This is a genomic window from Chrysosporum bergii ANA360D, assembly GCF_029891735.1.
Classification (GTDB): domain Bacteria; phylum Cyanobacteriota; class Cyanobacteriia; order Cyanobacteriales; family Nostocaceae; genus Umezakia; species Umezakia bergii.
In genome coordinates this window covers 1-51,543 of the sequence record NZ_JANQDH010000020.1, presented here as the reverse complement: position 1 = coordinate 51,543, position 51,543 = coordinate 1, and the positions used below count along the sequence as shown (strand labels likewise).

The 51,543-nt window shown below is 41.7% G+C and carries 43 protein-coding genes, 1 tRNA gene, 2 pseudogenes, 1 CRISPR repeat array and 1 riboswitch; of the genes and pseudogenes, 29 read left to right on the top strand and 17 right to left on the bottom strand.

Features of this window, described 5'->3' with window-relative positions; genetic code table 11:
- The first annotated feature begins 101 nt into the window (after nucleotides 1-101).
- Both tnpA and NWP17_RS03185 read left to right on the top strand, forming a co-directional pair.
- Nucleotides 102-503 carry an IS200/IS605 family transposase gene (tnpA, locus tag NWP17_RS03190; RefSeq protein WP_280653460.1) on the top strand — a complete coding sequence of 134 codons (402 nt, stop codon included), beginning with the start codon at nucleotides 102-104 and terminating at the stop codon, nucleotides 501-503.
- Between the two features lie 202 nt (nucleotides 504-705).
- Nucleotides 706-1,803 (top strand): TRAP transporter substrate-binding protein, encoded by a 1,098-nt coding sequence (locus tag NWP17_RS03185; RefSeq protein WP_280653459.1) that lies wholly within the window; start codon nucleotides 706-708, stop codon nucleotides 1,801-1,803.
- A 13-nt stretch (nucleotides 1,804-1,816) separates the two neighbouring features.
- On the opposite strand, the gene NWP17_RS03180 is transcribed toward NWP17_RS03185, so the two are convergent.
- The 3 genes from NWP17_RS03180 to NWP17_RS03170 form a co-directional block, all read right to left on the bottom strand.
- A complete protein-coding gene (locus NWP17_RS03180) occupies nucleotides 1,817-3,154 on the bottom strand; it encodes a TRAP transporter large permease (RefSeq protein ID WP_280653458.1) in 1,338 nt (445 codons plus the stop codon).
- A complete protein-coding gene (locus NWP17_RS03175) occupies nucleotides 3,138-3,692 on the bottom strand; it encodes a TRAP transporter small permease subunit (RefSeq protein ID WP_280653463.1) in 555 nt (184 codons plus the stop codon). The genes NWP17_RS03180 and NWP17_RS03175 overlap by 17 nt, the downstream gene beginning before the upstream one ends.
- A gap of 112 nt (nucleotides 3,693-3,804) precedes the next feature.
- Nucleotides 3,805-5,337 carry a SagB/ThcOx family dehydrogenase gene (locus NWP17_RS03170; protein WP_280653457.1) on the bottom strand — a complete coding sequence of 511 codons (1,533 nt, stop codon included), beginning with the start codon at nucleotides 5,335-5,337 and terminating at the stop codon, nucleotides 3,805-3,807.
- A gap of 192 nt (nucleotides 5,338-5,529) precedes the next feature.
- On the opposite strand from NWP17_RS03170, the gene ilvC reads away from it, so the two are divergent.
- A complete protein-coding gene (gene ilvC, locus NWP17_RS03165; protein ID WP_280653456.1) occupies nucleotides 5,530-6,525 on the top strand; it encodes a ketol-acid reductoisomerase in 996 nt (331 codons plus the stop codon).
- A gap of 235 nt (nucleotides 6,526-6,760) precedes the next feature.
- Nucleotides 6,761-8,377: an ArnT family glycosyltransferase gene (locus NWP17_RS03160; protein ID WP_280653455.1), complete on the top strand. Its 1,617-nt coding sequence runs from the start codon at nucleotides 6,761-6,763 to the stop codon at nucleotides 8,375-8,377.
- 311 nt (nucleotides 8,378-8,688) lie between these two features.
- On the opposite strand, the gene NWP17_RS03155 is transcribed toward NWP17_RS03160, so the two are convergent.
- Nucleotides 8,689-9,825: a cob(I)yrinic acid a,c-diamide adenosyltransferase gene (locus NWP17_RS03155; RefSeq protein WP_280653454.1), complete on the bottom strand. Its 1,137-nt coding sequence runs from the start codon at nucleotides 9,823-9,825 to the stop codon at nucleotides 8,689-8,691.
- Between the two features lie 258 nt (nucleotides 9,826-10,083).
- Between NWP17_RS03155 and fraC the strand changes: the two genes are divergently transcribed.
- The 3 genes from fraC (at nucleotide 10,084) to NWP17_RS03140 (ending at nucleotide 12,609) form a co-directional block, all read left to right on the top strand.
- On the top strand, nucleotides 10,084-10,629 hold the full coding sequence (gene fraC / locus NWP17_RS03150) for a filament integrity protein FraC (protein ID WP_280653453.1): 546 nt from the start codon (nucleotides 10,084-10,086) through the stop codon (nucleotides 10,627-10,629).
- A gap of 64 nt (nucleotides 10,630-10,693) precedes the next feature.
- Entirely contained in the window at nucleotides 10,694-11,755 is a 1,062-nt protein-coding gene (gene fraD / locus NWP17_RS03145; RefSeq protein WP_280653452.1) for a septal junction protein FraD, read from the top strand.
- A gap of 74 nt (nucleotides 11,756-11,829) precedes the next feature.
- Nucleotides 11,830-12,609 carry an ABC transporter permease gene (locus tag NWP17_RS03140; protein WP_280653451.1) on the top strand — a complete coding sequence of 260 codons (780 nt, stop codon included), beginning with the start codon at nucleotides 11,830-11,832 and terminating at the stop codon, nucleotides 12,607-12,609.
- 94 nt (nucleotides 12,610-12,703) lie between these two features.
- Here the strand turns inward: NWP17_RS03140 and NWP17_RS03135 are convergent, their stop codons facing one another.
- Nucleotides 12,704-13,585: a carbohydrate ABC transporter permease gene (locus tag NWP17_RS03135; RefSeq protein ID WP_280653450.1), complete on the bottom strand. Its 882-nt coding sequence runs from the start codon at nucleotides 13,583-13,585 to the stop codon at nucleotides 12,704-12,706.
- A gap of 18 nt (nucleotides 13,586-13,603) precedes the next feature.
- Between NWP17_RS03135 and purN the strand changes: the two genes are divergently transcribed.
- Nucleotides 13,604-14,251: a phosphoribosylglycinamide formyltransferase gene (gene purN, locus NWP17_RS03130; protein WP_280653449.1), complete on the top strand. Its 648-nt coding sequence runs from the start codon at nucleotides 13,604-13,606 to the stop codon at nucleotides 14,249-14,251.
- Between the two features lie 457 nt (nucleotides 14,252-14,708).
- Nucleotides 14,709-15,709: a CRISPR direct-repeat array (repeat unit 37 nt; unit sequence GTCCATGACTACCTCTCCCCCGCAAGGGGATGGAAAC).
- A gap of 397 nt (nucleotides 15,710-16,106) precedes the next feature.
- Nucleotides 16,107-16,307 (top strand): annotated as a pseudogene (locus NWP17_RS03125) (zinc ribbon domain-containing protein); the annotation flags it as partial.
- On the opposite strand, the gene NWP17_RS03120 reads toward NWP17_RS03125, so the two are convergent.
- The 6 genes from NWP17_RS03120 to NWP17_RS03095 all read right to left on the bottom strand — a co-directional run bounded on the left by NWP17_RS03120 (nucleotide 16,253) and on the right by NWP17_RS03095 (nucleotide 20,621).
- Nucleotides 16,253-16,834, bottom strand: coding sequence for a CPBP family intramembrane glutamic endopeptidase (locus tag NWP17_RS03120; protein WP_280653448.1), 582 nt, complete (start codon nucleotides 16,832-16,834; stop codon nucleotides 16,253-16,255). The pseudogene NWP17_RS03125 and the gene NWP17_RS03120 sit on opposite strands and share 55 nt — an antisense overlap.
- Before the next feature lie 28 nt (nucleotides 16,835-16,862).
- The gene (locus tag NWP17_RS03115) at nucleotides 16,863-17,927 is read right to left on the bottom strand and encodes a DUF3326 domain-containing protein (protein ID WP_280653447.1); all 1,065 of its coding nucleotides are present in this window, start codon (nucleotides 17,925-17,927) and stop codon (nucleotides 16,863-16,865) included.
- Nucleotides 17,928-18,420: 493 nt separating this feature from the next.
- Nucleotides 18,421-18,603: a hypothetical protein gene (locus NWP17_RS03110; protein ID WP_280653446.1), complete on the bottom strand. Its 183-nt coding sequence runs from the start codon at nucleotides 18,601-18,603 to the stop codon at nucleotides 18,421-18,423.
- 32 nt (nucleotides 18,604-18,635) lie between these two features.
- Nucleotides 18,636-18,953: a 2Fe-2S iron-sulfur cluster-binding protein gene (locus NWP17_RS03105; protein ID WP_280653445.1), complete on the bottom strand. Its 318-nt coding sequence runs from the start codon at nucleotides 18,951-18,953 to the stop codon at nucleotides 18,636-18,638.
- A gap of 403 nt (nucleotides 18,954-19,356) precedes the next feature.
- Nucleotides 19,357-19,584, bottom strand: a complete 228-nt coding sequence (locus tag NWP17_RS03100; protein WP_280653444.1) for a hypothetical protein — start codon at nucleotides 19,582-19,584, stop codon at nucleotides 19,357-19,359.
- A gap of 5 nt (nucleotides 19,585-19,589) precedes the next feature.
- Nucleotides 19,590-20,621 (bottom strand): DGQHR domain-containing protein, encoded by a 1,032-nt coding sequence (locus NWP17_RS03095; RefSeq protein ID WP_280653443.1) that lies wholly within the window; start codon nucleotides 20,619-20,621, stop codon nucleotides 19,590-19,592.
- 340 nt (nucleotides 20,622-20,961) lie between these two features.
- Between NWP17_RS03095 and acnB the strand changes: the two genes are divergently transcribed.
- From acnB to NWP17_RS03060, 7 genes and pseudogenes are all read left to right on the top strand, one after another.
- A complete protein-coding gene (acnB, locus tag NWP17_RS03090) occupies nucleotides 20,962-23,619 on the top strand; it encodes a bifunctional aconitate hydratase 2/2-methylisocitrate dehydratase (protein WP_280653462.1) in 2,658 nt (885 codons plus the stop codon).
- A 193-nt stretch (nucleotides 23,620-23,812) separates the two neighbouring features.
- Nucleotides 23,813-25,447, top strand: a complete 1,635-nt coding sequence (locus NWP17_RS03085; RefSeq protein ID WP_280653461.1) for a purple acid phosphatase family protein — start codon at nucleotides 23,813-23,815, stop codon at nucleotides 25,445-25,447.
- Nucleotides 25,448-25,558: 111 nt separating this feature from the next.
- Nucleotides 25,559-25,753, top strand: a pseudogene (locus NWP17_RS03080) (hypothetical protein); the annotation flags it as partial.
- Nucleotides 25,754-25,895: 142 nt separating this feature from the next.
- Nucleotides 25,896-26,933 (top strand): AI-2E family transporter, encoded by a 1,038-nt coding sequence (locus tag NWP17_RS03075; protein ID WP_280653442.1) that lies wholly within the window; start codon nucleotides 25,896-25,898, stop codon nucleotides 26,931-26,933.
- 86 nt (nucleotides 26,934-27,019) lie between these two features.
- A complete protein-coding gene (gene fni, locus NWP17_RS03070; protein ID WP_280653441.1) occupies nucleotides 27,020-28,075 on the top strand; it encodes a type 2 isopentenyl-diphosphate Delta-isomerase in 1,056 nt (351 codons plus the stop codon).
- A 5-nt stretch (nucleotides 28,076-28,080) separates the two neighbouring features.
- On the top strand, nucleotides 28,081-29,916 hold the full coding sequence (gene sppA, locus NWP17_RS03065; protein ID WP_280653440.1) for a signal peptide peptidase SppA: 1,836 nt from the start codon (nucleotides 28,081-28,083) through the stop codon (nucleotides 29,914-29,916).
- A 527-nt stretch (nucleotides 29,917-30,443) separates the two neighbouring features.
- On the top strand, nucleotides 30,444-30,662 hold the full coding sequence (locus NWP17_RS03060; protein ID WP_280653439.1) for a DUF4327 family protein: 219 nt from the start codon (nucleotides 30,444-30,446) through the stop codon (nucleotides 30,660-30,662).
- A 30-nt stretch (nucleotides 30,663-30,692) separates the two neighbouring features.
- On the opposite strand, the gene NWP17_RS03055 is transcribed toward NWP17_RS03060, so the two are convergent.
- The 3 genes from NWP17_RS03055 to NWP17_RS03045 all read right to left on the bottom strand — a co-directional run bounded on the left by NWP17_RS03055 (nucleotide 30,693) and on the right by NWP17_RS03045 (nucleotide 34,651).
- A complete protein-coding gene (locus NWP17_RS03055; protein WP_280653438.1) occupies nucleotides 30,693-31,919 on the bottom strand; it encodes a protein kinase domain-containing protein in 1,227 nt (408 codons plus the stop codon).
- 104 nt (nucleotides 31,920-32,023) lie between these two features.
- Entirely contained in the window at nucleotides 32,024-33,985 is a 1,962-nt protein-coding gene (locus tag NWP17_RS03050) for a serine/threonine phosphatase (protein ID WP_280653437.1), read from the bottom strand.
- Between the two features lie 45 nt (nucleotides 33,986-34,030).
- Nucleotides 34,031-34,651, bottom strand: coding sequence for a pseudouridine synthase (locus NWP17_RS03045; protein ID WP_280653436.1), 621 nt, complete (start codon nucleotides 34,649-34,651; stop codon nucleotides 34,031-34,033).
- A gap of 138 nt (nucleotides 34,652-34,789) precedes the next feature.
- A riboswitch (TPP riboswitch) is annotated at nucleotides 34,790-34,887 on the top strand.
- A 6-nt stretch (nucleotides 34,888-34,893) separates the two neighbouring features.
- On the opposite strand from NWP17_RS03045, the gene thiC reads away from it, so the two are divergent.
- Entirely contained in the window at nucleotides 34,894-36,267 is a 1,374-nt protein-coding gene (gene thiC, locus NWP17_RS03040) for a phosphomethylpyrimidine synthase (protein ID WP_280653435.1), read from the top strand.
- Nucleotides 36,268-36,318: 51 nt separating this feature from the next.
- On the opposite strand, the gene pyrE is transcribed toward thiC, so the two are convergent.
- Nucleotides 36,319-36,939 carry an orotate phosphoribosyltransferase gene (pyrE, locus tag NWP17_RS03035; protein WP_280653434.1) on the bottom strand — a complete coding sequence of 207 codons (621 nt, stop codon included), beginning with the start codon at nucleotides 36,937-36,939 and terminating at the stop codon, nucleotides 36,319-36,321.
- A gap of 101 nt (nucleotides 36,940-37,040) precedes the next feature.
- On the opposite strand from pyrE, the gene NWP17_RS03030 reads away from it, so the two are divergent.
- Nucleotides 37,041-37,481 carry a hypothetical protein gene (locus tag NWP17_RS03030; RefSeq protein WP_280653433.1) on the top strand — a complete coding sequence of 147 codons (441 nt, stop codon included), beginning with the start codon at nucleotides 37,041-37,043 and terminating at the stop codon, nucleotides 37,479-37,481.
- Between the two features lie 62 nt (nucleotides 37,482-37,543).
- Here NWP17_RS03030 and NWP17_RS03025 read toward each other — a convergent pair.
- A tRNA-Ile gene (locus tag NWP17_RS03025) sits at nucleotides 37,544-37,616 on the bottom strand.
- Between the two features lie 213 nt (nucleotides 37,617-37,829).
- Here NWP17_RS03025 and NWP17_RS03020 point away from each other — a divergent pair.
- A complete protein-coding gene (locus tag NWP17_RS03020) occupies nucleotides 37,830-38,531 on the top strand; it encodes a hypothetical protein (protein ID WP_280653432.1) in 702 nt (233 codons plus the stop codon).
- 186 nt (nucleotides 38,532-38,717) lie between these two features.
- Complete coding sequence (locus tag NWP17_RS03015; RefSeq protein ID WP_280653431.1) at nucleotides 38,718-40,067, top strand: hemolysin family protein; 1,350 nt, start codon at nucleotides 38,718-38,720, stop codon at nucleotides 40,065-40,067.
- Between the two features lie 13 nt (nucleotides 40,068-40,080).
- Here NWP17_RS03015 and queC read toward each other — a convergent pair whose 3' ends face one another.
- Nucleotides 40,081-40,755, bottom strand: coding sequence for a 7-cyano-7-deazaguanine synthase QueC (queC, locus tag NWP17_RS03010; protein ID WP_280653430.1), 675 nt, complete (start codon nucleotides 40,753-40,755; stop codon nucleotides 40,081-40,083).
- A gap of 590 nt (nucleotides 40,756-41,345) precedes the next feature.
- Here queC and NWP17_RS03005 point away from each other — a divergent pair.
- The 9 genes from NWP17_RS03005 to NWP17_RS02965 form a co-directional block, all read left to right on the top strand.
- Complete coding sequence (locus NWP17_RS03005) at nucleotides 41,346-42,428, top strand: Gfo/Idh/MocA family oxidoreductase (RefSeq protein ID WP_280653429.1); 1,083 nt, start codon at nucleotides 41,346-41,348, stop codon at nucleotides 42,426-42,428.
- Between the two features lie 132 nt (nucleotides 42,429-42,560).
- Nucleotides 42,561-43,175, top strand: coding sequence for a DedA family protein (locus NWP17_RS03000; protein WP_280653428.1), 615 nt, complete (start codon nucleotides 42,561-42,563; stop codon nucleotides 43,173-43,175).
- 185 nt (nucleotides 43,176-43,360) lie between these two features.
- Entirely contained in the window at nucleotides 43,361-44,512 is a 1,152-nt protein-coding gene (gene fcmB, locus NWP17_RS02995; RefSeq protein WP_280653427.1) for a filament morphology actin-like protein FcmB, read from the top strand.
- A gap of 5 nt (nucleotides 44,513-44,517) precedes the next feature.
- On the top strand, nucleotides 44,518-44,985 hold the full coding sequence (fcmC, locus tag NWP17_RS02990) for a filament morphology membrane protein FcmC (RefSeq protein ID WP_280653426.1): 468 nt from the start codon (nucleotides 44,518-44,520) through the stop codon (nucleotides 44,983-44,985).
- A gap of 560 nt (nucleotides 44,986-45,545) precedes the next feature.
- Nucleotides 45,546-46,592 carry a permease gene (locus NWP17_RS02985; RefSeq protein WP_280653425.1) on the top strand — a complete coding sequence of 349 codons (1,047 nt, stop codon included), beginning with the start codon at nucleotides 45,546-45,548 and terminating at the stop codon, nucleotides 46,590-46,592.
- A 71-nt stretch (nucleotides 46,593-46,663) separates the two neighbouring features.
- Nucleotides 46,664-47,431, top strand: a complete 768-nt coding sequence (locus tag NWP17_RS02980; RefSeq protein ID WP_280653424.1) for a TIGR03943 family putative permease subunit — start codon at nucleotides 46,664-46,666, stop codon at nucleotides 47,429-47,431.
- A gap of 64 nt (nucleotides 47,432-47,495) precedes the next feature.
- A complete protein-coding gene (locus NWP17_RS02975) occupies nucleotides 47,496-49,010 on the top strand; it encodes an Ig-like domain-containing protein (protein WP_280653423.1) in 1,515 nt (504 codons plus the stop codon).
- A 454-nt stretch (nucleotides 49,011-49,464) separates the two neighbouring features.
- A complete protein-coding gene (locus NWP17_RS02970) occupies nucleotides 49,465-50,877 on the top strand; it encodes a hypothetical protein (RefSeq protein ID WP_280653422.1) in 1,413 nt (470 codons plus the stop codon).
- Nucleotides 50,878-51,424: 547 nt separating this feature from the next.
- The coding region (locus tag NWP17_RS02965; RefSeq protein ID WP_425332634.1) for an HNH endonuclease at nucleotides 51,425-51,543 on the top strand (119 nt) is incomplete at its 3' end.

Below are 51,543 nucleotides of genomic sequence, written 5' to 3'. Positions count from 1 at the left end.
CTGTTGCTGTTGGTCTGTGGGGTAAAATCTGTACTGATATCTAGCTTTCATGCTTTGTGCTAACATTATGCTAAAATAGATTCTACATTGTTTAGGCAAAAATGACAAGTGGTTTAAGACATGAAAGACATAGTATCTCAGACCTAAAAATACACTTGGTTTGTGTTACTAAGTATAGAACAAAAATTTTTACGCATGAAAGTCTTGAACTAATTTACAAATCGTTTGTAGAGGTAGCAAGAAAGATGGATTTTCACATACTAGAGTTTAACGGAGAATCAGACCACATCCACGCACTCATTGAGTTTCCACCTAAACTTTCAATATCTCAAATTGTTAATGCTTTAAAAGGTGTGTCTAGCCGTAGATACGGTCAAGCTGGATTTCCTAAACCCTATGGTAAGCAAGCTCTATGGAGTCCTAGTTACTTTGTGTCTTCTGTTGGTGGTGCGCCACTTGAGGTGCTGAAGAAATATCTCCAGAATCAAGAAAAGCCGTCGTAGAAGGATGGGGTTTTCAACCCATTTTTTAGATATTACATTAGGGATGGTGTACACCGTCCCCAGGTGCATTAACTTTAATACTACCAAATTTTTGTCGCCAAATTTTTGTCGTTAGTAAACTTTTAAAAAAGGCTGTCTCTTTTGCCGATACTAACTAAAGTGGTAAATTACCGTATGATGAATAAATTTACTACTTGCCAATATGAAACGTCGCAAAATTATCAATACAGCAGTTGTTGCCACTACAACTGCGGTGACATTAGGTTCCTGTGCGCGTAAAACCGCCAGTAATGTACAAACAGGACTGCCCAATGTCCGGTGGCGAATGGCAACCAGCTGGCCTAAATCTCTAGGAATTTTCACTGGGGCAGATATACTGGCTAAACGAGTCAAAGAAATGACTAACGGGCGTTTTATTATTACACCCTTTGCGGCTGGAGAATTGGTTCCGGGGTTACAGGTCATGGACGCTGTACAAACGGGAACGGTGCAATGCGGACACACTGCTGGTTATTACTACATCGGTAAAAACTTAGCTTTGGCTTTTGCTACCACCGTACCTTTTGGCTTAAACGCCCAACAGCAAAACGCTTGGTTATACCACGGTGGTGGACTAGATACCATGCGGAAAATCTATAGCGACTTCAATATTATTAATTTTCCGGCTGGTAATACCGGTGTGCAAATGGGGGGATGGTTCAAGAGAGAAATTAACACCGTTGCTGACCTCCAGGGTTTAAAAATGCGTATCCCCGGTATAGGGGGACAGGTTATATCTCGCCTGGGGGTAAATGTGCAAGTGTTACCAGGTGGAGAAATTTTTCTAGCACTAGACCGGGGGGCTATTGATGCAGCTGAGTGGGTTGGTCCTTATGATGATGAAAAACTAGGATTACACAAAGCTGCCCAATTCTACTATTATCCCGGTTGGTGGGAACCAGGAGCGACATTAGAAGTATTAGTTAACCGTAGTGCTTGGGAGAAATTACCCCAAGAATACCAAGCCATTTTTCAAACTGCCGCCTATGAAGCCAACATGAATATGCTAACTGAATACGATACCTTAAATGGTCAAGCCCTGTCTAGACTAGTGGCAGGGGGTACTAAACTACTTTCTTTCAGTCCAGAAATTATGCAAGCAGGCGAAAAAGCCTCCTTTGAGTTCCTGGAAGAAAACGCCACTAAAGACTCAACTTTTAAACAAGTTTACCAAGAGTGGCAAGTCTTCCGTAAACAAGTTTTCGACTGGAATCGGGTTAATGAATTGAGTTATGCCAATTTTGCCATGTCCAAGGTCTAGAAAACTGCTGGTTTTATTTTCCCAAGTTAGGTAAAAAACTGACAATACCGGGAAAAACAATAATTAAGACTAAAACCAGCAATTGCAGCAAAATAAACGGTATCGCACCGCGATAGATATCAGATGTACTGACTTCTGGCGGTGCGACACCACGCAGGTAAAACAAGGCAAAACCAAAGGGAGGGGTAAGAAAGGAAGTTTGTAGATTTGCTCCCAAAATTACACCGTACCAAACCAAGTCAATGCCTAATTGTTGGGCTACTGGTACAAACAAAGGTACAACAATAAAGGCAATCTCGAAAAAATCAATAAAAAAGCCGAGAATAAATACTGTGACCATACTGACCACCAAAAAGCCGATGACCCCACCAGGAAGATTAGCCAGGACATCAAACATAAATTGATCGCCATTCAAGCCCCGGAAGACTAAACTAAAGGCTGTGGAACCCAGCAAAATAAACAGCACCATGCTGGTAATTTTTAAAGTAGCATCACAAACCCGACTCAGAGCATCTAAGGTAAATTGACGGTTAGCCGCAGCCAAAACCATGGAACCTACACAACCCACTGCTCCCGCTTCTGTGGGGGTAGCAAAGCCAAAAAATATACTTCCTAGTACCAATAATATCAAAATCAACGGCGGTAGCATTACCTGAATTACCCTTTTCGCCAAAGCTTTACCACCAATTTCCCTCACCTCCGCTGGTAAGGCTGGGGCTAAATCTGGCTTGAAAAATGCCACAATCAGCACATGGAGGGCAAAGGCCCCAGACATCATTAAACCAGGAATCACCGAACCGATAAATAAATCACCAACGGAAACCCCTAGCTGATCCCCTAGTACCACTAAAACAACGCTAGGTGGGATAATTTGCCCCAAAGTTCCCGAAGCCGCAATGACACCGGTGGCTAATTGTTTGTTGTATCCATAGCGCAACATAATAGGGAGGGAAATTAAACCCATGGCCACCACCGTTGCAGCCACCACACCAGTGGTTGCAGCCAATAGCGCACCCACCAACACCACAGCTAAAGCTAGTCCGCCCCGTAAGCGTCCTAACAAAATCCCCATGGTTTCTAATAAGTTCTCAGCTATGCCAGATTTCTCCAGCATCGACCCCATGAAGATAAAATAAGGGATAGCTAAAAGAGTGTAATTGGCCATAATGCCAAAAATTCGCTGTGGCATGGCAGTTAAAAATACTGGGTCAAATACACCGAGTACAATTCCCCCTATGCCAAATAAAATTGCCACTCCACCCAGAGAAAATGCTACCGGATATCCTAGGGATAGTAACACTAACGCCCCAGCGAACATCACCGGACCCAGCCATTCATAATCCAGTATCATGATTTTTCTCCTGGGGTTCGAGTTTGCCTTGAAGAATTGCTAAGTTTTTGATGATCTGAGAAATCCCCTGAAAAATTAACAATACAAAAGAAACAATAATTATGGTTTTAATGGGGTAGCGGGGTAAACCATCAGGATCTGGTGATGTTTCCCAGATTTGCCAGGAAGCCACAACGGTATCCCAAGAAAAAAAGATGACCATAATACAGAAGGGAATGAGAAATAATCCTGTACCCAGCAAGTCTGCTAGTGCTTTGCGCTTCCGTGGCCAATTGCTGTAAAACACATCTACACGTACGTGTTCATTGCGCTTTAAAGTATACCCTGCACTCAATAAGAAAATTAAATCAAAAATGTACCATTGGGCTTCTATGTAAGCGTTGGAAGTTAGATTAATGCCAATCAATCGCCCTAAATATCGCCCGGCAACATTCCATACGCCAAGTACTACCATCACCACCACCAGCCAACTGGTAAATTTGCCGACGCGTTCAGTACAAGCATCAATAATTCTGGCTATCTTGAGTAATTTTTCCAATGATGATGTCACCTCTTGAATTGGTAAATGTATTGGTGTTTTGGTGGCTGTTGTCAAAGTGGTCAACTTTACCAAACTAGATAATAATACCATGTCTGGTGTGCTGATGCTTTTACCTTGGTCTGCCTAGGGTCGTCACGTATATAACCGCTTCATCGGCGGGAATGCCTAAAATCTCGTTTACTTGATCGTCAAAGAAGCCACCAATACCACTGACACCCACACCCAAATGAGCCGCGGCTAAATTTAACCTCTGCCCTAAGTGTCCAGCATCCATGTGTAAATAACGGTAAACGCGATCGCCATACTGACCAATGGCAGATTTCAGATCAGCTGTATGGAACAGTACTGCTGCTGCATCTCTGCCTAAATCTTGCCCTAGGCAAAGAAAGTGTAATTCTCTGCGGAAATTTTTAAAGCGAATTTGCCGTAATTCCTGGGACTTGGGGGCGTAATAGTAACAACCTGACTCCAAACCCTGTACCCCACTCACGGCAATAAATGTTTCAATTAAACTTAAATCAAAATAGTCTGGAAAACTATCTAAACCTTGGTAGAGGTAATTCTGTGGTTGGTAGGTAAAGTCCAGTAAGCTTTTGATCTGATCAAAGGTTAAATCTTCACCACTGTAGGCGCGGGTAGAACGTCGCTTGTACATAGTGTTTTCTAAACCTGACAGTTGTGTCCCCCAATCAATGGGGGTTGTGGCTGTGGGAATTTTCACACAAAAGGGAAAATTGTATTTATCATCTGGGATTTTCTCTTGTCTGACCTTTGGTAAGTTTAACTTACCAGTGGCATCTGGTTTAATTTGGGTGTGAAGATGAAAATATTTCAGCAGTTGACCATCGGGGATGGGGGGATAATTTGTTTCAAAATCAGAAGGTAAGGCTGTACACCCCAGGGGTAAATTTTGTTGGATATCGAGTAGGTCTGCTAGAGGTAGAACCGCCAGGACTCCTTCTTGTTGGGAATCAAGATAAAGTAGGTCATTGACTGCTTGATCAACAAAACCACCGATTAAGTGGGGGCGATAGTCATTCATTGCTGCGGCTAACTCTATATTACCCAGCAGATGTCCTGTATCTAAAAATATGCGGCGGTAGGCTCTATCTTCATATCGCCATGCTGAACGATAAAAAACCCCAGTAATAATTATTGCTAGTTGGGTGTTTTCAATGGCTGGATGCCAAAAACAAGCTGATTGTAAGGCTGACCAAACATTACTGTCCCAGTAGTGGATTAAGGAATGAGTGCGGCATTGGTAATTATACAGTCCATGCGGTAGTAATGGAGTGCCACGGGAGACTATATACACTTCAGCGGGATATAACCCCCCCGCACTAGGAGCAGCCCTTAAATATACTGTACTCCCCATAGAAGGCATCCTGGCGGTGAGTCCATAACTGCGAAACAGTAACCGCGATAGTCTCCGCCACCATTTAACATCGGGGTTATCCAGAAATGTTGCTGATGTTTCTTGAATATAGGGCTTGAGGTCAAAATTTGAGCCAATTTTGTATTCTTTAAAGGGTACTGGCTGTTTAGACCAATCTAAACTGTGAGATTTAGATGCGAGGGTCTCAGGATCGTATTTAGTGCGTTCGTGGTAGTGTTGAGCGATGGATTCGTGTATTTCCGGCATATTAATCTAGATCCTCTGGGCTGGCTATTTTTGATCTTGGCATTCATTAGTGTAATTATTTCGTATTAATTGTTACAAACTTTTAACTCAAAATGTGATTTAGCGAAATTATATCGCTTCCCTATTCTCTACATTTTCAGGTAAGATAAAAAATCTGGTAATTAAAGACAATGCTGCTGACAGGAGATGCATATGGCCCGGATGTATTATGATGAAGATGCTAATTTAGACCTCTTAGAGGGAAAAACTATTGCCATTATTGGCTATGGTTCCCAAGGTCATGCCCACGCCCTTAATTTAAAAGATAGTGGTTTAAATGTCATAGTGGGACTATATCCGGGTAGTAAGTCAGCAGCAAAAGCCGAAGCAGCTGGTTTAACGGTGAAACCTGTGGCGGATGCTGCTCAAGCTGCTGATTTCATCATGATTTTATTACCTGATGAAGTCCAAAAGACAGTTTATAAAAACGAAATTGAACCAAATTTACAAGCGGGTAATGTCCTGGCCTTTGCCCACGGCTTTAATATTCATTTTGGGCAAGTTGTACCCCCTGGTAATGTAGATGTGGTGATGATAGCACCTAAAGGACCTGGACATTTAGTGCGTCGCACCTACGAACAAGGACAAGGAGTACCAGCACTGTTTGCAGTTTATCAGGATGCAAGCGGCCAAGCACGCGATCGCGCTATGGCTTACGCTAGAGGTATCGGTGGTACTCGCGCTGGTGTTTTAGAAACAAGTTTCCGGGAAGAAACAGAAACAGATTTGTTTGGCGAACAAGCAGTATTGTGTGGTGGCTTAAGTGCTTTAATCAAAGCCGGATTTGAAACTTTAGTAGAAGCTGGTTATCAACCAGAATTAGCTTATTTTGAATGTCTCCACGAAGTTAAATTAATTGTGGACTTAGTTGTGGAAGGTGGACTAGCCCAAATGCGGGACAGCATTTCTAACACCGCTGAATATGGCGACTACACCCGCGGTCCAAGGGTGGTCAATGACACAACTAAAGCTGAAATGAAGAAAATTCTCCAGGAAATTCAATCTGGGCAATTTGCACGGGAATTTGTCTTAGAAAATCAAGCTGGTAAACCAGGGTTTACTGCTATGCGCCGTCAAGAAGCTGAACATCCCATTGAAGAAGTGGGTAAGGACCTACGCGCTATGTTTAGCTGGTTAAAAAAAGTGTAAGACATTTTTTTAGTATTTAGAACATGGGCTGTGTGTGGGTTTTGAGTTGTGGTGTTGAAGGACAACAACTCTACCACAGCAGCCCTATTTTTTATCTGACCTTTTATCCTACTTTTTATCTGACTTTTTATCCTATTGGTTGATGATTTGTAGTGGGAGCAGGATCCTCGCTAATTATGTACTTCAATTGGGCAAAATTCGCTATATTTTAATTAATCTCAATGTTATAAATTCAATGTTCTATAGATTTCGTTTATTACTACCTCTTTGGCAACAAATCCGGTATTCTACTGTATTTCCTTATATCACTTTGCTACTGTGGATACTGCCGCTATTGCTATTTAATTCTGGGGAGAATAGCTTGATGGCCCATGATGAAGGGCTTTATGCCAGGCGATCGCGTGTTATGTTAGAATCTGGTGATTGGATAGCTCCTTGGGGTACTGTTCATCATAAAACCCCTGGTTTTTATTGGTTAATTGCTATTAGCTATCAGTTATTTGGCATTAGTGAAGCCAGTGGGCGGCTACCCAGTATTATTACTGGTGTTTTGAGTATATTACTAATATATGAAATCGGTAAAATTATCCTTAATCAAAAATTAGCTTGGTTAGCAGGGTTAATATTACCTGTGCAATTTCTCTGGTTACAATATTCCCGTTTAGGTACACCTGATGTACCAATGATCTTTTTAGTTTTGTTGGCTATTTTTTGTTTACTTCAAGCTGAACTAAGTTCCAAATATAACTACTTTTGGGGTTTCATAGCTGGTTTTAGTTTGGGTTTGGGCTTTTTGGTGAGAAGTTTTATGATTTTTTTGCCAATTATAGCTTTATTGCCCTATTTAATAGGGGAATATCGCCGTCATGGTCATCTTAGTAACCCCAGTTTATATTTGGGCTTTCTAGTGGGTTTAGTTCCTACTTGCGGTTGGCTATGGTTTAGCTGGGTGCGCTATGGTAATAATAGTTATCAAGAATTATTTAGGTTTGTGGTGGAGTTGGGGTCTAACGAGCGTGATGGCAATGGCATAATTTTCTATTTATGGAATCTACCGATTAAAGCCTTTCCCTGGTTCTTTTTTGCGGTTTTCGGCTTAGTTTTGCTCTTAGTGCGTCCTGTTCCTCGCTACCAATTAATATTAGTTGGCTTTCCACTGCTGCTGTTGGCTGAATTGAGTTTTTTTTCCACTCGTCTGTCTCACTATAGTCTTTGTCTTTACCCTTTTATAGCTTTGCTGGCGGCTGTGGGTTTGGGTTGGTTGGCGGGATGGGGACATGGGCAATTAACCAGAAAAGTTGCTGGTATTCTCAGTTATATCTGGGGAGGACTAGGTGTTTTATTAGTGGTGGCTGGGGTAATTATGTTAATTTGGGTGGATAATATTGAAGTTAGCAAGTATGCCACCGTGGGTTTAGTTATGGGGCTGGCTGGTTTAATTTTACCTTTGGTGTGGGTTAGTCGTTACCACCTTCAGCAAAAGTTGCTCACAACTGGTTACTGGCTGGGGGGTTGGTTAATTCCCTGTTGGCTGGCTTTGGCTGTGGCTGGTAGTTTAGGTTTATTCAGCGATTATAACCCCGATGTGAGGGTTTTTTTACAACAACCGGCGATCGCTTCTATTCTCCTTCATCATCCCATTTATTTTTTGCAAGTAGAAGGTAAAACAGGCGTACTACTCAATTTTTACACTCCCCTTCATGGTCAACCAGTCAACTCCATTACAGAATTACCAGTTTTTAGCTATGCTTGGATCTCCACCAACCAAGGAGCAACATTAACCACACCTCACCAAGTGATTGGCACTGTGAAAAAACACCAACTAATTCAAGTTTTGCCCTTAGATAATTAATATCATATTCGCTCTACACAACCCATAAAACCAAACCTTTACAACTATTCAGCTTTTTTTACTAGTAAGATAATTTTATTTGCCATTTTTTTTGGTGGTGAATATTGTAGTAAACATCATCAACATACCGATCAGGAGAATAGTAATGGCAACTCCTCCTGTGATTAAGTCCAGTAAATTGCTGTTTTCCATGATTATAGGTTTCCTCAAGACAACAAGATAATCAACAATAATAAATGTATATGGTTGTAGTGCGGGCATCTTGCCCGCTACTGAGTGGAAATTACAGGTAAAATTCTAGTTCTCAAAAATTAAAAATCTACTCCCCGTTTCAGTTCTACTCCTTGATTAGCATAATGTTTGTGACAGTATACTTCTGAGTGAACACTGGCTAAATCAAAGTAAGCTGGTTGTTGTTGACAGCGACCGGTGATAATCACTTCAGTATCTTTGGGTTTACGAAGTAAGGCTTCGACTATGGGTTCTACGGGAAGTAGTTCTAGGTCAACTGTGGGGTTGAGTTCATCCAAGATGATGGTTTTATACAGTCCAGAGGCGATGGCGGTTTTAGCGATTTCCCAGCCTCTTTCAGCTTCTACATAGTCTAATTCTTGCCGAGAATTGCGCCAAACAATGGCATCTCGTCCACAACGTTGATGATCTACCACTTCTGGATATGATTGCTGTAAAGCTGCGATCGCTGCATCTTCTGTGTAGCCAGTACCACCTTTTAGCCACTGCATAATTAACACCCTGGTAGACCCTGGATGGTTGATTCCCCTACCTATGGCTTGTAGGGCTTTTCCTAATGCACTAGTAGATTTACCTTTACCCGCACCAGTATAAATCTCAATACCTTGCAAAAACAATTCCTTGGCTTTGGAATGTTCTTGGGGTTTCATTTCTGAATGTAAATCTGCAATATCTAGCAGGTCTTGGGGTGCTGCGCGTCCGGTGGCGATGATTTCTAATTCTTGGGGTTTAGATTTCAATGTCCGCACCACTTCATCTACTGGTAATAAACCCAAATCTAAAACCGGGTTAATTTCATCTAAAACCACCACTGAATATAAACCAGAGGCGATAGCCCCCTTAGCCACATCCCAACCCCGGGCTGCTTCTTGTCGGTCAAAGGGGGTGATTTCTTCAGGTCCAAAAAATTCTGCTCTACCTGTACGCACCTGATCAATGAGATGAGGGAAACCACGTTGCAAAGCTGCGATCGCTCCGTCTTCATCATAATTACGTTCTGGTCCTTTTAAAAAGCGCAATAGTAAGACGCGGCTGGAATCCCCTGGTGTATTTATTCCCAAGCCTATTGAGCGTAAAACCACTCCCAAAGCCGCTTGGGATTTACCTTTACCCAGTCCATCATAAACGTGAATTTGACCAGTGTTCCGTTCAGGACGCACTTGCGCGGTGCGAATACCGATACCGTTCCTTGTCATCTCTTTAAAAGCTGTAACTTGGCTATACTTAATTTTACCTTGAATTGGATGTTAGATTAATAATTTGGGATAAAGTAACCATACTTACCATTTACTAAGTAGTAGTAATTAACACAACTCTACGGGAACCAAGCCCACCGGGAAGAGTACAAGACTTGTATGTCACCTATTTAAGAATAGTTATCAAATCCCTAAAAATTTATTTAACCCACCATCTCAGTTATACTTACTAACGTGAACTCTTACTGTTGATACTTTATGCTTGGACTTGAAAATATCACTATTCCCATCATCCTACCCTTGGGGGTTATGTTGTTGCAAGTTTTGTTTTTACTGGCTGCTATTCCCATAGAAGCATTAGTGCTGCACAAGATGCTCAAGTTTGACAAAAAAACCAGTACTTTTTATGCTATATCTATTAATCTGATCTCTAGCAGTATTGGTTGGATTTTATTCTTTTCCGTTGAGCCAATATTACCCATAAATTTAAAGGCAGAATTAATCAGTTACATATTTTTTCATAATTTCAAATCACAGCAAACACAAGCGCTGTTGATTTTAACCGCCTTTATTATTTTCTTTCTCACTTTTTTGATGAAGTTCTTTCTGTTACGTTTTTCTGTGATTTCGTTAAAAGAAAATTTAGCGGAGATTTATCAGCAAAAGTTGGAGAAAAACCGATTAAAATGGGAGCGTACTAGTATTTATAGATTGCAAAATACCAATTTAGTCACCAGTGTATTGATAGCTAACTCATTGAGTTATAGTGCTATTAGCCTGATTATTTTGTTAAGTAGAAAGTAGAAATAATTGTAAGAATAACTACCGTTTAAGCAAAAAAATTTGGAGTAAATCAGAGGTGTGAAGGATGCAGACTTTATTTAAGGAAATTTTTGTTTTCTTTGGTTTCTTCCTGGGTATTTTTGAGGGAGTTAGAAAATTATTACTTCCCCCTAAAGCCTATTCTTGGCAGACATTAATTTATTTGAGCGTTTTTTCTTGGGTTCTTTCTTTTTTAGCTGTGGGTTATGTCAAAAATTTAATTGCATTTTCTGGCTGGTTGTTTCTAATTGCTGGTACAGCTTGGTATACCACTGATGATCCTTTAAGGGTTCCTGGGACTTTTATGCCAGTGGGAGCATTAATAACTGGATTTTTAGTCAGTGTTTTTGCATTTGGTCATCCAGAAGATGTAATTACACCCAGAACAATTATCCTCTGGCCCACAATATCTGCAATAATTACGGCAATTCCCGAATTTATTGGCGGTGATGATACCACTACTACAGCCCAAATTCCTGAACCAGAGGTTAGGGAAAAAATTATAATTTTGGTATCTAGCTGTATACTAATCAGTTGTTGGATTCAGTTTTATTTTGTCATGAATAATTGGTTAACACAATATCCCAGCTTGATGATAGATAATTTTCAGCGTAGTACTTTTGTGGTGAGAGTAGCAGAACCAGAAACAAAAACACAAGCACCAGAGCAAAACATACCTAAAAACGGTGTGACTATCCTGGATGCAGTACAAAAAAAAGTAGAACAAGAATTAAACAAAACATCTTGGTCAGAAGTGGAAAGATGGTTGCTAGAAGCAACAACAGAAGTAAAAAAAATAGGGAACGAAGTAATCAATCAAAAACTAGGAGAATATGAAGAAAGAAAATTATGGCGTGTTGAACCGCGTATAGCTAATATCAAATCTGGATATGGATACAAATTAGATTTACTCAGTATCTGGACTGGTCCAAGTTCTCACCATCAAGGTTATTATCTTCAAAAATCTTGTCGCGTTGAACCAATAGCAGTATCTAGGAGAAGTTCCAGAGTTGCTGTCAGTGAGTCAGACCCAAAAAATACAGTAGCAGAAATTGAATGCGATCGCCTGAGCAAGTTTATCACAGATGCGCCCCCACCGCAACAGTGAGTAAAGATGTGGAAAATGGGGGAAATAATTGGGGGGAAATAATTTAACTGTTCATTGATTTTTACCTAAAAAACATGAGTTTCACCAGAGTTTTTACCATTGCTAAAAATGTGTTTCAAGAAATGGTGCGCGATCGCATTTTGTATATAATCGGGTTTTATACCTTCACACTTGCCATTGCTTTCCGCCTATTACCTGAATTTGCAGCTACCACTGAAGATAAAATGTTTTTAGACTTTGGTCTAGGAACAATGAGCATTGTTAATTTAATTGTTGCTGTTTTTGTTGGTACAGGAGTAATTAACAAAGAAATTGACAAACGCACTATTTTAGTATTGATTGCCAAACCTGTTAGCCGCAGTGAAATTATCACTGGTAAATTTTTAGGTTTATCTGCTGTCCTAGCTGTAGTTGTAGCAGCTATGACAGTAATTTATTTGGTGTTTTTACAAATTGCCAACATTCCCTACTCTCTAGTTAGTATTTTCATAGCGGCAATTTTTCTAATTTTGCAGTTATCTTTAATCACAGCCGTAGCCATTACTTTTGGTGTATTTACCAGTTCTTTGTTAGGGGTGACGTTGACATTGGCGGTGTATTTAATGGGTAATATTACTCCTGATTTAGTTAATTTAGGTCGTCTCACCAATAGCGCCTTCATCCAAAGCATGACCCAAGGTTTATATCTGATATTACCAGATTTAACTCGACTAAATCTGAAAAATGATGCGGTTTATGGGTTACTAGCTTTACCTGATGCCACTACATTGATTACCAATGTACTGTATGGCTTATTTTACATTGTCATGCTGTTAGCGATCGCTAATTTTATCTTTGCCCAACGTGAGTTTTAATAGTGTGATCACACAAATAACATAAATCTTGTAGTACGGGCATCGGTAATGTGACCAATTCGGGTAAAATTGGCCATATCCTCACAATTAGCAATTATTCATCACCCCAGGTTTGCAACTGCAAATACACTAATACCAAGGTAACGGCTAAAAGTACTGTAGCAAGTGCCGCGGCGTAACCAAAGTCAAATTGTGCAAAAGCTTCTTGGTAAATGTAATAAACCAGCAAGTTAGTAGAATTTAGGGGACCCCCGCCAGTAATTACATAAACCTGCTCAAAACTACGCAGTGTAAAAATAGCTGTGGTGACTGTTGCAAATATTACCGTGGGTTGTAATCCAGGGAGGGTGATGTGCCAGAATTGCTGCCAAGCATTCGCCCCATCTAGTTCTGCTGCTTCATAGCGACTGGTGGGGATGGCTTGCAGTCCCGCCAGGAATACCACCATATTAAAACCCAATTGTTTCCAAATACTTAATACAATTAGTACAGGCATTGCCCAAACTTTACTGCCCAGCCAGGAAATGGGGGCAATACCGAATAAATCTAACAATGCGTTGACAGGTCCGGTGGTTTGAAATAGCCAGCGAAAGCCCAAACCAGCCGCAACGAGGGAGATAATTGACGGCAGAAAATAAGCGCTTCTGAGCAGTCCCCGCCAGGCTAAGGATTTATCTAATAGCACTGCTAACCCCAGGGGAATTACTAAGCTAGGAATGACCGTGGCAACGGTAAAATAAATAGTGTTGCCCAAAACTTGCCAAAAATCTGGGGTGAGTAGCAAGCGCCAATAATTCTTGAAGCCCACCCAAGTAGTACCCGATGAGGTAAAACTGCCGGTGGTAAAACTCAGGTAAAACAAATAAGCAATTGGCCAAATGATGAAGATACCTAATAAAATCAGTGCCGGGGCTAGGAAAGTCCAAGCGGCAAATGTATCATTATCTAGCCAGGACTTGGTGTATGTTTTTGACATGGTTTTTAGTGAGTTATTATGACTGTTTGCCCTGATTTTACCCCTAGCCTGGTTGTTCCTGGCATTGGTGATTGCTTTTATTCCTCCAGTAGCCCTTTAAAACTGGGAATTATGGCTTCTGGGAGTGGTAGTAATTTTGAAGCAATTGCCCAAGCCATCGCCCATCAGCAACTAAACGCCCAAATTCAAGTTTTAATTTATAATCATCCCACAGCCAAAGCTGCTGTGCGGGCGGCGCATAGAGGTATAGAATGTGTATTGTTGAATCACCGCGATTATACCAGCCGGGAAGCATTTGATGGTCAAATTGTCCAAACTTTGAAGAAGTATGATGTTGATTGGGTAATTATGGCTGGTTGGATGCGTGTAGTCACACCAGTATTAATTAATGCCTTCACAGACAGAATCATTAATATTCATCCTAGTTTATTACCGAGTTTTAAAGGTATTAATGCTGTGGAACAAGCCCTAGGATCTGGAGTGAAAATCACCGGCTGCACAGTGCATTTAGTTTGTTTGGAAGTAGACAGCGGACCTATACTAATGCAGGCAGCAGTCCCAGTGTTACCAGACGATACACCAGAAACACTCCACACCAGGATTCAAATTCAGGAACACCGCATCTTACCACAAGCGATCGCACTTGCCGCCGCCAGGCTTGATTAATATTTTTTGGTCATCAAGACAGCAGGCTCAAAACCCTTGAGGAACAGTTGAGTAGCCCCGTATTCGGATAAATCAACACTAGCCATTTGGGAGACCCAACTAGTCACCCACACCCCAACAACATTACAAAATGTAAACTGCACCAAATACCCCAAAACCCCCAAACTCCAACCCCAGTCACAGTCCCAACTATGTTAAGAAATGTAAAGCCAGCCTCAAAACCGTCGCATGGAGCCACAGCTAGCCACAGCCAGCCAAAGAATGTAAATAAAAGTAAAGATATTAAAAAACCCTTGACTTGTTGGTTAAACCCTGTTATCTTAATTTCATAAGCTGAAAACAAACACTTCAGCACCCCAGCCACAGCTACGCAAACAAGATAATACATATCAAATTCCGTAGCCTCGTGCAACCGAACCTTGAAAACTAAATACAGCAATGGTTTCCTATGGGTAGGGTCCATGACTACCTCTCCCCCGCAAGGGGATGGAAACGATGGTATTGCATTTGGATGCAGTCTATAACCATCTGGACCTTGGTCCATGACTACCTCTCCCCCGCAAGGGGATGGAAACCCAGTTTTAGGAGCATACTTTAATACAGTCTTTTGACCTAAACCTCTAACGTCCATGACTACCTCTCCCCCGCAAGGGGATGGAAACCGCATCCACATTAAGTAGGCTGCCACTCTTTCTTCTGATTTAACGTCCATGACTACCTCTCCCCCGCAAGGGGATGGAAACCAGATTTGTTCGGTCCACCACGACTCTTCTTCCATCCAGTCTTGGTAATATTGTCCATGACTACCTCTCCCCCGCAAGGGGATGGAAACCTTTTGAGCATTTCTTTTCTTGTACTCATTGGTTCTTGTCCATGACTACCTCTCCCCCGCAAGGGGATGGAAACCTTTTACTAAATCATCATGAGGGTTGACTAAGAATATTGGAAGTCCATGACTACCTCTCCCCCGCAAGGGGATGGAAACCTTCTTACCATTGATTAGGTAAGTGCCTGCTGCATTACTGGCTTTAGGTCCATGACTACCTCTCCCCCGCAAGGGGATGGAAACCTTAACCCCCTTGAATGCGGGGTTAGTTTTGTCTTTCGCGGTCCATGACTACCTCTCCCCCGCAAGGGGATGGAAACCTTTGGAGCATCTACGTTTTTAAATCCTTTGAATTGATTCAATTCAAAGTCCATGACTACCTCTCCCCCGCAAGGGGATGGAAACTGGGTGATCAGATGGCAGCCTGACAGTGGTTCCCCACTTGGTCCATGACTACCTCTCCCCCGCAAGGGGATGGAAACGTTGCCATCATCGTCAAGATTTGTCGGTCGGTTCTAGAGTCCATGACTACCTCTCCCCCGCAAGGGGATGGAAACTCTCTTAGCTCTTCTGTTTGTTTCATGATTTTTCTCCGGTCCATGACTACCTCTCCCCCGCAAGGGGATGGAAACTCTGGACTTTTACCAGCCAATTTCCCCGCAAGGGGATGGAAACACAATCTATGTAACCCTGGGTCTACTGTTGTTAAGTTCAACAAACCAATTTCCCCGCAAGGGGATGGAAACGCAGCCATGTCTTTATCCTTTTCAGGTTTGACATCAAAGCCCAGAAGTTCAACAACCCAATTCCCCCCAAGGCCATCGCAACACTGGTTACAAGCAGGATGCTTGTGTTACCTTTGGGTTTAACAACCCAATTTCCCCCCAAGGCCATCGCAACGCTGGTTACAAGCAGGATGCTTGTGTTACCTTTGGGTTTAACAACCCAATTCCCCCGCAAGGCGATCGCAACGCTGGTTACAAGCAGGATGCTTGTGTTACCTTTGGGTTTAACAAACCAATTTCCCCCCAACAATGCAGTAATTGTGGGCGCATTGTGAAAAAATCTCTATCAACTCCCACTTATATATGTATGTGTGGATGGGAGTTACATAGAAACACAAATGCAGCAATTAATATTTTAAATCTTGCTAAACAAGCTCAGGACGGGGAGTGTCAACCCCGACGTAATTTCCAGAACAAGCTAGAAACCCAATTTGTCACCATGTGAGCAACTATTGGCACTAATAAATTATCACTAAATAAAGCACTAAACCCCAGTATTAAGCCAATAATAGTTGCCCAAATTACATAAGGCCATTGTTGGGGACTGCTGAGATGTAAAACACCAAAAGCCAGACTAGATACAATTACACCTAAATTATTTAAGCCTATAGCGGGCAGCATCACACCGCGAAATAACAATTCTTCACTTAAAGCCGGGAGTAAACCTAACCAAATTAAGTCAGGTAAAGTCAAAGGCTTGATCACCATATCTAGATAATAGTCGGCGCTGTCACGGTAGGGAGGACAAAGGCGATAAGCTAAACCACTTAACATGGTGATGATTAACCCCGTCCCCACGCCTAAGAGTAAATCTGTTGCTGACCAGTACCATCTAAATAAGTAAAAGTTTCCATAAGTTAACCATACCTTAGCCACTATCCATAATAGGACAGCAGTCACTCCCATAGCTACTAATATCTGGGTGCGTGTTAAGTAGGGAATTTCTGGTTCTTGATTTTGTTGTTCAACCACGATTTTTCAGGAGTAGGGACTGAAGAAACTAGATAATAAGCTGCTGTAATGAGGATATTTTAGGACGAAGGGAACAGGGATTGATACCTGCTTTGTGGGCTACTAATACACCCACCGCCTCTAAATATGAGTTTACCTCCATGGCAGTGATTCCTAAAGCTTGGGGGGGGACTTGGATGACGGTTTGATTTTCCGCCACAGTGATAATTTGGCATTGTCTTTGGTTTAAACTAATTAAAGCGCTGCTACCACAACAATTTGCCGGACTAATAACTGCATCTACTTGATCTGCCCAAATATCATCTGGTAAAGATGTCATTGAGTCTCTCTCTATAATAAATTGTGGTGCGCGACTTAAACCCACAAGCACACATGGTAAAAAAGTATAACCTATTTCTTCCGCTGCGGAACAAGGAAATAAATTCGGTTCTGGTGGTGAACTGGCTAAGGCCGGAGAATGGGCGCAGGGAATTTGGAAAGTCCGCACTAACAAATGGCTTATGACCGCTTCTGCACCCGCTAAAGAATCTACCCCCTTCCCATGACGGTAGTTTTCTACTGCTGCTTCATCCATATCATCAGGAAAACGGGCTACAACTGCTATTGCTTCCGCCCCGGCTTTTTTAATTAACACTTCCGCCCCCCTGAGTAAACTGTCGGGGTTACCAATGGTTCCCCAACTAGCCCCTGATGGTGCAGTGCGTAATTCTACCTTTAAAGGTGCATCAGTAATTACATAATCCGTGATGGTTAAACCCAGGGTAGCCCTCACCGCGTCCGCTGCTTGTAGGTGTCTTAGCCGTAATTCTGCTTCAATACCTTGGTCTAAAAGTAAACCTATTTTATTATTACGCACAGGACGTAACCCCCAGCATCCAGAGGCAAATTTATCCAGTGCGTAACCTTCAACATAAAAAGTATTAGGGAGGTTCCAGTACAAACTAGCAGCATTGACAACATTGGGGTGAGTGATCAAGCGATCGCACACCTGTGATATAATCTTAGCCACTGGTAAAGCATCACCCGCATAACCCCCAATGGCTGCCCCCACCCCAGTTGGTATAATTAGAATTGCTGTATAAGGACGCTGCATAAGAATATTATTGTCATTAATGCTGAATGTTACACTGTCTTTTTATAGAAAAAAGCATTTATTAAACACGTGAGATACAAAAAAGCCTTGTAACACAAGCATCCTGCTTGTTAATGACTTACCTCACTAAGCAGCGAAAACCGCCATAAGTTACACTGTCTTTTTATAGAAAAAAGCATTTATTAAACACGTGACATACAAAAAAGCCTTGTAACACAAGCATCCTGCTTGTTAATGACTTACCTCACTAAGCAGCGAAAACCGCCATAAGTTACACCGTCTTTTTATAGAAAAAAGCATTTATTAAACACGTGAGATACAAAAAAGCCTTGTAACACAAGCATCCTGCTTGTTAATGACTAGAAATTTAAACTTTTTTATCCATATCCGATTCCATTAAACTAACTTCATCCAGAAGAAGATAATGATCTTTTGAACTTGGAATTGATGAGTAATGAGTGAAAACTTTTTCTACTCATCACTCATAAATCAACTAATCAGAATGTGCTGTAGTTACAACAGCCTCCACACCAGCTTTTTGCTGTGTTTCATCCACAGAAGTAATAGCCCAGCGCAGGGGTTCACCCTGCTTTTGCAATTCTGCTTCAATGGCTTTTTGTAACTCGGTGGGATTTTCTTGTAAGTCAACTTCCGCAGTAATAAAATGAGTGGTCATGGCGGTTACTCCTGAATATTTGTAAGTTTTAGTTAGTTTTTCCCAAATTGTAACCGATAAACGATTTCTTCCTTTTCTGTTTCTACTTTTAAATCAGAACGGGGATAAGCAACACACAGCAAAGCATAACCTTGTTTTTGCAGGTCTGGACTAACCCCCATACCATCGGTTTGGTCTACAGTTCCCTCAGTAATTAGACCCGCGCAAGTAGTACAAACCCCAGCATGACAAGAACTGGGTAAATCTAAACCAGCAGCATCCGCCACTGATAAGATGGTTTGATCTTCAGGAACTTGTAAAGTGTGAGTTTTGCCTTGGTGGTAAATTTCAACTGTGTAAGTTGGTGACATAGCCAAAATAAATTGATGCAGAGAACAAATTTCTTATTTTATCTGATTGATAGACGCACTATGCAGCTTTAAACTAATAGTTTCCTAGTTTACCCCGGCGCATCCACAATCACAACCTATATAGTAACAGATAAATTCTACATCAAAACCCTGTGCGATCGCTAGATGTTATAATTATAATATTACCTGCTCATAAATTCTCAATTCTTCACTACGAAGTTTAATTCTTCACAATTTTTACTTGTAGCGGTTTTCGCTGCTTATTGAGGTACATCATTAGCAAGCAAGACTTGTGTTGAGGGATTAGTACTGAGCGTAGTCGAAGTATAGTCGAGGGATGCTCGCGCCACAAGACGATCATTTACATTTGTATCTCACGTTTTTAACAAGTGCTATATAAGTTTTATCCTTGTTTAATCAAATAGTCAGTAGCACAAATATTTAAAACTGCCTTAGATAGAAGTTTTTCAATATCAGTCAAGACATAATTGTTGGCATTTGAAATTATAAATCCTTTCTCATAATCCTCTTTTGACTTGTATAAATCAATCAAATATTCCTTAAAAGAGCGTTTAGCATCACCATTACAGTTAATAAAAGCAATAGCAGTTTCTTCAAAATTTAATGACACCCTTTCTAGTCTCCAATCATCACCACAAAATCTTCTCTAACTGCATTTTTTAGGCGGCTAACAATCATTTCTCCAACCTTTTCTTGTGCCTTAAATCCTCCCCCACTGGGTAAGTTATCTCTATCAAACTTAAAATCTTGAATTAGTTGAAGAATTTTAATTGTATTTTCAGTATTAAACATTTGATATTTTTGCATTACGAGATTAAATATTTCATAAAATGCTTTCATCAGACCACCAAATCCAACTGTTTTGAGAATGTATGATGTGGGATCATCCCACTCTTCTAAAAATACTGCTTTAACAGAACGGAAGTAGATTTCAAAAACTTTATATTGTTGTTCAAAACCCAAATTTGCCAGTTTTCCCGTTTTAGGTTCTACATAATCTTTAGCTTGATTAACAAATTCACTTAAAGATATCCCCATTCCAGCATCTCCTGTTCTTCTAATTAGTTCATATAAAGGACTTTCGTCTGTTTCATTTAATCTCGTGGCAATTTCTGTCGCTCGTCTTTCTGCTGTCACTCCTTCTGCATCAAAATTTTCAATATCTGCTTCTAATAAATTAAGTAAGTCTAAATAAAGAGATGCTGGAACACCCTTTTGAGTCTGATTTATTTTGATAAACAGTCGAGCCTGCTCCTTAACAGATAATCCCAAAGTTGCAACTACTATTAATGGAAAATTAGGGTTTGCTTCATAACAACCTTTAATCCGATGCTGACCATCTATAATCAGCCCCAGAGTTTCTCCGTCGTCTAAAGTTAGTAAGTTCTCATTTTCTGTATAATCAAATTTACCCTCATCAATATTGACTAAAACTGAATTAGGTATAATACCTTGTTCTTGATTAACGTAATTTTTAATTTCTTTAATTCGGGATTTGGAAAATGATCTTTGGTATCCTTGGACTTTATCAGAAATTCTACGAGACACATCAAAACGCTCATAAATCATTTGAGCAGTAGTAATAAATAACAGCATTTTTATTTCATTTTGAATTATTTGAAATGCTCTAATTTTTATGTTGCTCATAATGGCGCTTGTTTAATTAAATATATTTATTATCTACATTATACAACTAATTTTTTCTGATGGCTTGGCTAATTTGACTTATTTAGTCCTTGTCAGTCTATTATATTTGTATCTTACTAAGGGTGAAAACCGTTATTTTTAAGTAAAAAGTATCAAGTGTTACTAAAATTAATTCACTTTGGTTAAGCATCAATACTTGGAAAACAATCAGCTAAAACCATACCTTCAACCATTACTTGTAAAACTTGCAGCCATCAAAATCAAGTAAACTTTTATAGCCAAAATTGGCCTAAAAATATTTCATAATTAAAGTGAGAACATCCCAATGGAGAACACGAAAATGCTAGAACAATACCGTCATCATGTCGCAGAACGCGCCCAACTCGGTATTCCTCCCTTGCCATTGGATGCCAAGCAAACCTCAGAATTGTGCGAATTGCTGAAAAATCCAACTCAGAGTGAACAAGATACATTATTACATTTATTGCGCGATCGCGTACCCCCCGGAGTAGATGAAGCTGCTTATGTCAAAGCAGGGTTTCTCACCGCCATTGCCAAAGGGGAAATTACCAGTCCTTTAGTTTCCCCCATCGCCGCAGTAGAATTATTGGGGACTATGGTAGGAGGATACAACGTTCAATCCTTAATAGATTTACTGCAAACTGCCACCATAGCATCAGAAGATGCACAAACACCATTAGTCATGGCTAGTGAAGGTAGAGAAGCCATCGCCGCCATCGCCGCCGCAGCCCTGAGTAAAATTTTACTGGTGTATGACGCATTTCATGATGTTTTAGAACTATCCCAAACCAACCCCTTCGCTAAACGAGTCATTGACTCCTGGGCCAGTGCAGAATGGTTTACCAGTCGTCCCCCACTACCAGAAGCCATCACAGTTACAGTTTTTAAAGTTCCTGGGGAAACCAACACCGATGACCTATCCCCAGCTACCCACGCCACCACAAGGCCAGATATTCCCTTACACGCCCTAGCCATGTTAGAATCACGGCAACCGGGAAGTTTAGAAACCATTGCCGAATTAAAGAAAAAAGGACATCCTGTGGCTTATGTCGGCGATGTTGTAGGTACTGGCTCCTCCCGCAAATCTGCCATTAATTCGGTATTGTGGCACTTGGGAAATGATGTCCCCTATGTACCAAACAAACGGGCTGGGGGTTATATTTTAGGCAGTGCGATCGCGCCAATTTTCTTTAACACTGCCGAAGATGCCGGTGCTTTGCCCATTCAATGCGATGTCACCAACCTAGAAACAGGTATGGTTATTACCATCCATCCCTACAAAGGCCAAATTACCAACCCATCCGGCGAAATTATTTCCACCTTCACCCTCAAACCCGAAACCATCTGTGATGAAGTCCGGGCTGGTGGACGCATCCCCCTATTAATTGGACGTACCCTCACCCACAAAACCCGCGCCGCCCTGAACTTACCACCAAGCACAGTTTTTATTCGTCCCCAGCCACCCCATGACACCGGCAAAGGTTACACCCTAGCACAGAAAATGGTGGGTAAAGCTTGCGGTTTACCCGGTGTTCGTCCGGGTACATCTTGCGAACCCCTCATGACCACCGTTGGTTCTCAGGATACCACAGGACCCATGACCAGGGACGAATTAAAAGAACTAGCCTGTCTGGGTTTCAGTGCTGACTTAGTTATGCAGAGTTTTTGTCACACTGCGGCTTATCCCAAACCAGTAGACATTAAAACTCACCAAGAATTACCAGACTTTTTTGCCCAACGTGGTGGCGTTGCCCTACGTCCCGGCGATGGTATTATTCACTCTTGGTTAAACCGGATGCTATTACCCGACACCGTAGGAACAGGGGGGGACTCACACACCCGCTTCCCCTTGGGTATTTCCTTCCCCGCAGGTTCTGGGTTAGTAGCCTTTGCCGGCGCTTTGGGAGTTATGCCCTTAGATATGCCAGAATCAGTATTAGTCCGCTTTAAAGGTGAACTACAACCAGGTGTGACCCTACGAGATATTGTCAACGCCATTCCCTACGTAGCCATTCAAAAAGGTTTACTGACAGTAGAGAAGAAAAACAAGAAAAACATTTTTTCTGGGCGCATTTTAGAAATAGAAGGACTACCAGATTTAAAAGTAGAACAAGCCTTTGAACTTACCGACGCTTCCGCAGAACGTTCTTGTGCAGGTTGCACTATTAAGTTAAGTGTGGAGACAATTTCTGAATATTTGCGTTCTAATGTCACCTTGTTAAAGAACATGGTAGCCAGGGGTTACACAGATGCACGCACTATTATGCGTCGAGTGGCTAAAATGGAAGAATGGTTAGCCAACCCCACCCTAATGTCAGCAGATGCAGATGCAGAATATGCAGAAATTATTGAAATTGATTTGAAGGAAATCACAGAACCAATTGTCGCAGCACCCAATGACCCCGACAATGTGAAATTATTGTCAGAAGTTGCTAATGACCCAGTACAAGAAGTATTTGTGGGGTCTTGTATGACCAATATCGGTCATTATCGAGCCACTGGTAAAGTTTTAGAAGGTGCTGGGGCTGTAAAAACTCGTTTGTGGATTTGTCCCCCCACCCGCATGGACGAATACCAATTAAAACAAGAAGGTGTGTATCGTATTTTTGAAGATGCCCAAGCACGGACGGAAATGCCTGGATGTAGTTTATGTATGGGTAATCAAGCGCGAGTTGCAGATGGTACTACTGTATTTTCTACCTCAACTCGTAACTTTAATAATCGCATGGGTAAAGATGCGCGAGTTTACCTTGGTTCCGCAGAACTAGCCGCAGTTTGTGCCTTGTTAGGACGCATTCCCACAGTCCAGGAATATTTAGATATTGTATCCGCAAAAATTCATCCTTTTGCTGATAACTTGTATCGTTATTTGAACTTTGACCAAATCGCCGGTTTTGAGGAGCAAGGGCGAGTTATTGCTGTGGAAGATATGCCTAAAATTGAAGATATTTTAGGTATGCCAGCAGCGACAAAGTAGATCATCTATTTAGGTGGGCATTGCCCACCTGATGGTTGGAAATTAAACAGGTAAATTCAAAAGAATCCCCAGCCTCTGTAATTCTCACGGAAACCAACTTTTAGCTATGGCAAAAACCAAACTATTAACGTTTACCATCTGGTTTGTGCTATGCTTTACCGTGGTAAGTGCGCCTTTATTACAGGGAATAATTATGACATCAGCACCCCATCTGCTGACTGACCCATTTTTACAACTGCCAACTGCCAACTCAGTCCAAGTAGTTTGGTTTACAGAATTTTCTGGTAAAAAACACATAGTTACCTACGGCGAAAATCTGGAACAATCCACCCTGGCTAAAACAAATAAACTCAGCCGCACACGAGAAGACCAACAATCAAAAGTAGCACATATAACTACAAATCAACCTGTAAAACGCGACATTTGGCGACATGAAGCAAAGATCACTGGGTTAACCCCTGGTGTAAGTGTTCCCTATCGTGTTATCAGTATGGAAGAAGATGGGGCAAGTGTCAGCAGTAATGTTTTTACCCTCGCAGCTAACCCACAACCAGGTCAACAACTAAAAATTCTACTCACTTCAGACCATCAGTTAAAACCCATGACCGCTGCAAATCTGCAAAAAGTGGTGGAAACAGTGGGACAAGTTCATGGCGTGTGGTTGGCTGGTGATTTGGTTAATGTGAGCGATCGCGCCTCAGGATGGTTTGATGATATTCGGGGGGGTGCATTTTTTCCCGCTTTACAAGGTCGTGCTAACTATGAAATCATACACAACGACGTTAAAACCATTTATACAGGTGGTCAAATCATTCAACACGCCCCCATGTTTACAGCCATTGGTAATCATGAAGTCATGGGCAGGTTAGAAAAAACCAACAGTTTAAATGGTGAATTTAATGATACCATTCCTCGCGCCGTAGCTCAAAAGTTATATAGTGATGAATCCTTAATAGATAATTCCTTTAACACTCGCACCTACGAAGAAATTTTTAGTTTACCCCAAAGTACAACAGGTGGTAAAAAGTATTATGCAGTTAGTTTTGGTGATGTGCGTCTGGTGGTACTATACGCAACCTGTATGTGGCGTACACCCAAATTAGATACACCCCATAAAGGTAGATATACAGAACCAGCCCAGAATTTAGAGCAGCCGGAAAATTGGGGTTATGGACAGTTGATTTTTGAGCCAATAGCTGAAGGTAGCGAGCAATATAATTGGTTACAAGCAGAACTAAACAGCCCAGAGTTTGAACAGGCCAAATACAGAGTTGTCATGTTACATCATCCCCCCCACACTCTCGGTGATAACATTGTCCCTGCCTATACTAACCCAGTGCAGATCATAGAACGTGATCCACAAGGTAAAATCACTGCCATACGTTACGAATACCCCAAAACCGCAGACTATATCAACCGTGATGTTCTCCCCTTACTAGAAGCAGCTGATGTGCAGTTGGTATTATACGGACATTCCCATTTATGGAATCGCTTTGTTAGTCCCAGTGGGATGCACTTTTTAGAAACATCCAATGTGGGTAACTCCTATGGTGCTGCTTGGGGAGACAAAAAACGAGAAGTACCAACGGGATATAAAGAAGATTATGTTGCAGTGGGCGATCCTTACGGCTTAGAACCAGTAATTCCCACAATTGCCCCTTTGTTAGGAGAAGATGGTCAGCCCATTCCTTATATAGCCAGTAATGACATCACTGTTTTTAGTATCTTTGATACAGGGGCTGGTGTAGTCACTAGTTATTATTTTGACACCCGTAAACCAGATTCAGATGTGGTAAAGTTTGATGAATTTAAATTAAAACAAAACTAACCGCAAAACAGGAGCAATTTAGGTTTATGGTTACGGTTTTATGCTGAAACATCACTCATAGGGCAATTATGTATTATAAAAATAGTACATCCAGTTATTTTCAGATCACCCATGACTTACACTCCTGATAATGTTTGGCGGTTGTTAGGTGAGTTGATTGCGGCTCAAAAGGAAACAGAGCGCCTTTTTCAAGCAGCTGAACATCGTTTTCAAGAAACCGAGCGGTTATTAAAAGAGCAATCCCAGCAAACCGAGCATCGCTTTCAAGAAACAGACCGGTTTCTCAAAGAGCAAGCCCGCCAAACTGGATGGTAGTAACAAACGAGGTGCGCGATTATGCTTATGATAAGGGTTTGTTTGTTTTAGCTCCCTGCGGTGATGATGTGGTGATTTTAAATGACCCGGACTTTCAACCCCGGATGTGGTAAAGTTTTTTAATTACTAAATCATGAATGAGCAAGACATCAAAAGGTTTTGGCAACAACTAAATAATACAAAGCTGATTCGCTATCTACTACTTTTAGCCCTAGGTTGGGCAATTACACAGGTTTTGGCTTATTTTTCTACAGTGGTGGTTATTTTTATCTTTGCTGGAATTCTGGCATTTTTGCTCAGTTATCCGGTGAAGTGGTCTGAAGGTTTTTTACCACATGGCATTGCAGTTATTATAGTATTTTTATTGAGTCTGCTGATTTTGGGTGGTTTGATGGCAACCCTGGGATTTGCTATATTATCTCAATTTCAACAATTACTCACACAAGCCCCTCAATTTGTTGAATATGTTATTTCTGTATTAGACACCTTGCAAAATATCCTCACTAGATTTAATTTGAAGGTTGATTTTCAATTAATTGAGCAGGAATTACGGGGTCAATTTTTGGCAGGAATTGGCACGGGTTGGACAATTTTTCAAGTCTTATTAACTAATTTAGTTGATTTGATTTTGATTGCTGTGGTAGCTTTTTTTATGTTGTTAGATGGAGAAAGAGTGTGGGATTTTATCATCAAAGCATTTCCAGATAATGTTCGTCAAAAGATCACCTTAGCAGTCAAGCAAAATTTTTTAGGCTTCTTTTGGGGTCGTTTATTGTTATCTTTATTTTTTGGTATTTCAATATTTGTTGTATTTATCTTTCTCCAACTACCTTATGCCTTGTTTTTAGCAGCGATCGCTGGAGTATTTGATTTAATTCCTGGTATTGGCGCTACAATTGGAATTACCCTAGTTGCTTTGATTGTTTTACCTCAAGGAATTTGGGTGAGTGTGCAAGTGATCATTGGCTGCATTATCCTTCAGCAGGTAGAAGAAAATTTACTCATGCCCCGCATTATGCAAGGCTCAATCAATATGAATCCAGTTTTTATGTTCTTTGCTTTATTAATAGGGGCAAGAGTGGCGGGTTTAGTAGGTATTTTTCTCTCAATTCCCCTGGCGGGGGTATTAATTAGTATGTTTAAAATTGAAGAAATGCAAGGAGGAGATTAATTTAACTTTCCTTAACTCCAACATCCTGGGATTTTCATGGTATTACACCATCAAGTCCCCCCAACTGTAACAATAGTGATTTACCAGTGAACTCTCCTAAAAATAACTCACAACCAACCCAGTCACGCAAAGCAGATCATATCCGCATCTGTTTAGAAGAAGATGTCCAATTTCATCAAGTTACCAGTGGGTTAGAAAGTTACAGCTTTACCCACTGCTGCTTACCAGAACTAAACTTAAAAGATATTGATATCAGCACTACTTTTCTGGGTAAACCCTTAGCAGCACCACTGTTAATTTCTTCCATGACTGGAGGAACAGAACAAGCTGCAATGATTAACCAGCGTTTAGCAAGAGTTGCCCAACACCATAAACTAGCTATGGGTGTTGGTTCCCAGCGCGTAGCAGTGGAAAAACCCCAAGTGGCTGATACCTTCGCCATCCGCAAGTACGCCCCGGATGTTTTGTTATTTGCTAACTTGGGGGCTGTACAACTAAATTATCACTATGGTTTAGATGAGTGTCGGCGGATTATTGAGATTTTAGAGGCTGATGCTTTGATCTTACACATTAACCCACTGCAAGAGTGTATTCAACCTAACGGTGATACCAATTTTAGCGGGTTACTTGACAAAATTAATGATTTATGCAATAGACTAACCCTGCCTGTGATTGCCAAGGAAGTAGGCAATGGCATTTCCGCAGCCATGGCAGAAAAACTCTTAGCTGCTGGAGTCAGCGCCATTGATGTGGCTGGTGCTGGCGGCACATCTTGGGCAAAGGTGGAAAGTGAACGGGCGGAAAATGCCCGGCAAAAGCGCTTAGGCAGAACATTTGCTGATTGGGGCTTGCCTACAGCAGATTGTATCACAAGTATTCGGGCTATCGCCCCAGATGTACCCTTGATTGCCTCTGGGGGTTTACGTCATGGACTAGATGTAGCCAAGTCCATCGCTTTAGGAGCGGATATAGCCGGTTTAGCTATGCCCTTCTTGCAAGCTGCTGTTGAGTCGGAAGAGGCATTGTATAATTTAGCTGATGTGTTAATTGCGGAAATAACAACAGTATTATTTTGTACTGGCAACAGCACATTAGATAACTTGCAACAGTCAAAAAGTTTACGGAAAAATATTATCAATTAAATAAGATGCGTAACTTTCTCAGACAAACTTTTGCCAGTTTACTAGGTACTCTACTAGGACTGATGATTTTTTTTGGTATCAGCACAACGGGAATATTATTACTGTTATTTGCTGTCACCACCGCCAGAGATGCTACTCCACAAGTAAAAGATAAGTCAGTTGTAGTTTTTGACCTGTCAATGAATATTACCGATAAACCACCGGGATCTGAAGAATTGCTACAACGGGCATTATCAGGGGCGGAATTTGACAGTATGACACTCCGCAGCGTTCTTGATACTTTAGAACAAGCCAGGCTTGATCCGCGCATTGTCGGTATTTATTTAGACGCAACAAGTACAAGCACAGCCAGTAGCACCGGCTTTGCTTCCTTGACCGAAATTCGCCAAGCCCTGGAAAAATTCCGGGAATCTGGGAAAAAGATTATTGCCTATGGGGTGGATTTGAGTGAAAAGAAATATTACCTCAGTTCCGTAGCAGATAGGATTATACTTAATCCCATGGGGATAATGGAAGTTAACGGTTTAAGTAGCCAACCGATGTTTTTAACCGGCGCTTTAGAAAAATTCGGCGTTGGCGTTCAAATCCTGCGGGTGGGGACATTTAAAGGAGCAATTGAACCATTTATCCTCAAGGAGTTAAGTCCGGAAAATCGCCAACAAACACAACAATTATTAGATGACGTGTGGGGAACTTGGCGCAGTACAGTTAGCTCTAGTCGCCAACTTACTCCCCAAGAACTGCAAGCGATCGCAAATACTCAGCCCATACTCACAGCCAATGAAGCTAAAGCGAGTGGTTTGGTGGATCAAGTGGCATACTTAGACCAAGTAGTTACCGAACTGAAAAAATTAACAACCAGTGATGAGAAAGAGCGCACCTTCCGGCAAATTAATCTGAGTAATTACGCCCAAGTTGCCGAGGGAGAAAACAGTATAAAAAGCGAATCTAAAAATAAAATAGCCGTGGTTTATGCTGAAGGCGAAATTGTCAATGGACGAGGAGAAGATCAGCAAATAGGAGGCGATCGCTTTGCCAAAATCTTTAATCAACTACGTCATGATCCTCATGTCAAGGCGGTTGTACTGCGAATTAATACTCCCGGAGGAAGCGCCACTGCATCCGAGGTAATCCAACGCGAAATACAATTAACCCAGAAAGTAAAACCTGTTGTGGTATCAATGGGTGATGTGGCCGCCTCCGGTGGTTACTGGATTGCTACTGATTCCAGCCGAATTTTTGCCCAACCAACCACAATTACAGGTTCTATTGGCGTGTTTGGCCTCCTATTTAATGGGCAAAAACTAGCCAATGATAACGGTATCACCTGGGACACAGTAAAAACCGCACCATTAGCCGATATTCAAACCCTCACTCGCCCAAAATCACCCGCAGAATTAGCAATTTATCAGCGTACTGTTGACAGCATTTATAATTTATTCCTTCAGCAAGTTGTTCAAGGTCGGAAATTACCAGCAGCAAAAGTCGCAGAAATTGCCCAAGGGCGAATTTGGTCAGGAAAGATGGCCCAAGACATCGGTTTGGTGGATGAAATAGGTGGTTTAAATGCTGCTATTAAATATGCAGCCAAGGAAGCTAAACTAGACAACGATTGGCAATTACAAGAATACCCCAGAGTCACTAGCTTAGAAGAACGCTTTTTTGGATTAGCATCTCAAGAAATCAGCACTATTCTCCAAATAGCCGGAATCTCAATTCAACCATCTCATCCTTTGATGGCACAGTTGGACAAACTCAAACAGCAATTAGTGATTTTGGAAAGTATGAACGATCCACACGGCATTTACACCCGTTTACCCTTCAATTTTCACTTGGATTAGGTTTTTTTATCCGCGTTGTTGTTACCCAGCGATGAACATACTTCCATTTTTGCCGATGAAAATAAAATTTTTATAAAGATTTATCAAAAATTTGTTTAATTTTAGACGTTTGCGATAGTCTATATAAAAGGTAAAATGTGCGTAACCATTTTTTACCAAAAATTACCCAAAAAATGTTTAAAAAACCAGTTTATATAGTCCTTTAACAATCACACAGATGATGCGGACTATGAAAACCCAAAATTTACAGGTCGTCCCTAAAAACATTTCCATGCAATTTAGGCGGGCGGCTCACCTTTCCGTATAGCATCCACGATGACTGCTCTGGGCAGAATTTCAGGGATGTAGTGGTGATTACCGTACAAAAGCGAATTTTCTAGCCAACCAGTGGAGTTTGTTATGGTATACTAAATGAAGTTAAGACTGACTTTGCCAACTACAATACTCCTCGTATCGCTAAAAATTGCTAAACGGAAAGCAGTTTTAATTAAGCATTTACCAAACAAAATCTGAATTGAATCGAGGCTATGACTCAGCAAGTGATTCACCCAATGGTGAAATTGCAGCGTAAAGTGCAATCACTCATCGAATCTAATATTATCAAACCAAGCGACAGCATTTGGAAAATTGCCCTACTCTATGGCAATGAATGGCAGCACTGGAAACAGGAACTGCAAGACTTTGGCTTTAGTATGCAAGATCCAATTGGCGATTTGTTGGCCGTAGAGGCCTGGGATGAAGAGTAGGTATTTTTCACAATCACTACTCCCCACCCCCTAAACTTGGCAATCAGCTAATGCCGTAGCTAGTTCTTTGGCACTTTGATAGCGATCGCGTGGCAAATGCTGCGTGACCCGTTCAATGATGTCTCTAAGTTGAGGACTAATGGTGGGAATCTTAGCCACATCAAACTGGGAACCCTGTCCCCGGTAACGATAAAACTGAAAGGGATTCTCACCTGTGAGCAGAAAAATTAGAGTTGGACCGATGGCATACAAATCAGATTGAGTTAAGGGTTTTCCCCGTTCTTGTTCCGGGGCGCAGTAACCCTCAGCGCCAATACGAGTGCCTGGTGTAGTACCAATCTCCTTTACAGCCCCAAAATCCAACACCACTATACGATTATTAGAATTTCGCACCATCAGGTTGGCGGGTTTGATATCACGATGTATCAGTGGTGGATTTTGGCTATGGAGATACTCTAATATCTGGCAGGTTTGAATCATCCACGCGACGGCCTGTCCGGGGGTAACAGGACCAGTGGCGTAGACTTTTTTTTCTAAATCCTGTCCATGAACTAATTCCATAGCCAAGTATTTTTTTGCCCCCACCACAAAAAAGTCGTAATAATCGGGAATCCCCTCATGGTCAAGGGACTTGAGAGTATGCGCCTCTCGTTCAAATAATTCCTGCGCTTTGGCAATTTTAGCCATATCAGCATTCATTTGTTTTAAAACTAACAATTGTGGTTTTCGTTCCATTGCACTGGCGGTATTCCAAGCCAAAAAAGTGGTACCCATACCCCCTTGTCCTAGAGTTCGCAACACCTGATATTGGCGAATTTGCTGTTGAACTGAAATAGGTTGACCGCAATGAATACAAAATAGATTATTAGGCGAATTACCTTCGTGATTGCAACTGTAAGCTAAATTACCCCCAGTGTTTTGTGCAGTACCAGGTGTCTCTTGGAATTGGAATCTTAATATTGGTCCTCCCTGTGCCAGTTGCAGCAACGAATTGTTGGGCAAATCGCACTGAAGCACCAACACACCATCCAAAAAAGTGCCATTACTGCCTTTACTGACCATCTGCCAAAAACCAGCATTTTTATGGTTGGCAAGATTAACTTGTCTCAGTTCCAAATGATGCCGCGAAACCAAACTATCAGATAAAACCACATCATTATCCACCGCTCGACCAATGCGAATCACGGAAGAATTTTCAAAGCACCACTGCTGGAGTGGCCTTTTTTGTTGCGGTTCCAACAGAGTCAGAATAACCACAATAAAACCTACATCAACTGAAAAAAACTAGGTTTGAGAATTAGAGATGGGGAAATAATCGACTATTTTCCACCCCCCATGTATTTTAACTCTCAATTATGGGGTCAGAGTTTAGCCCGGACAAGTATAGCAGTAATATTGTCATGGCCATTGTGTTGGTTAGCCAAATCAATTAATTCTGTAAGTGCCTGTTCCAAACTACCACCACAACTCAACAGGGGAATAAGATGATTATGCCCATGACTTTCTAGTAGATCATTATCTGATAAACCATCCGATACCAGGATAAAAAGACTATCTTCTGTAATATCCAAAAATTCCACATCAGGATAAACTGAGTTTTGATCACGAGGACCCAAAGCTTGAGTTAACTGGTAGGCATCTGGACGAGCATAAGCTATATTAGCCTGCACTCCTCGCGCAATTTCTCGTTGACCCACTTCGTGATCTACGGTAATTTGTTCCAATCCCCTTTTGTGTGTGAGACGATAAAGGCGACTATCTCCCACATGAGCCACTGCTGCTTTACTACCTTGAATTAACAGCATAACCAAAGTAGTACCCATGCGCTTCGTGCCAGAACGGGCTTCTTGTTGATTTAGTTCATAAATTGCTTGATTGGCTGAACGTACTGCCTCATTAATCATGTCTTCTGTGGGCATTTGGTCACCAATCCAATGTTCCTCAAAATATTGCCTGAGAGTATTAACAGCCAACTCGCTGGCTACCTCACCCCCCGCATGACCACCCATACCATCACAGAGAACATACAAACCACGCGCTTCCACCACTTGTTTATGGGGTAACTCCCGCTTGTAGATTTTGGTATCAATACCAAAGTAATCTTCATTGTGATGGCGTTGAAGACCAACATCAGTAAGTCCGGCATCTTCCAAACTACTCAACTGCATTGACCGTAAAACAGTTGGCAAATCCTCGGCCTTGATATCTTCTAAATTCTGCAATTGTATAATCGTCGGTGCAGCAGTGTTTTTTTCTGCCCCGGTATGAGCAATTGTCATCCCCGGTGCTTCTAGTTCAGCAATGATTTCTTGTAAACGCGATCGCAACTCCTGCACCGTTTGAATTTTACCCAACCTCAAATCTTGCCACACTCGGATTATAGAACTAAATTGAGTGCGTTGGGACTGTGTAAATAGTGAGTGCCAAACTTGCGCCAAGGCTTGGATAGTTAAAACCTTTCCAGGGATTGTTGCTGCTTTTTCCCCTGGGGATAATGCCATACCCGGCTCTTCATTCACTGATTCTACATATAAGCGTTGTAGCGCCAATCTTTGGTCTTTATCCAAGCGCAGATTCCATAAATCCAACAAACTTTGACGACAATTAACCGTTTCTAATACAGACCACAGTTCTGTCATCTCACACATTATATGTAAAATTTGTAGTGTAGATGTTGTTTCAACTTGCCAGAACTCAAGTAAACACTGCCAATTTGAACGATCTTCCACCAGTAGCACATGAGTATCATATTGTTGCCAAGCATCATGAATTGCTGGTATGCCTGGGTGAGTTTGGTATTGCAAGACAATATAAGCATGAGCCAGGGGAGAAATTCCCCTCATTTCCACTGCTGGCAACAGTAAATGCTGTTGCTGATTAGCTACCATAGCTTCAATGGGCGATATTTGATACGGCTGACAATCCAGCACTTTCACCCACATTTCAGCCCCAGACATATTTTCCTCTAGGGGGGATAGGGGTTCTAAAAGTTGATAACGCTGTTCTTGGTCTAAAAAAGAACCTGGTTTCAGGTCTAATAAAGAAATAGGGGTTTGAGAGGAGTCTTTTGGATCATCTTGTCCTCCAGTGCTGTGTTCTCTTGCTTCCCCAGCCTTCGTTCCCCAGTCCCCATTCTCAGACTTAACAATAATTGCCTGCCAAACTTTTCCGCATTTCGCCCCACAGTGATGACAGAGTTGGGCGTTCAAAGGTACTTCGGTACTGCACTGAGGACAAACCTGATGAGTCAGGGAAGCACCACAGCTTTGACAAAATTTATTAGTGTTGGGGTTTTCAAATGCACACTGAGGGCAAATCAGCATAGTGGAACTTCCTTCATTTCCGTTTAATCGCTGCTTATAGTCACTCTAATAGCCTTGGATGCTGATACATTTTTTGTAGTTTTTGGGCAAATTATGCAAAAACTTCAGTTCTGATGGTATGAGATCCCGCCACTCACCCAGATGTAAACCATTTAAACTCAGACGGGCTATACTGACCCTGACCAATCGCAAAGTAGGAAATCCCACCGCCGCAGTCATTCGCCGCACTTGACGATTTTTTCCCTCCGTCAAAGTCATTTCTAGCCAAGAGGTAGGGATACTTTTACGAACTCTAATGGGCGGATTGCGTTCAGGGAGAGGAGGCGGCTGTACAAACAATCGTACCTGGGCTGGTTGAGTGCAGTAACCTTGAATTTTCACACCAGTTTGTAAATTTTTGATAGCATCTGCATCGGGAACACCCTCCACTTGCACCCAGTAAGTGCGTTCATGTCCAAAACGAGGGTGAGCAAGGCGATGTTGCAATTGTCCATCATTGGTCAATAACAATAAACCCTCGCTGTCCCAGTCCAAACGCCCCACAGGATAAACATCGGGAACTGGGATATACTCCTTTAAGGTACTATGTTTAGAAGTTTCCTGGGTAAACTGGCTCAGAACTCCATAAGGTTTATAAAAAATAATATAGCGGTAATGGTTAGCCATTAGTTATCACTCATTGCCCATAACTCCATTTTAATCATTGACAAACATTCCCAGAGACAGACGACACCCACCCCCAAAAAATCACCTGGTGAATTGTGAACACGCCCGCCTGTATTGGTAATCAAGATGGTACAATTTCATTCATGCTAGGGGTGCCTGAAAAAATCAGGCTGAGATCACACCCTTAACACCTGAGTCTGGTTAATACCAGCGGAGGGAAGCTGTTTATCGAGGAATTCAATATGCGGACAGAATGGGTTGCCAAGCGTCGTGGTGAGAGTAATGTAACTCAAATGCACTATGCCCGCCGGGGTGTTGTTACTGAAGAAATGCACTACGTCGCCAAGCGGGAAAATCTACCTGCTGATCTCATTCGGGAAGAAGTGGCGCGGGGAAGAATGATTATCCCTGCTAATATTAATCACACCAACCTAGAACCGATGTGCATTGGCATTGCTTCTAAATGTAAAGTTAATGCTAATATTGGCGCTTCTCCCAACTCTTCTAATCTTCAAGAAGAAGTGGATAAGTTAAATCTGGCGGTGAAATATGGTGCTGATACCGTGATGGACTTGTCCACAGGAGGGGGTAATTTAGATCAAATTCGCACCGCCATCATCAATGCTTCACCTGTTCCCATTGGTACAGTACCAGTTTACCAAGCTTTAGAAAGTGTCCACGGCAAAATTGAACATCTCACTGCTGACGACTTTCTTCACATCATTGAAAAACACGCCCAACAAGGTGTAGACTATCAAACCATCCACGCCGGCATTTTAATTGAACATTTACCCTTAGTGCGAAACCGCATCACTGGTATTGTTTCCCGTGGAGGCGGTATTTTAGCTCGTTGGATGCTACATCACCATAAGCAAAACCCCTTATATACCCACTTCCAAGATATCATCGAGATTTTTAAAAAATACGATGTTTCCTTCAGCTTGGGGGATTCCCTGCGTCCTGGTTGTACTCATGATGCCTCAGATGCTGCACAATTAGCAGAACTGAAAACCCTCGGACAGTTAACCCGCAAAGCCTGGGAAGATGATGTACAAGTGATGGTAGAAGGTCCAGGACACGTACCAATGGATCAAATTGAGTTCAATGTCCGTAAGCAAATGGAAGAGTGTTCAGAAGCACCTTTCTATGTATTAGGTCCATTGGTAACAGATATTGCTCCTGGTTACGACCACATTACCTCAGCAATTGGGGCAGCAATGGCTGGCTGGTACGGTACAGCAATGCTGTGTTACGTCACGCCTAAAGAACATTTGGGTTTACCGAATGCTGAAGATGTGCGGAATGGTTTAATTGCTTATAAAATAGCGGCTCATGCTGCGGATATTGCCAGACATCGCCCCGGTGCTAGGGACAGAGATGATGAACTTTCCAAGGCTCGTTATAACTTTGATTGGAATCGTCAATTTGAGTTAGCCTTAGACCCAGAAAGAGCTAGAGAATATCACGATGAAACTTTACCAGCAGATATTTATAAAACTGCTGAGTTTTGTTCCATGTGTGGTCCTAAGTTCTGTCCGATGCAGACTAAGGTTGATGCTGATGCTTTGACTGAACTTGAGAAGTTTTTGGCTAAGGAGCCGGTTACTCAGGGTTAAGTTAATTTTTGTTAAATATCGTTACTGGGTTTAACCCAGTAACGATGAATTTTAATTACCTAATTCTTGATACCGTTGTTGAATATCAGTAATTGTGAACACTGATTGAAACTTCAAACCCACAGACTGATAAAACTCTGTGCCCCCTTGTAGTCTGTCTACAAGTGAAATTACCATATCCACAGTATAACCAGCATCCCGCAGACGCTCAACGGCTTTCATAGCTGATTTCCCAGTAGTGACCACATCTTCCAAAACAATCACTTTTGTACCAGTCGGTAAATTAGGCCCTTCAATATAAGCCCTTGTTCCATGACCTTTAGCTTCTTTACGAATAATCAGCCCGGGTATGGGACGATTTTCATAGGCAGAAACCACGCTGACAGCAGAAACAATGGGGTCAGCACCCAATGTTAAACCGGCTACAGCTTGAGTATCTAAGGGTAACAAGGATAAAAGAATGCGACCAATTGCTAAAGCCCCTTGGGGGTGTAGTGTTACCTGCTTACCATTAATGTAGTAAGAACTGCTTTGTCCAGAAGAAAGGACAAAATCACCTTCTTGATAAGCCCCTTGGCAAAATAAATCTAATAGCTTCTGGCGTAGGGTGGTTAAATCAGCAGTTGCTGCACAAATATCTAATTGGCCGGAGGTTTCAGTAGTATAGGTCATTACAAAACAAACAAATTTGTGTTACACCAAAGGTTGAACTGATCAAAGTTCTGAAATTAAGCATAAGTTAAGATTTGTTCAAACATTGAGGAGTAAACAAGATGAGTATAAAATTTAAATTTCAAACCTTTGGTGGTTTATTAGCCTTGGTAGTTGCTGGTGTAGCCTTTCCTTCTGTTGTGGTCGCTCAGACAGAAACACCAAATTATGAAACCACAAATGATGCCTTTGAGCGAGCTTTCTTTAGACACAATCGTAATTTCTACGAAAATAGCACCCCCAAGCGTCAGCTAGATTCTCTCGTGGGTTCAGGTTCACTGGTAAGTAATTCCTTCCCAGAAAATGAAATTACCCGGGATGGTGGATTGGTTAACACCCTCTATCGTGATGTTTTTCAACAGCAAGTAAGCAATGACCCTTATCTCCGCACTCCCGACTTACCCAGTCCTTATGACACATCTTTGCTGATGTCCCCTCGCTATAATGTCAACAACCTAAGAGTTGGGACTGAGTTCCGATTTGAACCCATCACAAAACGCTAAACGAACTCTAAAGTCTCTTGTAGGGACACGATTAATCGAGTCTCTACTCAACAATAATAAAATCCAGGGTGCAGGAGTTGAACCTGCCTAGGGCGAATTATGAGTTCGCTGCCTCAACCGCTCGGCCAACCCTGGACTAAAACAATTATAGCGTAATTTTAATATTTGTCTACAGTCAACAATAATTTATCGAAACTTTACCCAACATTTATGTTACATCTTGTCTCGGAAATAGTGCAAACTAGTATTAATTCAGTTCCCTTAAGGATTGAGAAACATAGCTTTAATACTTTTAATCTTGAATACGCTTAAAATAGGGCAGCATTTTTCCGCAATAGCTTGTCAGCAATGAAAATAAATTCCACTGTACTTCTAACTTTAATGTTGTTAATCCTGATGCTGGGCGCAGGTTCTGTAAGTGCGTTTTTAGGTTTTGAAATGGGGACTTCAGCACTCAAGGGTGTCACAACACCAGATGGCCGCCCCAAGACCAAATTCCCTGGTAGTAAGAGCAATAACCCTCAACCGTTGGGGGTGACATTCTTAAAAGAGGATGAAATCCTGAAAATTGTCAAGGCTCGAATTGAAGGTAAAACCAAGGCTGCTAAATCCGAAAACTTAAAAAAAGATCAAGAAGAAACCACCAGCACTAAGGAAAAGCCCAAGGAAAAACCCCCAGCAGTGGTTACAGAAAAACTCCAACCAGGATTTCCTATTACTGCTGAAAGTGAGGGTGTAACCTTTGCTGTGCAATCAGTCCGCTACTCTGGGGGCGATTTACTCATGAGGGTAAACATGAAAAATGAAGGGAGTGATACTGTGCGCTTTTTGTACACCTTTTTGGATGTTAGCGACGACAAGGGAAGAATACTGAGTGCCAGCACTGAGGGTTTACCGCCAGAATTACCACCCAACAGTCCTACTGTTTCAGGTACGGTGATTATTCCTACCGCCTTACTGGATGACGTGAATAAAATATCTCTATCTTTAACAGACTATCCTGCTCAAAAACTGAAGCTAGATGTGTTAGATGTTCCAGTAGAAAGGTAATTGAGTTGGGGAGTTGGGGAATGGAAACTGGGGAAGAACATAGCATTTCTTAAACACGTGAGATACAAATGTAAATGATAAGTGCGATTCGTTCTCTCTCAGGATGTACCTCACTTGGGTAAAATTCGCTATTACTCATACCCAACACCCAAAAACCGATACCAAAATTGTCATACTTAATCCGAGGTGAATGCTTTTTATAACTTAAATTCCACAGAAGTCGGGCTGAGATTGTTAACAGTACTCTTGTTGATCGCCATCAACGCTTTTTTTGTGACAGCAGAATTTTCAATGGTGACAGTACGGCGATCGCGCATTCATCAGCTGGTCAAGGCTGGTGATATTCCCGCCATGGCAGTTGAGGGTCTACAACGTAGCATTGAAAGATTATTATCCACAACACAGTTAGGTATTACCCTTTCTAGTTTAGCCTTGGGATGGATTGGCGAAAGTTCAATTGTCGTCCTGGTGAAGTCATGGCTACAGTCTTGGCGGTTACCCTTAGAAATGAGTAATTTTCTGGCTCATTCCCTATCAATTCCCATAGCGTTCTTTTTGATAGCTTATCTGCAAATTGTTTTAGGTGAACTATGTCCTAAATCAGTGGCTATGTTGTACTCTGAGGAAATGTCCAGAATTTTGGGACCCTCAGTCAAAGCAATAGTCCGCATCTTTAACCCCTTGATCTGGATTCTCAACCAATCCACCCGATTTTTATTGCGGCTTTTTGGGATTGAATACACCGGACAAAGTTGGCGATCGCCTGTTACTCCAGAAGAATTGCAGCTGATCATCTCCACGGAACGGGAATCAACCGGTTTAGAGCGTTCAGAGCGGGAATTGCTCAATAATATCTTTGAGTTTGGCGAAGTTACAGCCGAAGATGTCATGATACCTAGGACTGGTATTGTCGCCCTGTCAAAAGATGCCACCTTCCAGATTTTACTTCAGCAAATGATATCTACTGGTCACTCCCGTTATCCCATCATAGGGGAATCCTTAGATGATATTCGCGGCGTGGTTTATTTTAGGGATTTGGCACAACCATTGGCAATGGGGATTCTGACACCAGAAGCAAACATCCAACCTTGGATGCGCCAAGCCCGATTTGTACCTGAACAAACCCCCCTGAGTGAACTATTACCCATGATGCAGCAAGAAAAGCCAGCCATGGTCATAGTTGTCAATGAGTTTGGTGGTACTGTGGGATTAGTGACCATCCAAGATGTAATAGCGGAAATTATTGGTAATGCTCGCGAACCTGACAATATTGATGACTTGCTAGTGGAAATGTTAGATGACCAAACATTTTTGGTGCAAGCCCAGATTAACCTTGAAGACCTCAACCAAGTTTTACATCTCAACTTACCCCTAGGAAAACAATATCAAACCCTAGGTGGTTTTGTCCTATATCAATTACAGAAAATACCCGTCAAAGATGAAACCTTTTACTATGAGAATTTGGAATTTACCGTGGTGTCAGCAGTGGGTCCACGCCTGCATCAAATTCAAGTACGACGCTTAGAAGCCAAATAATCTGAATTTTTCCCTAAGCATAAGGCAAGGGATCTTTCAACCCCAACTCGGCAAAACCTGCTAACCTTAAACGACAGGAATCACAAACCCCGCAAGCAACATCATTACCTGCATAGCAAGACCAAGTTAACTCCCAAGGAACTCCCAATTGGTTGCCAAGTTCAATAATTTCACTTTTTTTTAAATCAATCAAAGGGGCTGCAATTTTAATCGGGTTCCCCTCACGTCCTTGTTTGGTTCCTAACTGAAAGACGTTCTGCATCGCCTGGATATAGTCAGGACGGCAATCAGGATATCCGGAGTAATCCAGGGCATTAACACCAATATAGACCCGTTCAGCTGCGATGGCCTCCCCATAGCCAAGGGCAAGACTTAAAAAAATTGTATTACGTGCAGGTACGTAGGTAACTGGAATATTTACCGACATTTGCTCCAGCGATCGCTCTTGGGGTAAATTAATTGTGTCGTCTGTCAGTGCCGAACCCCCCCATTTTCGTAGGTCAAAATTAACAACCTGATGTTTAACTACCCCTGCTTTTTCCGCCACCAGAAAAGCTGAGTGTAACTCTCGCCGATGTCGCTGCTGGTAGTCAAAAGAAATCGGGTAACATTCATAACCATCAGCCTTGGCTTGATACAAAACCGTGGAAGAATCCAATCCTCCAGACAATAAAATTACAGCTTTCATCTTAGTTTCAACTTTAGGAATTTCCGCACAGCTTGTAGAATTTCTTAAACACGTGAGACACAAATGTAAATGATCCTCTTGTAGTGCCAGCATCCTACTTGCTATGGATGCACCTCATTTTGCCAAAGTTCACTATATCAGCCGAACCGTGCAAAAATATGGAAGTGTTTGAGTAGTTACAATTTCCAATATATCCTTTTTTCATTTCCATACCGCCGGGCAATGTTTTCAAATTTCTGTATTCTTGCTTACAAAACCAGATTATTTATCAATGTCTAGTTAAATCTTGATCCCCATCATTAACATTTCACAGGTTTTTATGAGTTATTACTGACATTTTATCCGCTTTTGAAGTTTAACCACAGAAGGACACATCAAATTCCCGGCAAATAACAAAGTATTGATCAATTTACCACCGAATATGCAAAAAAAGCTAAATTTCGGGAACTGATTACAAACTTTAAAATTCTTGATAAATGTAACCTCTATGTTACCATCTTGATGGTTTGAGACAGAGCATAACTAGCTCTTAAGTATAAATACTAACAGCTATACCCGCTCTAAATTTGGTGGTTGAGGAGAGAATAATAGTGCAAAATAGCATGTCAGTGGCAGAACCAAATTCATATACACAGCGCAATCAGCCAAGACCAATTCGCATAGGCGTAATTGGGGTAGGTAACATGGGACAGCATCATGCTCGTATACTGAGTTCAATGAAAGATGTTGAGCTAGTTGGTGTGTCAGATATTAACGTTGAACGAGGCTTAGAAACAGCTAGTAAATACAAGGGACATTTTTTTGAAGATTACTGTGACTTGCTACCCCACGTAGAAGCAGTTTGTATTGCAGTACCTACCCGATTGCATTACGCAGTTGGTATTAACTGTTTGTTAGCCGGAATTCATGTTTTAATTGAAAAGCCAATTGCTGCCAGCATTTCCGAGGCAGAATCCCTAGTAAATGCTGCGGCTGATTCTCAGTGCATTCTGCAAGTGGGTCATATTGAACGTTTCAATCCAGCCTTTAAAGAACTGAGTAAAGTTCTCAAAACAGAAGAATTGCTAGCCCTAGAAGCTCATCGCATGAGTCCTTACTCAGACCGGGCTAATGATGTTTCGGTAGTGCTGGACTTAATGATCCACGACATTGACCTGCTATTGGAACTAGCAGCTTCTCCAGTAGTAAAATTAACCGCTAGCGGTACTCGTTCTTTAGATTCTGGTTACCTAGATTACGTCACAGCTACCTTGGGCTTTGCCAATGGTCTTGTTGCCACCTTAACTGCTAGCAAAGTCACTCACCGGAAAATACGCCGGATTGTAGCTCATTGCAAAAACTCATTTACAGAAGCAGATTTTCTCAAAAATGAAATCTTAATTCACCGACAAACAAATCACAACACTCTAACTGACCATCGACAAGTGCTTTACAGACAGGATGGTTTGATTGAGAAAGTTTACACCACCAACATCCAGCCCCTGAGCGCAGAATTGGAGCATTTTGTCAATTGCGTACATGGTGGTAATCAACCCTCAGTAGGTGGTGAACAAGCACTCAAAGCCCTGAGATTGGCAAGCTTAATTGAGCAAATGGCATTGGAAGATCCGGTGTTAAATCCATTAGATTGGCAATCTCAATCGCGAGTGCAATCATTAACCCCAACAGTTTAAAACAGAAGACAGGGGAATGGGGGCAATTCTATTTTATTACCTCCTATTCCCCTGTGCCTAGTCGTTTTCCCATGAGATAGTTAAGCTAAAGTTAGTTACGAAACCGGCGCGAGAATTTTAGGAATAAATGTAATGCTCGAATGGATAATTAATATTATTAACACTTTGGGCTACTGGGGAATCGCTCTTATGATGTTCATAGAAAACATATTTCCCCCCATTCCCTCGGAATTGATTATGCCACTAGCAGGATTTACGGCTAGGGCGACTCCGGAAAAAATCAATATCCTGGGCGTATTTTTGGCAGGACTTTTAGGTTCTGTAGCCGGTGCGCTGGTGTGGTACTACCCAGGTAAGTTTTTGAGTGAAAAGCGGTTGATAAATTTAGCCAACAAGTATGGCAAATGGTTGACCATATCCGGACAGGATATCACTAGGGCTAAACACTGGTTTGACAAGCAAGGTAATAAAGCGGTATTCATCGGTCGCCTAGTACCGGGAGTCCGTACTTTGATTTCTGTTCCAGCAGGGATGAGTAATATGCACTTGCTACCATTTTTATTTTATACAACTCTGGGTAGCGCTGCCTGGGTGGGTTTCCTCACATACTTGGGATACGTTTTGGGTAGTCAGTATCAACTTGTGGAAAAGTACCTCGCCCCTGTCTCTAAAATTGTGATTGGCAGTCTGGTACTAGTATTTATTGGCTGGTTGATCAAACGTCAGCGACAGAAAACCGGCAGTTGAAACCCAACTAAATTTTAGTGGGAATTGGGGGTTACATTTGGTCAAAATTAGCCTACACTAGTGACGCTGGAATCCCCAGGCTAAAGCCTGGGGGAGTGTCAACGAACTGAGATATTCTAGTATCTCAAATGCTTGTAAGATGAGCATGAGAAATTTTTATGGTTAACTAAAGACCAGGAGCTTTCATGACAGACCAACCTTCCGCAGCTACTCCAATGAATGCCGCAGCCATACCTCTAAACAGGGTGTCAGCAGCTACCCCAATGAATACTAACCCTGTAACTAATAGACCCAATATTGGTACTGGTAAAGCCATTCTCAGTGTTGATTTAGGCAGAACTTCTACCAAAACCTGTATCAGTCGGGAACCAGGCAGTGTAGAGTTTGTACCTGCCAACGTCAAAAAAATGTCCATAGAACAAATTAGAGGGGGTGTTTTTGAAGCCAGAGCTACTGACCCTCTCATGGATTTATGGCTGGAGTATCAAGGCTATGGATATGCTGTAGGTCAGCTAGCAGCAGACTTTGGCGCGAATTTAGGAGTCGGCCAATCTAAAGTAGAGGATGCACTGGTAAAAGTTTTGGCAACCGCAGGTTATTTCAAACTCAAAGACGAAATCTCCGTTGTACTGGGTCTACCTTTCCTTTCTGTAGAACAATTTGAAAAAGAAAAAGCTCAAATCATCAGCCAAGTAAGCGGACCTCATGTATTGAACTTCCGAGGTGAACCTTTATCCCTGAATATTACCAAAGTTTGGGTCATGCCAGAAGGTTATGGCAGTCTTCTCTGGTCGGAAGCTCAACCTAAAACTGGCGGAAGAGTTCCCGATTTCACTAAAATATCAGTAGCAGTTGTGGATATCGGACATCAAACCATTGATCTTTTGATGGTAGATAACTTCCGTTTTGCTCGTGGTCTTTCTCAAAGTGAAGATTTCGGCATGAGCCAGTTCTATGAAATGGTAGCCAAAGAAATAGAAGGAGCTGATAGTCAATCTTTAGCTCTTATTTCTGCTGTTAACAAACCCAAAGGAGAACGGTTCTATCGTCCTAAAGGTGCAAGCAAGCCCACCAACCTGGATGATTTTCTACCCAACCTCATAGAAATGTTTTCTCGAGATATTTGTAGTCGTGTGTTAGCCTGGTTACCAGAGCGGGTCACAGATGTGATTATCACTGGGGGCGGTGGCGAATTCTTCTGGGAAGATGTTCAACGTTTACTCAAAGAAGCTCAAATTACTGCTCATTTATCTACACCTTCTCGCCAAGCTAACGCTTTAGGGCAGTATATTTATGGGGAGGCACAATTGTCTGCCGGTCGAGGTGGTAGGGCTTAAAACTGATGTTCCAATGGTCAAAAAAGGTAGTTAAATCGGTCACGTTCAACCCTGAAGTTGCTGATGAAAGTTTGTTAGCAGTTGTGGAAAATTATTTAGAGCGACTACCTGACAAAACTTTTAGCGACATCTGTAAGGAAGCCCTCTGGCAATCTTTGTGTGTACCGGAAACTGCAAAACCTAGTCCAAAAACAGCAGCAACAGATTCGGTTGAACAAAAAATCGATCAGTTGCAACGTCAAGTGGCTGACCTAGAGGAACGTTTATTTGCTAATCAATCTCATCGTTTGGATTCGATAGAACGCCATATTTTGCAACTTACCCAACAAATAGCGGGTTTGGCAACTATGGTTACTGAGCAGCCAGCTACTCAATCTGCAAATTCATCAGCAGTACCAACTTATGCTGATAACCCTCCTGAAGAAGTTGATCCCGTCATCAGCCGCTTAAGTCAGTTTCTTGATGATTTTTAAGAAACAATTAGCTCGGTGACTATTTTTGTGGCTTTTAGCAATCCTTAATAGTAAGGATTGCTAATGTTTTTTGACATCTCCCCCGGTTGAAACACAGGGGATTCTAAACTTAACTCAAGTATCCACCATCCCAAACTTGGATTTTGCCAGAATGGACAAAAATTTAGAGAAAATATCGGTCAACCGCGATCGCCGAATGTTTAAACACTATGAACAGTTTATGAAATTTAGGGGAAGATCACATCCACAGCCACTAGGTTACAGTAAGTATAAACATTAAATAATTAAAATTTATCCAGCTAAATAGTTTTTTTCCTAAACTCCCAATAATTTTGGTAATCTAACAATCTTTCAATCAGTCTATTTAAGTAAAAACACGTATCTAATCCCAACAATATAAAACTTGCTTACCTTAGAAATATCTCAAACGCCACTAGAAACAAAATACTAACTTCCTGTTCAAATAAGTTAGCCTTACCCATACATGATTTTGATCCCCGTTGGGATAAAATGGCTAAACATATCCTAAAAATATTCAACCGCTTTTGACTGCGATACCCATGAATCAACTGAACAATGGTTTCACAATATTTCTGAGTTTGCTAGTCGAGGCGATGCCCTTTTTGCTATTTGGGGTTTTATTCTCCAGTGTGCTGCTGATTTTTGTGGATGAAGGGCAATTAGTAGCCAAAATGCCCAAAAATCCTATATTGGGTGCCTTAGCAGGTAGTTTGATTGGCTTTATGTTTCCGGTGTGTGAGTGCGGTAATGTGCCGGTGGCGCGCCGATTGCTGATGCAGCGAGTACCCACAGCCGTGACCATTGGTTTTTTGTTAGCAGCACCAACTATTAACCCGATCGTGATTTGGGCAACTTGGGTAGCCTTTCGAGACCAGCCAGAAATAGTAGTTTTACGAGTGGTATTTTCTCTGTTAATTGCTGTAATTATTGGGATTGTTTTCGGTTTTCAAAAAGACCTAAATCCTCTTGTCCAACCAGCGATCGCCCGTTATCTAAAATTCAACCCACCAACAGAGGCAGAAAATCAGGGCAGAAATCCAGGACAAGCACCAAACACAGTACCCAGTCTGTTAAAGTCGGGCACTTATATTTTAGGAGGAAAACCAGGACTGACTCAGCGCTTAGATCCTAACTTATTACAGCCAGCCTCCCCAGCGGCAAGCTCCGGTAAATTATTTGCTGATAAACTGCCCCTGGTTTTAGATAATGTCATCCAGGAATTACGGGAACTAGGGGGGGTGATGATTTTAGGCAGTGCGATCGCTGCTTCTGTTCAAGTATTTGCCCCCCGTGAATTAATTCTCAGCTTGGGTGCAGGACACATCAGTTCAATTGTGGTCATGCTAATATTAGCCGCAGTTGTATCCATCTGTTCCACAGTTGATTCATTCTTTGCTCTGTCATTTGCCTCCACCTTTAGTAGTGGTTCCCTGTTAGCATTTTTAGTATTTGGCCCCATGGTTGACATTAAAAGTGTTGGATTGATGTTAACCGTGTTTCATCCCAAGACTATATTCTACTTATTTGCTTTAGCCGCACAATTGACCTTTGTGTTCTCCCTGTTCATTAACTTGTATGTACTGTGAACTTTGTGCTTTATTAAATGGTCAGTAGATTGTTTACTCCGATCTACTCACCCCTGACTCACGACTTAGTAATGGCTAAAAAAACCAAAATTCCCCTGCAAAATATTTTCTTCTCCTGGCTGGATGCTTTGGCAGTGACAGTTTGGGGCGTTTTGATGCTGCAATACTGGCTGACAGGCAAATTATATCTGTTAATTCATCCTAATTTTTTTGCATTGGTAATTGGATGTGGCATCGTTTTACTAATAATTGGTTTGTTGAAAATGCGCGCAATTTGGCGGCAAGGTCGCCGGGTTGATACATCTAACATTCAGCATCTGAATTTATTTCCCCCTGGGTGGGGTAGTGCCTTATTATTAACTGTGGCGATTTTGGGTTTAACGATTACACCCCGGGTTTTTGCTAGTGACACCGCCATCCAGCTGGGTGTAACTGATTTACTATCCACCGGACGCGCACAACCCCAGTCCTTTAGTCCTTCTATTCGCCCAGAAGAACGCTCTCTGGTGGATTGGGTGCGGACACTGAACGTTTACCCAGAACCAGACTCATATACAGGTCAAGATGCCAAAGTTCAAGGATTTGTGATTCACCCACCAGACATAGCAAAAGAATATATTTTCCTAGCCCGATTTGTCCTGACTTGCTGTGCAGCAGATGCTTATCCAGTGGGGTTACCCGTTAAACTACCCAAAAATCAAGAGCGCTATCCTCCCGACACCTGGCTAGAAGTAGAAGGAAAAATGATCACAGAAACTCTGGGGGGGAAACGTAACCTGACCATTGCTGCTACTTCCATCAAAAAAATCCCCCAACCCCGCAATCCTTACAGTTATTAGTCACTACACCAGTACAAACGGTCATTCCCAAACCCAAAATCTAAAATTGTTTGAACACTGAAAAATGGCTACATCTAAGACCTTTATTCAACCACTAGACCGGGTGGCCATCACATTAATGTTGCTGCTGAGTCTGGTGATTGGGTTCATGATATTTCAAGGTGATGTGGTGGCACCTCGTGTCCGAGAATTTACTTGGCAAAATCAACAAATCGGAGCAGAGGACATTTCCTTTACTCTCAATTTTAGTCGCCCCATGAATACCAAAAGTGTGGAAGAAAACTTGAGAATTGAACCGCCTCTAGCAGGTAAAATCAGTTGGGCAGGGCGACGGATGGTTTATACACTCCTCACCCCAGCACCCTATGGAACTAATTATGAACTGCGATTGGAAGATGCAATAGATAGATTCACTGATGGCTTATCAGGCGTGGACGCAAAAAATAATAAAAATCGAGTCATCAAGCCATTTACAGGCAACTTTAGATCCCGCGATCGCGTGATTATGTACATAGGGGCTGATGTAGAAAATCAAGGTCAATTAGTTCTCTACAACTTAACAGAGGAGAAAAAAAATATACTCACCCCCAAAGACCTGGTGGTGATGGACTTTAAGCCTTTTCCAGGTGGTGAAAAGATTTTATTTTCGGCTCGTACCTCCAATAATCCTGACATACTCTCGGCTCAGTTATATACAGTAACCACTGGTATTTCATCTGACCCAGAAACACCAGCACAACCAGCAGCTAAAGTTGACTTAGTTTTAGACAATAAGCAATATCAAAATCTCAAATTCGACTTATCCCCAGATGGCAAAACAATAGTAGTTCAGCGAGGTAACAGAAACAATCCCAGCGATTTTGGGCTATGGTTTATGCCCAGCCCTAGCAATACCACAGAAAAACCCACTCCCCAACGGCTACAAAGCCAACCAGGGGGTGACTTTATGATTACTCCTGACAGTAAAGCTGTTGCCGTTGCCCAAGGTCAAGGGGCAGCTATCTTACCACTACAAACCGATGCCAGCAAACCTCTTAATTTTCTCCCACAATTTGGGTTAGTGCAGTCGTTCTCCAAAGATGGCTCCCAAGCGGCTATGGTCAAGTTTAATACCGACTATACCAGAGATTTGTTTTTAGTAACTAACCAAGGCGTGCAGAAACCCCTGTTAAAAACCACAGGTTCGATTCTCAACTGCCAATTTGATCCAGCCTCACCCACTCTCTATTGCTTGTTAACACAGTTAATATCTGATCAAGAATATGTAGAACAGCCTTATTTAGTGGCAATTGACCTGAAAACAGGAGAACAAAAACCACTGTTGTTACTACCCATTGAACAAAGGAATGTGCAAATGAGTTTAGCACCCGATGGTTTAGGCTTGCTTTTTGACCAAGTAATTCCCCAAAGAGATCCTGTCCCCCTATCTGCCAACCTACTGAAGACGGAAGATGGAGAAGTGATTGCTACTAGTAGCTTGTGGCTAATGCCTTTGTTACCCATTGATGAGGCTTCCACCAGCACCATTAAACCAGAGAAACTACCTTTAGTAGGATTTCATCCCCGTTGGTTGCCTTAAATTGCCAAAAGACTACAAACTTGAACCGTTTGCTCCGCATCTGCAATAAAAATTGTATACTGTTAACACCCGCATTCAAGTCAGGCTGAGTTGCCAAAGTTGACGGAGTAAGAGCAACTAATGTTATAACTGCATCAGTTCTATATCTAAAAACAGAAGCATGGACTAATGATTAATCCCTCACAGTTGGCAACAGTCTAACTTAACCCTTAGAGTCAACTCTGCTCTCAATATGGTTAAAATAAAAATAACTACTCCTATCCCACCGAGAAATTACTTAAATTTTTCATAAGTAATCTTTTAGCGTTCAGGGGTAACTGCCAACAAAATTTGAGAAAAGCCCGTAAATCAAGATGTTTAATTCTTTGATGTAATTTCCTTTAACTAAACCGTGTTGACCTTGATCTGACCTGCTAATTGAGCAGCCAATGTTAAACCACCAAGCAATGAGTGGATGAATAAACCCGACACATCAAACAACAGGGCTGGAATGGAAACTCTAAATTCTGATAATTCCCTACAACTGGAGCAGTCTAGCTGTCCATTTTACTCAATTATGCCTTCTGATAATATGAGAAATACACAATTGCCCAGTCTTAAACCTGCTGGAGAACCACAACCAGAAATACAAAATCCTGAGTTACCACAAGACACAGCCGACTCAGATTGGGTTGTGGAACCTAACAGCCAACAACAAACAATTGTTGACAGTGAATTTAAACAGCTATTGGCATTAAATCAAGAATTGCGTGGGGCAAATAATCAGTTGTATGAAGAGGTGGAACATCTGAAAGATGACCTAGCTGAATCAGAAAAGGCTTTGCAGTGGCACAAAAGGCGTTCTAGTGTGGCTGAATCTATGCTAAATCAACAAAATAAGGAACTAGCCGCAGCCCAAGAACAAATTAAGTCTCTATTCCAAGAGTTAGAAACAGCTGTACAAACTGTTCAACGCCAAGAAAACTTTATTGAAACTTATAAAGCACAACTACAAACTAGCCAACAGCGTTTGGCTCAGTTGGAGCGAGAATGTGCTATGCTGCAAACTAACTATAACGAACAGTCTCAACAAGCATCGCAATCAGAAAATACTTGTCGAGAGCTACGTAGTAGGCTGATGCGACAGCAACGCCAAACCCTACAATTCAAGGCAGCCTTAGAAAAGTGCCTAGAAACACCAGGGGTTAATAATTGCTCAGAGGATATACTTAACCAGGAAACCAGATTTTCCCGCAAGGCTCGGTCTTTGTTTCCTGATGTACAACCGATTAAACCTTGGTCAGCCGAATCAGAACCCCACGGCTGTCAAGTTGATTATCCTGAGAATAAATTTATGCCTTTGTGTGGTGAAGAGCAAGAATCACCTATAAACAGCAGTGATAATTCTCAGCCTGTTCCATCATCAGACTCACAATCAACTGCTTCTGTGGAACCGTCAAAACTAGATTCTCAATTAGATGGCCTGATCCAAAGATTTTTTAATATGGATTCTGCCGCTGCATATTTGCCCCCAGCTAAAATTGATGATGTAGAAAGCGATGAAACTGAAGCACCCGTCGGGGAGACTAAGACCACAAGTTTTGAGAATAATCAACCATTAGAAATACCAGATGGAGAAGAAGATTCGCCCATTTCAGTAACAAATCATTCTCCAGAGTCCTTGAACTTGTCTGGAGGACAGACTAATGGGGAAACCTCCCTTACTGCTGGTGTAGCATGGGGAGGTTATGCTGAGGACTATGCCAAAAATACTCAATCACCTTCACCAGTGGTTTATCCCCAGCGTCCCCCTAAAGGGCGTAAGTCTTTGTCATCTGTGGAACTGCCGAATTTTAGGACAAATAATCAATATACTAATCCTCAATAATTTGGCTGTGATTTTGGATTAATCAATTTTGGATTTTGGATTTTGGATTTTGGATTTTGGATTTTGGGATTAGCGAATATTTTTCTTAAGACTAAACACCACCGAAGAACAACAACTTGAGACGGAATTAAAACAAGCCGACTTAGTAGAGAAGGAGCAAAATTAATAAAATCAGAGATATTAAGCGTTTATTGGAAACCAAATCTTTTCAATCGTTAGGAAGGGTAATGACAAAAATCTTTGTAATTTCCTTTGGGGTAAATTTACTTTTTAAATGTGCTTGATAAAATGGGGGTAACATTCTCAATTGAACATACAAGACATAAAAATGTTAAAGATATTTGGTTCTTGCGTATATTTTATGGTAATCGAGGATTGATAACAACAAAACCCTTACGGGGTAAGGTTCATAAACGATTATGCCCAATATTTTCAATGAAATGCCGACATAATAAGGCTTTCAATGATTTTGAACTGGGTTCTCCATAAAAAGTACCGAAGAACCAGATTTAGAAAGTAGCGATCTTCTGGTTGATGATCGTAATTTATGAATAAAACTCCTCGGATTCCCATCCCCCCTTCTGTGAGAAAATATGTATTTGAACGAGACAAATATCAGTGCCAAAGCTGTGGTAAAACAACCTTAGAAACTAACCTAACCATTGA

Bases quoted from the DNA above. Each gene is read 5' to 3' on its own strand.
- NWP17_RS03185 (WP_280653459.1), top strand. From the start codon at position 706: ATGAAACGTCGCAAAATTATCAATACAGCAGTTGTTGCCACTACAACT.
- NWP17_RS03060 (WP_280653439.1), top strand. From the start codon at position 30,444: ATGACTCAGCAAGTGATTCACCCAATGGTGAAATTGCAGCGTAAAGTG.
- NWP17_RS03050 (WP_280653437.1), bottom strand. From the start codon at position 33,985: ATGCTGATTTGCCCTCAGTGTGCATTTGAAAACCCCAACACTAATAAA.
- ilvC (WP_280653456.1), top strand. From the start codon at position 5,530: ATGGCCCGGATGTATTATGATGAAGATGCTAATTTAGACCTCTTAGAG.
- NWP17_RS03180 (WP_280653458.1), bottom strand. From the start codon at position 3,154: ATGATACTGGATTATGAATGGCTGGGTCCGGTGATGTTCGCTGGGGCG.
- NWP17_RS03110 (WP_280653446.1), bottom strand. From the start codon at position 18,603: ATGACCACTCATTTTATTACTGCGGAAGTTGACTTACAAGAAAATCCC.
- NWP17_RS03085 (WP_280653461.1), top strand. From the start codon at position 23,813: ATGACATCAGCACCCCATCTGCTGACTGACCCATTTTTACAACTGCCA.
- NWP17_RS03075 (WP_280653442.1), top strand. From the start codon at position 25,896: ATGAATGAGCAAGACATCAAAAGGTTTTGGCAACAACTAAATAATACA.
- fraC (WP_280653453.1), top strand. From the start codon at position 10,084: ATGCTTGGACTTGAAAATATCACTATTCCCATCATCCTACCCTTGGGG.
- tnpA (WP_280653460.1), top strand. From the start codon at position 102: ATGACAAGTGGTTTAAGACATGAAAGACATAGTATCTCAGACCTAAAA.
- NWP17_RS02985 (WP_280653425.1), top strand. From the start codon at position 45,546: ATGAATCAACTGAACAATGGTTTCACAATATTTCTGAGTTTGCTAGTC.
- acnB (WP_280653462.1), top strand. From the start codon at position 20,962: ATGCTAGAACAATACCGTCATCATGTCGCAGAACGCGCCCAACTCGGT.
- NWP17_RS02970 (WP_280653422.1), top strand. From the start codon at position 49,465: ATGAATAAACCCGACACATCAAACAACAGGGCTGGAATGGAAACTCTA.
- NWP17_RS02980 (WP_280653424.1), top strand. From the start codon at position 46,664: ATGGCTAAAAAAACCAAAATTCCCCTGCAAAATATTTTCTTCTCCTGG.
- thiC (WP_280653435.1), top strand. From the start codon at position 34,894: ATGCGGACAGAATGGGTTGCCAAGCGTCGTGGTGAGAGTAATGTAACT.
- NWP17_RS03020 (WP_280653432.1), top strand. From the start codon at position 37,830: ATGAAAATAAATTCCACTGTACTTCTAACTTTAATGTTGTTAATCCTG.
- purN (WP_280653449.1), top strand. From the start codon at position 13,604: ATGACTGTTTGCCCTGATTTTACCCCTAGCCTGGTTGTTCCTGGCATT.
- NWP17_RS03155 (WP_280653454.1), bottom strand. From the start codon at position 9,825: ATGACAAGGAACGGTATCGGTATTCGCACCGCGCAAGTGCGTCCTGAA.
- NWP17_RS03030 (WP_280653433.1), top strand. From the start codon at position 37,041: ATGAGTATAAAATTTAAATTTCAAACCTTTGGTGGTTTATTAGCCTTG.
- NWP17_RS03095 (WP_280653443.1), bottom strand. From the start codon at position 20,621: ATGAGCAACATAAAAATTAGAGCATTTCAAATAATTCAAAATGAAATA.
- NWP17_RS03160 (WP_280653455.1), top strand. From the start codon at position 6,761: ATGTTCTATAGATTTCGTTTATTACTACCTCTTTGGCAACAAATCCGG.
- NWP17_RS02975 (WP_280653423.1), top strand. From the start codon at position 47,496: ATGGCTACATCTAAGACCTTTATTCAACCACTAGACCGGGTGGCCATC.
- NWP17_RS03140 (WP_280653451.1), top strand. From the start codon at position 11,830: ATGAGTTTCACCAGAGTTTTTACCATTGCTAAAAATGTGTTTCAAGAA.
- fraD (WP_280653452.1), top strand. From the start codon at position 10,694: ATGCAGACTTTATTTAAGGAAATTTTTGTTTTCTTTGGTTTCTTCCTG.
- NWP17_RS03000 (WP_280653428.1), top strand. From the start codon at position 42,561: ATGCTCGAATGGATAATTAATATTATTAACACTTTGGGCTACTGGGGA.
- NWP17_RS03170 (WP_280653457.1), bottom strand. From the start codon at position 5,337: ATGCCGGAAATACACGAATCCATCGCTCAACACTACCACGAACGCACT.
- sppA (WP_280653440.1), top strand. From the start codon at position 28,081: ATGCGTAACTTTCTCAGACAAACTTTTGCCAGTTTACTAGGTACTCTA.
- pyrE (WP_280653434.1), bottom strand. From the start codon at position 36,939: ATGACCTATACTACTGAAACCTCCGGCCAATTAGATATTTGTGCAGCA.
- fcmC (WP_280653426.1), top strand. From the start codon at position 44,518: ATGTTCCAATGGTCAAAAAAGGTAGTTAAATCGGTCACGTTCAACCCT.
- NWP17_RS03045 (WP_280653436.1), bottom strand. From the start codon at position 34,651: ATGGCTAACCATTACCGCTATATTATTTTTTATAAACCTTATGGAGTT.
- NWP17_RS03115 (WP_280653447.1), bottom strand. From the start codon at position 17,927: ATGCAGCGTCCTTATACAGCAATTCTAATTATACCAACTGGGGTGGGG.
- NWP17_RS03105 (WP_280653445.1), bottom strand. From the start codon at position 18,953: ATGTCACCAACTTACACAGTTGAAATTTACCACCAAGGCAAAACTCAC.
- NWP17_RS03135 (WP_280653450.1), bottom strand. From the start codon at position 13,585: ATGTCAAAAACATACACCAAGTCCTGGCTAGATAATGATACATTTGCC.
- queC (WP_280653430.1), bottom strand. From the start codon at position 40,755: ATGAAAGCTGTAATTTTATTGTCTGGAGGATTGGATTCTTCCACGGTT.
- fcmB (WP_280653427.1), top strand. From the start codon at position 43,361: ATGACAGACCAACCTTCCGCAGCTACTCCAATGAATGCCGCAGCCATA.